This is a genomic window from Pseudomonadota bacterium (assembly GCA_039028935.1).
Lineage (GTDB): Bacteria > Pseudomonadota > Gammaproteobacteria > Steroidobacterales > SZUA-146 > SZUA-146.
This window is the reverse complement of record JBCCHD010000005.1, coordinates 1-57671: the sequence shown is the minus strand read 5'-3', so window position 1 is coordinate 57671 and position 57671 is coordinate 1. Positions and strand designations below refer to the sequence as shown.

Annotated in this window: 48 protein-coding genes, 2 tRNA genes and 1 other RNA gene; 40 read left to right on the top strand and 11 right to left on the bottom strand. The window is 55.5% G+C overall.

The window, feature by feature from the left end; translation table 11 throughout:
• Positions 1-122 precede the first annotated feature (122 nt).
• Positions 123-1343, top strand: a complete 1221-nt coding sequence (locus AAF465_03835; protein MEM7081840.1) for a M48 family metallopeptidase — start codon at positions 123-125, stop codon at positions 1341-1343.
• 74 nt (positions 1344-1417) lie between these two features.
• Here the strand turns inward: AAF465_03835 and AAF465_03830 are convergent, their stop codons facing one another.
• Positions 1418-1843, bottom strand: coding sequence for a hypothetical protein (locus tag AAF465_03830; protein MEM7081839.1), 426 nt, complete (start codon positions 1841-1843; stop codon positions 1418-1420).
• A gap of 83 nt (positions 1844-1926) precedes the next feature.
• The gene (locus tag AAF465_03825; GenBank protein MEM7081838.1) at positions 1927-4842 is read right to left on the bottom strand and encodes an ImpA family metalloprotease; all 2916 of its coding nucleotides are present in this window, start codon (positions 4840-4842) and stop codon (positions 1927-1929) included.
• 472 nt (positions 4843-5314) lie between these two features.
• Here AAF465_03825 and AAF465_03820 point away from each other — a divergent pair, with 472 nt between their 5' ends.
• A complete protein-coding gene (locus AAF465_03820; GenBank protein MEM7081837.1) occupies positions 5315-6550 on the top strand; it encodes a cryptochrome/photolyase family protein in 1236 nt (411 codons plus the stop codon).
• Between the two features lie 35 nt (positions 6551-6585).
• On the opposite strand, the gene AAF465_03815 is transcribed toward AAF465_03820, so the two are convergent.
• Positions 6586-7326: a TMEM175 family protein gene (locus AAF465_03815; protein ID MEM7081836.1), complete on the bottom strand. Its 741-nt coding sequence runs from the start codon at positions 7324-7326 to the stop codon at positions 6586-6588.
• A 104-nt stretch (positions 7327-7430) separates the two neighbouring features.
• On the opposite strand from AAF465_03815, the gene AAF465_03810 reads away from it, so the two are divergent.
• On the top strand, positions 7431-7919 hold the full coding sequence (locus AAF465_03810; protein ID MEM7081835.1) for a GNAT family N-acetyltransferase: 489 nt from the start codon (positions 7431-7433) through the stop codon (positions 7917-7919).
• A gap of 40 nt (positions 7920-7959) precedes the next feature.
• Here the strand turns inward: AAF465_03810 and AAF465_03805 are convergent, their stop codons facing one another.
• Complete coding sequence (locus AAF465_03805) at positions 7960-10047, bottom strand: hypothetical protein (GenBank protein MEM7081834.1); 2088 nt, start codon at positions 10045-10047, stop codon at positions 7960-7962.
• Positions 10048-10216: 169 nt separating this feature from the next.
• Here AAF465_03805 and AAF465_03800 point away from each other — a divergent pair, with 169 nt between their 5' ends.
• The 3 genes from AAF465_03800 to AAF465_03790 all read left to right on the top strand — a co-directional run bounded on the left by AAF465_03800 (position 10217) and on the right by AAF465_03790 (position 15566).
• The gene (locus tag AAF465_03800; GenBank protein ID MEM7081833.1) at positions 10217-13942 is read left to right on the top strand and encodes a dockerin type I domain-containing protein; all 3726 of its coding nucleotides are present in this window, start codon (positions 10217-10219) and stop codon (positions 13940-13942) included.
• Positions 13943-14260: 318 nt separating this feature from the next.
• Positions 14261-14821, top strand: coding sequence for a hypothetical protein (locus AAF465_03795; protein ID MEM7081832.1), 561 nt, complete (start codon positions 14261-14263; stop codon positions 14819-14821).
• A 286-nt stretch (positions 14822-15107) separates the two neighbouring features.
• Positions 15108-15566, top strand: coding sequence for a DUF1569 domain-containing protein (locus AAF465_03790; GenBank protein ID MEM7081831.1), 459 nt, complete (start codon positions 15108-15110; stop codon positions 15564-15566).
• Between the two features lie 15 nt (positions 15567-15581).
• Here the strand turns inward: AAF465_03790 and AAF465_03785 are convergent, their stop codons facing one another.
• The 3 genes from AAF465_03785 to smpB all read right to left on the bottom strand — a co-directional run bounded on the left by AAF465_03785 (position 15582) and on the right by smpB (position 18156).
• Entirely contained in the window at positions 15582-16661 is a 1080-nt protein-coding gene (locus AAF465_03785; protein MEM7081830.1) for a hypothetical protein, read from the bottom strand.
• Between the two features lie 454 nt (positions 16662-17115).
• Positions 17116-17478, bottom strand: a transfer-messenger RNA (tmRNA) gene (ssrA, locus tag AAF465_03780).
• 198 nt (positions 17479-17676) lie between these two features.
• The gene (gene smpB / locus AAF465_03775; GenBank protein ID MEM7081829.1) at positions 17677-18156 is read right to left on the bottom strand and encodes an SsrA-binding protein SmpB; all 480 of its coding nucleotides are present in this window, start codon (positions 18154-18156) and stop codon (positions 17677-17679) included.
• A 73-nt stretch (positions 18157-18229) separates the two neighbouring features.
• Here smpB and AAF465_03770 point away from each other — a divergent pair, with 73 nt between their 5' ends.
• The 3 genes from AAF465_03770 to AAF465_03760 are packed head-to-tail and all read left to right on the top strand — an operon-like array spanning position 18230 to position 20385.
• Complete coding sequence (locus AAF465_03770) at positions 18230-19624, top strand: sodium-dependent transporter (GenBank protein ID MEM7081828.1); 1395 nt, start codon at positions 18230-18232, stop codon at positions 19622-19624.
• Entirely contained in the window at positions 19617-20051 is a 435-nt protein-coding gene (locus AAF465_03765; protein MEM7081827.1) for a type II toxin-antitoxin system RatA family toxin, read from the top strand. The genes AAF465_03770 and AAF465_03765 overlap by 8 nt, the downstream gene beginning before the upstream one ends.
• A gap of 10 nt (positions 20052-20061) precedes the next feature.
• On the top strand, positions 20062-20385 hold the full coding sequence (locus AAF465_03760; protein MEM7081826.1) for an RnfH family protein: 324 nt from the start codon (positions 20062-20064) through the stop codon (positions 20383-20385).
• A 115-nt stretch (positions 20386-20500) separates the two neighbouring features.
• On the opposite strand, the gene bamE is transcribed toward AAF465_03760, so the two are convergent.
• Positions 20501-20860 carry an outer membrane protein assembly factor BamE gene (gene bamE, locus AAF465_03755; GenBank protein MEM7081825.1) on the bottom strand — a complete coding sequence of 120 codons (360 nt, stop codon included), beginning with the start codon at positions 20858-20860 and terminating at the stop codon, positions 20501-20503.
• A gap of 98 nt (positions 20861-20958) precedes the next feature.
• Between bamE and fur the strand changes: the two genes are divergently transcribed.
• Complete coding sequence (fur, locus tag AAF465_03750) at positions 20959-21378, top strand: ferric iron uptake transcriptional regulator (GenBank protein ID MEM7081824.1); 420 nt, start codon at positions 20959-20961, stop codon at positions 21376-21378.
• A gap of 81 nt (positions 21379-21459) precedes the next feature.
• Here fur and recN read toward each other — a convergent pair whose 3' ends face one another.
• Positions 21460-23145: a DNA repair protein RecN gene (recN, locus tag AAF465_03745; GenBank protein MEM7081823.1), complete on the bottom strand. Its 1686-nt coding sequence runs from the start codon at positions 23143-23145 to the stop codon at positions 21460-21462.
• A 21-nt stretch (positions 23146-23166) separates the two neighbouring features.
• On the bottom strand, positions 23167-24072 hold the full coding sequence (locus AAF465_03740; GenBank protein MEM7081822.1) for an NAD(+) kinase: 906 nt from the start codon (positions 24070-24072) through the stop codon (positions 23167-23169).
• A 178-nt stretch (positions 24073-24250) separates the two neighbouring features.
• Here AAF465_03740 and hrcA point away from each other — a divergent pair, with 178 nt between their 5' ends.
• The 8 genes from hrcA to greA all read left to right on the top strand — a co-directional run bounded on the left by hrcA (position 24251) and on the right by greA (position 35059).
• A complete protein-coding gene (gene hrcA / locus AAF465_03735; protein ID MEM7081821.1) occupies positions 24251-25318 on the top strand; it encodes a heat-inducible transcriptional repressor HrcA in 1068 nt (355 codons plus the stop codon).
• Between the two features lie 76 nt (positions 25319-25394).
• Complete coding sequence (gene grpE / locus AAF465_03730; protein ID MEM7081820.1) at positions 25395-25991, top strand: nucleotide exchange factor GrpE; 597 nt, start codon at positions 25395-25397, stop codon at positions 25989-25991.
• Between the two features lie 115 nt (positions 25992-26106).
• Positions 26107-28020 (top strand): molecular chaperone DnaK, encoded by a 1914-nt coding sequence (gene dnaK, locus AAF465_03725; protein MEM7081819.1) that lies wholly within the window; start codon positions 26107-26109, stop codon positions 28018-28020.
• A gap of 116 nt (positions 28021-28136) precedes the next feature.
• Entirely contained in the window at positions 28137-29261 is a 1125-nt protein-coding gene (dnaJ, locus tag AAF465_03720) for a molecular chaperone DnaJ (protein MEM7081818.1), read from the top strand.
• 31 nt (positions 29262-29292) lie between these two features.
• Complete coding sequence (gene dapB / locus AAF465_03715) at positions 29293-30030, top strand: 4-hydroxy-tetrahydrodipicolinate reductase (protein ID MEM7081817.1); 738 nt, start codon at positions 29293-29295, stop codon at positions 30028-30030.
• Between the two features lie 116 nt (positions 30031-30146).
• Positions 30147-31286 carry a glutamine-hydrolyzing carbamoyl-phosphate synthase small subunit gene (gene carA, locus AAF465_03710; protein MEM7081816.1) on the top strand — a complete coding sequence of 380 codons (1140 nt, stop codon included), beginning with the start codon at positions 30147-30149 and terminating at the stop codon, positions 31284-31286.
• Positions 31287-31361: 75 nt separating this feature from the next.
• A complete protein-coding gene (gene carB / locus AAF465_03705) occupies positions 31362-34586 on the top strand; it encodes a carbamoyl-phosphate synthase large subunit (GenBank protein MEM7081815.1) in 3225 nt (1074 codons plus the stop codon).
• Positions 34583-35059, top strand: a complete 477-nt coding sequence (gene greA / locus AAF465_03700; protein ID MEM7081814.1) for a transcription elongation factor GreA — start codon at positions 34583-34585, stop codon at positions 35057-35059. Before carB ends, greA begins: the two co-directional genes overlap by 4 nt.
• A gap of 78 nt (positions 35060-35137) precedes the next feature.
• On the opposite strand, the gene yhbY is transcribed toward greA, so the two are convergent.
• A complete protein-coding gene (yhbY, locus tag AAF465_03695) occupies positions 35138-35434 on the bottom strand; it encodes a ribosome assembly RNA-binding protein YhbY (protein ID MEM7081813.1) in 297 nt (98 codons plus the stop codon).
• A 101-nt stretch (positions 35435-35535) separates the two neighbouring features.
• Here yhbY and rlmE point away from each other — a divergent pair, with 101 nt between their 5' ends.
• The 22 genes from rlmE to AAF465_03585 all read left to right on the top strand — a co-directional run bounded on the left by rlmE (position 35536) and on the right by AAF465_03585 (position 57484).
• The gene (gene rlmE, locus AAF465_03690) at positions 35536-36153 is read left to right on the top strand and encodes a 23S rRNA (uridine(2552)-2'-O)-methyltransferase RlmE (protein MEM7081812.1); all 618 of its coding nucleotides are present in this window, start codon (positions 35536-35538) and stop codon (positions 36151-36153) included.
• 195 nt (positions 36154-36348) lie between these two features.
• Positions 36349-38265, top strand: a complete 1917-nt coding sequence (ftsH, locus tag AAF465_03685) for an ATP-dependent zinc metalloprotease FtsH (GenBank protein MEM7081811.1) — start codon at positions 36349-36351, stop codon at positions 38263-38265.
• A gap of 80 nt (positions 38266-38345) precedes the next feature.
• On the top strand, positions 38346-39176 hold the full coding sequence (gene folP / locus AAF465_03680) for a dihydropteroate synthase (protein MEM7081810.1): 831 nt from the start codon (positions 38346-38348) through the stop codon (positions 39174-39176).
• Between the two features lie 66 nt (positions 39177-39242).
• Positions 39243-40571: a phosphoglucosamine mutase gene (gene glmM / locus AAF465_03675; protein ID MEM7081809.1), complete on the top strand. Its 1329-nt coding sequence runs from the start codon at positions 39243-39245 to the stop codon at positions 40569-40571.
• 183 nt (positions 40572-40754) lie between these two features.
• Positions 40755-41504: a triose-phosphate isomerase gene (gene tpiA, locus AAF465_03670; GenBank protein MEM7081808.1), complete on the top strand. Its 750-nt coding sequence runs from the start codon at positions 40755-40757 to the stop codon at positions 41502-41504.
• Positions 41505-41526: 22 nt separating this feature from the next.
• On the top strand, positions 41527-41937 hold the full coding sequence (gene secG / locus AAF465_03665) for a preprotein translocase subunit SecG (protein ID MEM7081807.1): 411 nt from the start codon (positions 41527-41529) through the stop codon (positions 41935-41937).
• Between the two features lie 48 nt (positions 41938-41985).
• Positions 41986-42071: transfer RNA gene (locus AAF465_03660), tRNA-Leu, on the top strand.
• A gap of 355 nt (positions 42072-42426) precedes the next feature.
• The gene (locus tag AAF465_03655; GenBank protein ID MEM7081806.1) at positions 42427-42783 is read left to right on the top strand and encodes an NADH-quinone oxidoreductase subunit A; all 357 of its coding nucleotides are present in this window, start codon (positions 42427-42429) and stop codon (positions 42781-42783) included.
• Positions 42774-43298 (top strand): NADH-quinone oxidoreductase subunit B family protein, encoded by a 525-nt coding sequence (locus tag AAF465_03650; GenBank protein MEM7081805.1) that lies wholly within the window; start codon positions 42774-42776, stop codon positions 43296-43298. The genes AAF465_03655 and AAF465_03650 overlap by 10 nt, the downstream gene beginning before the upstream one ends.
• A 3-nt stretch (positions 43299-43301) precedes the next feature.
• Positions 43302-44024 (top strand): NADH-quinone oxidoreductase subunit C, encoded by a 723-nt coding sequence (locus AAF465_03645; protein ID MEM7081804.1) that lies wholly within the window; start codon positions 43302-43304, stop codon positions 44022-44024.
• Complete coding sequence (locus AAF465_03640; GenBank protein MEM7081803.1) at positions 44017-45270, top strand: NADH-quinone oxidoreductase subunit D; 1254 nt, start codon at positions 44017-44019, stop codon at positions 45268-45270. The genes AAF465_03645 and AAF465_03640 overlap by 8 nt, the downstream gene beginning before the upstream one ends.
• Before the next feature lie 4 nt (positions 45271-45274).
• Complete coding sequence (locus AAF465_03635) at positions 45275-45802, top strand: NAD(P)H-dependent oxidoreductase subunit E (protein ID MEM7081802.1); 528 nt, start codon at positions 45275-45277, stop codon at positions 45800-45802.
• A gap of 12 nt (positions 45803-45814) precedes the next feature.
• The gene (nuoF, locus tag AAF465_03630; GenBank protein MEM7081801.1) at positions 45815-47122 is read left to right on the top strand and encodes an NADH-quinone oxidoreductase subunit NuoF; all 1308 of its coding nucleotides are present in this window, start codon (positions 45815-45817) and stop codon (positions 47120-47122) included.
• Between the two features lie 25 nt (positions 47123-47147).
• A complete protein-coding gene (nuoG, locus tag AAF465_03625; protein ID MEM7081800.1) occupies positions 47148-49316 on the top strand; it encodes an NADH-quinone oxidoreductase subunit NuoG in 2169 nt (722 codons plus the stop codon).
• A gap of 1 nt (position 49317) precedes the next feature.
• Positions 49318-50370: an NADH-quinone oxidoreductase subunit NuoH gene (gene nuoH, locus AAF465_03620; GenBank protein MEM7081799.1), complete on the top strand. Its 1053-nt coding sequence runs from the start codon at positions 49318-49320 to the stop codon at positions 50368-50370.
• Between the two features lie 61 nt (positions 50371-50431).
• Positions 50432-50908: an NADH-quinone oxidoreductase subunit NuoI gene (nuoI, locus tag AAF465_03615; protein ID MEM7081798.1), complete on the top strand. Its 477-nt coding sequence runs from the start codon at positions 50432-50434 to the stop codon at positions 50906-50908.
• Between the two features lie 72 nt (positions 50909-50980).
• Positions 50981-51628 carry an NADH-quinone oxidoreductase subunit J gene (locus AAF465_03610; protein MEM7081797.1) on the top strand — a complete coding sequence of 216 codons (648 nt, stop codon included), beginning with the start codon at positions 50981-50983 and terminating at the stop codon, positions 51626-51628.
• Positions 51625-51930 (top strand): NADH-quinone oxidoreductase subunit NuoK, encoded by a 306-nt coding sequence (gene nuoK / locus AAF465_03605; GenBank protein MEM7081796.1) that lies wholly within the window; start codon positions 51625-51627, stop codon positions 51928-51930. Before AAF465_03610 ends, nuoK begins: the two co-directional genes overlap by 4 nt.
• Before the next feature lie 8 nt (positions 51931-51938).
• Positions 51939-53891 (top strand): NADH-quinone oxidoreductase subunit L, encoded by a 1953-nt coding sequence (gene nuoL / locus AAF465_03600; GenBank protein ID MEM7081795.1) that lies wholly within the window; start codon positions 51939-51941, stop codon positions 53889-53891.
• A 16-nt stretch (positions 53892-53907) separates the two neighbouring features.
• On the top strand, positions 53908-55413 hold the full coding sequence (locus AAF465_03595; protein ID MEM7081794.1) for an NADH-quinone oxidoreductase subunit M: 1506 nt from the start codon (positions 53908-53910) through the stop codon (positions 55411-55413).
• 11 nt (positions 55414-55424) lie between these two features.
• Positions 55425-56867, top strand: a complete 1443-nt coding sequence (gene nuoN / locus AAF465_03590) for an NADH-quinone oxidoreductase subunit NuoN (protein MEM7081793.1) — start codon at positions 55425-55427, stop codon at positions 56865-56867.
• Between the two features lie 540 nt (positions 56868-57407).
• Positions 57408-57484 (top strand) — tRNA-Met (locus AAF465_03585).
• The last annotated feature ends 187 nt before the right edge of the window (positions 57485-57671 follow it).

Below are 57671 nucleotides of genomic sequence, written 5' to 3'. Positions count from 1 at the left end.
TGTCGATGAAACGCGCGACTGCAACCATCTGCCTCGGCACGCTGACAGTTCCGAATGAGAAGAGGTCGATGCCTGGGGCAACCATCTCCTCCGGGACACCTATTCGAGGGCGATAGATAATTATGACCGCTGCAATTACTCCACATCAGATTCGCTGTGACAACGACCTGTCGATGTATCAATCATTGCTCGAGAACAATGATGTGAAGAAGGTTAATGAGTTCATCGCTAAGCGCGAGGAAGAGGGCCCGATTGGTACGCGGCGACGCCTTCTTGGCACGTCTGTCCGACTGAGTCGGCGCATGGCGCCTGAAGTTCATCGTATGGCAGACGAGTGTATTGAGCTGCTCGAGATGAAGATCCCGCATGAGCTGTATGTCTATTCGAGTCCTCAGTTTAACGCGGCCTGTTTCAAGCCTGAGAACGATCAGCTTTTCGTGATGTTCTCGTCTAGCCTGCTCGAGGCGTTTGAAGGAAGTGAGTTGCGCTTTGTGATTGGCCACGAGTTCGGTCATCACGTCTATCGACATCATGACATTCCCATTGGCTACCTGCTCAATGGCCAAGCACGGCCGGATCCTAAACTGGCGCTCGATTTGTTTACCTGGTCTCGCTATGCCGAAATTTCGGCAGATCGGGCTGGCGCACACTGCGCGCAGGACCTCAATGGGGTGGCCAAGGCGCTGTTCAAATTGGCCTCAGGGTTAACGTCGAAAGTGGTGGAATTTAGTTTCAATGACTTTCTGCAACAAGTGGATGAAATGCAGGTGGAAGACACCGCGCCTGGCAATAACGCGCCGCAGGAAGACTGGTTCTCCACACATCCTTTCAGTCCCTTACGCGTCAAGGCGCTCAAGTATTTCCACGAATCTGAGCTGGCAGTGCCAGGCGGTATGAATAAGCACGATCTTGAAGTAGCCGTGCAAGGCGTAATGAGTTTGATGGAGCCGAGTTACATCGAGGGTCGTACCGACACCGCCGAGGCAATGCGTCGGCTGCTGTTTGCCGGCGCGGTCGTGGTGGCGGATGCCGCGGATGGAATTTCGGAAAAAGAGATCGAGGTGTTCGAGCAGTTTTTTGGGCGCGATGCGTTTTCTGACCGGTTGAGCGTCGAGCGCATCGAGCGAGAGTTGCCCGGTCGCGTATCGGCGGTGAAGGACAATGCGAGTATGACGCAGCGTATGCAGGTGCTACGCGATCTGTGTGTCGTGGCAAAAGCCGAAGGTCCGATGGTCAATGCTGAGCGAGCGGTTCTTGATCAGATCGCTGATGGGTTAGAGGTACCGCGATCGTTTATTTGTCAATTCACCGAGAGCAACTACGACCCCATCAACAATAATTGATGGTGGCCATGTGATGACGTGGTCTCTGCACTGGGCGCCGGCGTTGTGGTGGCGTCACGCTTAATGAAAGCGGTCTATCGGTTATCGAGCCACGCTTCGACGATATCGGGTTTCTCATACGTGCCCTCAGGCATGCAGCGGAAATAGCGACGCGCATCAATGTCGAATGATGCTTCAGCCAACTGCAGTGTGCATTGTGCGTGCTGGAGTTCGAGATTGTCAGTGTCGATCTCGCCCCCCAATATTTGTCGCGCCATGGGCATGGTGCATTCGCTGATCACCGCATCGCGAAGATCGACACACTGGGCGGAGTTGATGCCCATACAGCCCAGGAGTTTTTTGTTGTCGCATTCGTTGTCGCCCTCGGCGGCCTCTTTGGCCGCTCGTTCGATAAGCGCTTCCGTTTGAGCATCGGATAAAGCGGTACCGCTGTCGGCAAACGTCGGTGATACCAGCAACACGGCAAGTATGGCGGTAAGAAACGGGGCGGGCGCGTTCATAGTGGTCTCGATCGGTCGGCTCTAAAACCTGGAGTATACCATTGCGCGCCGAGCGCGTTGGCTAGGCGCCGGTCGCCGGTCGATCAGCGACTCATCGATGGCCAGGATTGGAGGCCATCGACGGCGATGGCGGGATGATCCAGACCTAGGCATTGCCCACCTTCGGTCACGGCATGAAAGAGCGGAGGGAGTGACGGTAAGTTCATCGCTTTAACATGGCTGCGTGCGGTTTCGGAGAACGTCAGCCCCCACATTTGTAGGTAAGCGCGCAAATCCCGACCAGCCGCATGCGACAAGGCGATCAGCAGCCAATCGTTGTTATCAAACTGGCGGGCTTGGGTTCGGCTAACATTGCTAAACCCCAGTCCATCGCGTTTGGCTAGCCATGCGTCGTCGCTGTCATCGGCTCTGGAAAATTCGCGCTCGAGGATATGCAGTCGCGGCAATAGATGCCAGCCGCTGTTCAGAGCGCCATCGGCCTGGACGCGCATCATCAGCTGCAAATAGATGCTTGACCCTTCATGCCACGAAGTGGGCGACGCAGCAGTCATCGAAGCCACTGGGTCATCGGTGCGTGCCGCGGCTTGAAGGGTATCGAACAGCTCTTTAAAAGGCAGCGTCTGACAACTGGCCAATACGCTCGAGTCGCCGGTTAACAAGACGTAATTCGTCAGCGTGTAGTACGAGTATGGATCGGTGATCGCATGTCGATCCCAGTGCTTAAACAGAAAACGGGTGCGCTCGAGACCGTGGCCGAGCTCATGCAGATCACCGTGGCCAAGCGGGTCGAAGGCCCAGTAGGCGTCATACGGGTTTCCCGAACAGCCATACCCGCAGGTTGCTTGATCGGCGTTCATGTGTTTGATTTCGTCGTGCCAGTCCAGGCGGAGCCCGTGAGCCGCCGCAAAATCGGTTACTTCTTTGTCGGTCTCGATACCAGGACCATCCAAACCGGCCAGGGCATGTGGGAAATGGTGAGTAAACCGGGTCATAAGACTCGCCAGTTCGCTGCCTGTCGGCCAGCCTGGATTGCTCAACGTGATGCGCATCTTGTCGAGCGTTGAGTGGACCTCGAGATTCGGCGTGCTGACCTCGGCCCAGTCATAGTCGCCACGAGTGAGCGCCTCGGCAAATTGTTCATCGTCGTCTGGAACCTGCCAGTAGGGGTGTTCGCCGACGTTTGAAAAAGTAAACTCGACATCGTGTCCGGCGGAACCAAACTCAAGCTGTATCGGTCCGCCGTGCGGTGATGTTATCGACAGGGTTTCGCCGGGAGCAACAGCAAAGCGCGCGCTCTGCACGTACTTCGGTCGCGTATAACCGAATGCTTCAAATTCATGCGTTGCGCCTGGGCGAAGTGTATTGACGAAAAGCGACACGGTCACGTCGGTGCTATCCATCCGTGTGACCGTAAAGGGTACGCCCGGTAAGGCATACGCCCCGGTGGACCGAAACGGGGTTTTGCTCGTCATCGACACGCGTCGGTTTACAGGAGCGATCGTTGAAAAGTCACTGCGACTGAAGTTCCCCATATCGCTCTGTGCAGGATTGACATCGCGGTGGTGGTAGACCGTATGGTCGGCAAATAACGATTTCAGTATCGCGTCGCGTGGTTGCGAGTAAATATCCATCGGGAAGCGCACCCGCGCGCGAAAGTAATCGCCGAGTAACACCAACAACGTATGAAATCGATAGCCATCTTGGTCAAATATCCGCACCTTCTGTTGATCCAGGTCCCGAAGTTGGCCTTGAAGTGTTTCAACCGGGCCCAGAAATTCATCGGGATAAGGGTGATTGGCAGGGCAGGTCTTGTCTTCACAGCCACTAAACGTAAACGTAAAGGTATCGTCCACGAGTCGTTCAACCATCGTTCGGATTGCCACAATGTCGTCGGGCAGTGGTCGATCCCCCAATGCATTACCAGCGGATTCAACAGAGAGTCTTCGCCAGTAATTGTCGCCGTGATAGTCAACGTCAAGCAGCCCCAGCAACCGTTGTGCTAGGGCGTTGTATTGACCGTCGTGGTGGACGTACAGCACGGCAGTGCCGGCTTCGATCGCCGCCTGCACAGTCCGCGCTATCGCAACCGCGTCGTCGCCTGGCGCAAGATACGACGACACAATTAGGAGGTCGGCATCGACCAAACAGGTTGACAGCTGCCGGTCACAGGTCGAAGGCTCATTATAAGTAATGTCGTTGCCTAAAAAGGCCTCCAACCACGCTCCGACGGCTTTTTGGTCTGGGAAGAAGTGACTTTGATCAAGCTGCGCCACTACGACTTTGCTCGGTTGGGCGCGGGTTGACGCTGTCTCGGCATCGTGTTGAAGAAGCCAGCGAAGCGTGTTGTTGAACAATGCCGTCATGTCAGCGGACAACGCGTCATTCGAGCGCAGATAGTCTCGCATCGGATTACCACCAAAAACGGCGTAGCGCGTCTGGTTGGTCAGGCCGATTATGCCTAGATCGCGCTGTTGCACGATGTAGCTGCGATGTGTCACCGCATTCGTTGTTAGGATTGCTTCATTGCGCCCGAATCGCGCCCGCAATAAGGCAGAGTCTTGCGATGGATCCCAACTCACGTCAGTGAGCGATTGGGGTGTCGCCTCGCCATTGGTATCGAAACCGAACAACGCGTGACGAATGGCGGTGTATCGACTTTGATTGGATTCAATCGCCGACAGGATACTCGGTAGAACCTGACTGGCGCTTTTGATGTGTGTGTGCGATCCGGTCCGCAACGCTTCTTCAATATCGTCCGCCGTGATGGTGATGGTCAGTTCAGCTCGCGACTCGTCGATACCGTCACTGGCCACAACAATCAGCGGGTGGCTGCCAATGTCCGTCGTGCTGGGCATGCCGCTGAAAGTGGCGCGGTTCGAATCGAACTGTAGCCAACTCGGTTGCCTCTCGATGGACAGATGCACGTCATCACCGTCGGCGTCGCTGACCAGTGGTCGGTATTCGTAAAGCTGATTTTCTTTGCCAGGTGGGGCCACCATATTGATGATCGGTGCGCGATTTGCGGATGGCGACGTGGGCGGAGCGCTAGAGGTCGCTGCGACGCCGTCGACGCCACCGCCGCCACACGCACCCAGCGCTAGTGCTGCGGCAGCGAAGAGTCCGCATGACCGGCTGCTCTTCGCAAGGCCTTGTCGCTCGGTCCCCCACCCTGGAACGCTTCGGCGACTGTTAGCGGCTGGGTCAAATAAACCGGTGTCAGTGCTCAGGCGCACGTCACGAACGGAGTGAATTTGAGGGCGAAAATGCATGGTAAAAGGATGCCGAAATCGCCCAAAAATGTCTGTGAATAACTGCGCGATTGGCGGTGCGCGATTGTGTCGGATGTCTCAGATTTAGCGACAGTTTTTTAATTTTACATCCGGGCCAACCGTGACGGTTGTCCGACTACTGCAATGATCGTGACCGCGATCACGTTCTGACAGATTCGGACTCGGTTGATACGATACGATTATGTCAAAGGTCTCCCAATTGCGTTTGGTGCTCGGTGATCAACTCAACGCGAATCACTCGTGGTATCGTAAGACCGATCCTCGCGTTACGTATCTTATTGCCGAGTTACGCCAGGAAACGGACGCAGTCTGTCATCATATTCAGACGCTCTGCGCGATGTTCAAGGGCATGGAGCTATTTGCGCGCGCATTGTCCAAAGCGGGTCACAATGTAATTTATCTCACGCTCGATTCGACGCGCTCGACCCTATCGCTACCGCAACTTCTTGACGAGTTATGCGCTAAGCATGGCTTTAATTCGGTGGCCTATCAGCGGCCAGACGAATATCGACTGCTGTATCAACTGAGAGCGTACCAAGCCGCTGCCGATCGCGACGTGGAGGAGTACGGCACCGAGCACTTTTTATTGCCGTTTGATGCGCTCCGGATGTCTTTCGCGCCGGGGGCTTCGTTGCGTATGGCGCGGTTTTATCGCGCGATGCGCAAACGATTTGGCTACTTGATGGAGGACGGTAAACCTGCAGGAGGTCAGTGGCAGTTTGAGTCACCGAATCACGCGGCATTCGATGGCGCGGAGACAGTGGTTGCGCCGCCGAAGCCAGGTTATAGAAACGATGTCGCCGATATTCTGGCGCGTATCGAGCACTACGTACCAAGGCTTTTTGGCAGAGCAGAGTCGGTGCTTGAGATGGCGATTACGCGCCGTCAAGCACGTGCTCAGCTCCGCATTTTTTGCCGATACGGCTTGCCTCTCTATGGCCTTTTGGGCGTCGCAAAAACCGAAGAATCGGTGTTCGAGCAGCGTCTTTACCATTCCAAGCTGTCCTTCGCGCTTAACGCCAAGATGGTTTCGGCAAGTGAATTGGTCGACACGGCGATCGACGCGCATCGACGCAATCCTTCTATTATCTCGTTGGTAAGCATTGAGCGCTTTGTCCGTCAGATCGTCGGTTGGCGTGAGTATTTTCGAGGCCAATATTGGGCCGCTGCACCCGGCATCAACACGTTTGATTCAACGGATTGGGTAGAGAGAGATTCCGATCGCGCCTTATCTATGGCCGAGTACTCGCATGACATTCACGAGCGCGCGGAACACACCACCCCGCGCCCGCCTTCGGCGCTGAGCCGAACGAACACCGGCAGTTTCAGCGTAATGTCGGGTTTGGACCCCAATGACGTGGAGGATTGGTTTCTCGGTGAGCGCGATGGTTCAAGGGAGCTACGAGCCGATACGTGAATGCCACCGTATTTTAGTGAGGCAGAATATGACGGCTACAAGGCCGCAATGTTCTTTTTATGCTGACGGGCGACCATTGCCGTGTAACCAAACAGTCCAAAAAAAATGAAACCGGACATCGACACAAACTGAATGGGGATGAATAGGGCGATTAACATCGAAAGAATAGAAAAAACGATTGCCGCTAGCCAACGATGGAACTCGAACTGCGTTTCCAATCGTTCGAACGAATCGAGCAGTAAATCGTCGGCTTTTCTTTTGGCGAAAAAATACAGCGCGCACATCAACGTTGACATGGCCAGAAAGCCCGCGGCGTAGAAGGCAAAAAAACCGCGTACCTGCGCAAAGCTCGTAAAGTTCAGTGTCCACGGTAAGCGGCCGCCACTGAGGAAGGTAAACATGCCCTCGAATATGAGGCGAAGTGGGTAGATATAAACCAGTAATACAAACACCAAAGACACACTGGCCATGATGGTCGCCGCGTCCTCAATTCCGTAGCGACGACTCCACTTTCGATGCCCAAACCAAAACATCATGAGCACCGCAAAACTCACTACCAAGGCAGGCAAGTGCAATAGACCATCGATAATTTCGTCGAAACTGTTGGGCACACCATCGAATGTGATGACGAGCATGGTCAGCGTAAACGCAAACGCCGCGTCAACCAGTGTGTCCAAACGGGTGGTGTCAGTGCCGCGAAGTCGAAAATGATCTTCGACGGCGAGCGCGTCGATGGCGTCCTGGGTCCACTTAGTGTCGGGGCGTAGTGCGCGCATTGAGTTCTCGTGTTAAATAGTCGTTCTTTAGCGCATGGTATACACACTAGAAAGTCGCATCAACGAGAGAAATTGCATCGACTCAATCACGATTAGGAGCTGTCATGCTAATACGTATCGCGACATCCCGCGATTGGCCACACATTTGGCGGATCATTGAGCCCATTGTTCGGGCGGGGACCACGTACGCCATCGAGCCGACGATCACTGAAGCCGACGCGTGCACACTGTGGATGAGCGCACCTCGACAGACGTATGTCGTCGAGCAGGGGGAAGACATTCTCGGCACGTACTACATCAAGGACAATCAAGCCGGGCCAGGCAGCCATGTGTGTAACTGCGGCTACATGGTCTGCGAGCGTGCAGCTGGAAAAGGTATAGCGACGCAGCTGTGTGAGCATTCCCAGCACGAAGCGCTATCCCTAGGCTACCGAGCCATGCAGTTTAACTTCGTTGCTGCGTCTAATGAAGGCGCTGTCTATCTTTGGCGAAAACTGGGTTTTGACTTGGTGGGAACGCTCCCGGGCGCGTTTTGTCATCCGACCCTCGGCGACGTGGATGCGTATGTGTTTTTTAAGACGTTGGGCGACTGACGCCCATGCCGGTGCCGGCTACGGCGAGGAAAATTCGTACTCACGGCGCACTGGAAAGGCCCGCCAAATCGGGCATGGACGCATAGCCTGGACAGGTTTTAGTGACCCGCGCCAGCGTCGCGCGTGCCTTGGATCGCTCACCGAGGACCAGCCAGGTTTGAGCCAGCCTGCGTAACGCCGACGACTCGCTAACCTCGTTGTCGATCTCAACGAGTTCATCGATTATACGGTTGTACACGGCATCGGGGACGGTGTCTTGATCGAGTTGACGCAGCATCACGTAGTAGTAGGCGCGTGACGCGCGGTCGGCGATTGCGCTGTTACCGCGCAAATGATCACGTTCGGCAATCTTACTGGCTTGAAGATAGGCACCGATGGCGCCTGAAGCATTGCCAACCTGCCGATAGGAGTCTCCAAGGTTGCCCCACATTTCATGAATCTCTGGTTCGCCTTCGGCAATGGATTCGATTGCGTCTCGACGCAATGTCGCCGAGCGCTCAAACTCACCGAGAAAGTACATGGCCTGGCCAAGAAACTCGATACCGACATAGGAGTCTGGCGCCATCTCGATGGCACGCTCATAGGTCTGCCGAGATTGTTCAACCTGGCCCATACACAAATACATCGTGCCGAGGTTGACTAGCACGAGTTCGTTTTCGTCAAACTCAATGGACTTTTCTGCCGCGGCTATCGCACCCGGAATATTGCCGGCAAACCAGTTGAGGTTGATTAGCGTGTTGTAGGGTCGCCAGGCATTTGGGTTCGCCTTTACCGATTGTTCTGCCGCAGTAATGGCGTCGCTCAACGAGGATGGCTCGCCCAGTTTGCGAAAGTGATCGAGCAGCGCTGAGGCCAGTCCCTCGAGTGCCACCGCATTTAAGGGGTCGGCATCAACGATGTTTTTGTAGAGCTCGATTGACTGTTCACTTTGCCCGGAACGGCGTAAGAAGTAAGCATGCGCGGCGCGCACGGCGCTGTCGTCCGGCGCGAGAGCCAGCGCGCGTCCGCACGTTCGTGCCGCGTCATCCATGGCGCGCTCTTCGTCGCCCATCCAAAATTCCTCGAGTAGCGCGCTGCAAAGCCCGGCATGCGCCCGGGCAAAGTTCGGGTCTTGTCTGAGCGCCGACGAGAACCGAGTTTGTGCTCGCTTGATGTCAAGCTCGGACGGTGGGCGCTCGAGATAGCGATGTCCCTGCAGATAATCATCTTGTGCCGACGCCGCGGGAAAATAGGGCGCCGCTCGACCTGCGATCATCGAGTTGATCGCCGTGGACAGCCGTGCCGCGATAGCCGAAGTCTGCGTCTCAAGTTGGGCGCTGGGCAGCGTTTCGGCCCAAAGCGGCTGTCGCTGATCGTCTATGACACCGTACAGCCGAATACCGCTCAGGCTACCCACCGACACAATGTCGCCGTAGACGACCAGATCGGCGCGAAGTTCCTGCGCGAGTGCCTCTGGAGCGTCGGATTGGGTCGCCGCAGTCGCTGTAATGCTCGCAACATGGAAGGCGTCTGTGAGGGTGTTGCGAATCGCCTCGCTCAGCCGGTTATCCACGTCGTTTTCAATCGTCGACACCACGATCGAAAGCGGTCCACGACTCAGCGGAATGACCCGACGATCGTTGCTTAGAGGCGGTGTCTGTTCGGTATTCGATGGCGTATCCGCAATGGTGTCGGTGGCGTTTACGCCGGGTTTTGGTGCCGGCCACCAAACGATCGCAGCGAGAATCGCCAGCGCGATGAGCAGCGCCCCGATCCACCCAGTTCGGCCGACAGGGTGAGCGGTAGCGGCAATATCTGACTCGGTATCCGGTGAGGTCGGTGTGCGCGTGTCAATTGGCGGCACTAAATCGGCTTCGTCCGCGGTCTTGTACAGTGTATGCACCTCAACATTCAGTGCTGAGGCAATGCGCTCCAGCGACAGCGGGTCGACGGGCAATTCCCGAAAAGCGCGACTCACCAAATCTTTGGGCGCCGCGTCGAGGTGCTCCCGATCGGCCATGTGGTCGGCCAGCGCCGACTGGGTACGAAAGCCGGCCGCCGTCAGCGCCTGGCTCAGCCGGGTCCGAGACGCTTGGACACCCCGTTTGCGTTGCGGACCGCTGGCTTGGCGATTGTCGTCGTCGCTCACGTGAACCGTATCCCCCCAGGATTGGTGTAAGTTATTGAAATTTAGGGTGGTCGGGACCTATCCCTCGATAACTACCGCTAAGTTCGCTATCTGTCGATGACCTGACGGCCCTGCTCAGAGAGGCTAGGGTGGTACGAAAACCAAAAAACCAAACACCTGGGGGACGTCGATGAAAACACCAACACACATCACTATTCTAATCGTTTTGCTGTTCGGCAGCAGCGCCATTGTAACGCACAGTGCGCAGGCCTCGCTGACGCTCGACGTGGCCACGACCGTCGATGAAGTTCGGACGGGCGACCGCGCGCGAGTCGAATTTACGGTGGGCAACACCGATGGTGCGGCGCGCAATAACGTGGTGCTCACCATGCCGTATCCGAACGGCCTTAATCCGGTCTCCGAGAGCAATTTCGATGGCGACTGTCCTAGCTCTACGTGCACCGCCGGCGAGCTGGTCACCTGGGACCTCGGCTCGATTCCCAGCGGCGGTTCGGTGACGGTGCACATTGCGCCCAATATCACTTCGACGACCGCCGACGGCACGGTTATTGAGTTTGATGCCTCAGTGACGGACAGTTCATTAGACGATGCCAGCGTCGCGACCACGATCACTGCGCGTACGATGACCAACTTTGATATCACGCTGAGTGAAACACACGATCCGGCGACGCCCGGGTCGTTGCAAACTTACCGTGTCGATTTCGGGTTCCTGGCGGACGTGGCAAGCGTCACCAATTCCACGCTTGCGTTGTCTCTACCGGGCAATGTGACGTTCGTATCAGCAAGCGATGGCGGTACGTTGTCCGGTTCAACCGTTGAATGGCCACTCGGCTTTTTGAGCCCAGGTGACAGTGGTGTGCGCGATGTGCACGTGATGATTGACCCGAGCGCTCAATCGGGGGATGTGGTGAGTGCGAGCGCGACGATCTCGCAAGTGGGTGATGCGACGAATGCGTTGACCTCGAGTGTATCGACAAGCGTTGCAACCATGTCCGGTTTACAACTGGCGATTGAGAACAATCGCGATCAGGTCCGAGGCAGCGGTCCATTGAGTTATGTGTTGACCGTCACCAATAACGATCCATTTACTCGCTTTGGCGTCAATGTTCGAGGCGCGTACCCCAATTCACTCAACCCGCTTTCAGAGGCGTATTTCGAGGGAGACTGTGGTAGCTCCACCTGCACATCCGGTGAGCGCATGACCTTCACCGTCGGTGATATCGTAGCAGGGGGCAGCAAACGTTTCGAAATGCCGGTGGTGGCGACCAGCACCTCGACCGGAGGCGAGTTGATCAACCTGGACTTAACCGTGACCGATCTCGCTGGATTGCAAACGCGCCAGACCGAAGTCATTCGCGTCAACAGCGATACGCTTTATGAGGTTATTATTACCGACAGCGCAGAGCCTGCCTTGACCGACGCTGAACTGTCTTATCGAATCGACTTTGCGTATCGGGCCGATGCAGCCACGGTGAACAACACCGAATTGGTTGTCACATTACCCGATCAAGTAACCTTCGATGCGGCCTCAGATGGTGGCGTGCACGTAGGAAACACGGTCACCTGGAACCTTGGCTTTATGAGTCCCGGTGAGGGCGGTACCCGTACGATCGATGTGACCACCGATACGGGTCTTACGAACGCGACGGTGCTGCCAGCCAGCGCGCGCCTTCAAAGTCTGACAACTCCTGCCGAGTTTGCTCTGTCACAGATCAACACGATTGTCGGTGCATCGACAGGATTGCAGGTGGCAATGGAATCGAATGTGACCCCTGTGCGACCGAGCAGTCGCAACCACTATCAATTGGTGGTGAGCAATACCGATCCGTTCACGCGTTTTGGGGTCGAGCTCACGTTGATTTATCCCAATGAGTTCAATCCGGTTTCGGAAGCCAATTTCGAAGGTGATTGCGGCAGTTCAACGTGTACGGCGGGTGAGATTGTGGTCTGGCAGTTAGGTGATTTGGCGGCCAATAGCGCCACCACCGTAGACTTACCGTCAGTCCTAAACAGCGGCGCCCTGTCGGGTCGACTGATTCCCTTGTTGATGCTGGTTGAGGATGATCAAGGTCTGCAATCGTCAAAAGGTGAAACGCTGCGCGTTTCCAGCGATTCGCCGTTTGAGATGGTTTTGAGTGCGGACCGCGACCCTGTCACGGTGGGAGATGTACTGACCTACACGATTAAATACGCTTATCGCGAGGACGTGGCGTCGGTCGTTCAAAACACGATGGATCTTGAATTGCCAGACGGAACCACCTTTGTGTCGGCCAGCAATGGCGCGACCCATGCCAACGGTGTAGTCAGTTGGAACCTGGGGTTTATGACACCGAATGACGGCGGGCGACTTACGGCGACTGTGATGGTCGACACGCCTGCGCCGGCCAACCAGGTACTCGAAGCGGTTGCGCGCATGAGTTTGGTGGGCGATCTGGCGACGCGGTCGCGCGCCGAGCTGCACACGATTGTTGCCGACGCGAAGGGCTTGCAAATCAGCACTACCGCTAATCCGGATTCGGTGCGTAGCGGTGATTTATCCAACTATCGTATTAGCGTACTGAACAACGATCCGTTTACGCGGTTCAACGTTAACGTGAGCAGTATTTATGGCGATGGACTCAATCCGCTGTCGGAAGCTAATTTTAACGGCGATTGTGGATCGTCTACTTGCACGGCTGGCGAACGTGTTACCTGGCTCGTCGGCGACATCGGCGCTGGCGAGGCGCGCACGGTGTATCTGCCTTCGTTTGTGACCGCCGGTCAAGTCGGTGGCGAGATGACCACGATCAATACGTTGGCCGAAGACGATCTGGGCGCGCATGCGCGCAGTACCACTGCGCTGCGTATCCAAAATGATACGGTTTACGACGTCGCGATCGATGCGAGTGCGGATCCTGTCGCCCCGGGCAGTTCGCTCACATATCGTGTGACGTATGGCTATCGTGAGGATGCCGGACAGGTGCTGGCGAGTCAGCTGCGACTACCGCTTGCGCCGGGCACGAGCTTTGTCTCGGCTACAGCAGGCGGCCAGCTTATCGGGGGCGTTGTCGAGTGGGATCTGGGCAATCTCGCTCCCGGAGAAGGGGGGATTGTTGAGGTAGTGGTGACAGTGGACTCAGCGCTCGTCGACGGTCAGGCCCTACAAACCGCGGCGACATTGATAGACGCCAATTCGCAGTTTGAATCGGCCGTAGCGGAAACAATGAGTGTGGTGGCTACCGGTCATCCTCTTAGCGTGACGGCTCAAGCGCTGACTGTATCGGCGGAACCCGGCCGCGAATTAGCGATTCTCTACACCGTGACCAACAATGATGCGTTTAGTCGCTTTGGTGTAACGCTCAGCACGATGATGCCGCCGGATCTCAACGTGTTGTTCGATAACAATGCGGACTTTGCGGGTGATTGCCCAGGGACGTCATGTACGTCGGGCGAGCGTATTCAGTGGGCGCTCGGCGAATTGCCCGCGGGCGCTACTGTCTCGGTGTTGTTGCCACCAATCGTAGCGAACGGTGCGGTTGACGGCAGTGTCATGTCCTTTAACGCTTGGGTGACCGATCAACTGTCGCAGCAGGCGCGAGCGGGTGTGGCGCTCTATACAGGTTGCCTGGATGCAATCGATGGTGATTGCGACGGCATCGTTGACACCAGCGATAACTGCCGCTTGTCGCCCAACACACCACAGCGCGATACGGACGGGGACGGGTTTGGTAATGCGTGTGACCCCGATTTGAACAATGACCAGATCGTGAACTTCATTGATATCAGTCTGTTCTCAGCACGGTTTTTGACGAGCGATGCCGATGCCGATCTCAACGGCGATGGCGCAGTCAACTTCCTTGACTATGTGATCATGACCGAGTTTTTTCTCAGCCCGCCCGGTCCGGGCGCATTGTAGGTCGTTTCATTCGACCACAGGGAGGGGCGGCTTAGCCGCCCCTTCTCGTGTTTGAGGTGCGCCTAAGTGATTGATTTTAAATTGTCGGAGTGTCGACTTAGTTTACATAGTGTGTCGGAAAGGCCAATTAAAGACCCTTTGCCGTTCGCCTCGACGTGACTATCTGGGTCAGAAACCCGTCAAAAGTGTGACCGGCGTCACATTTTACGTAATAAAATGTTACGTCAAGTAAACGAACGGCCGGTCGAACATAACCTGGCCCGAATATTGCTTCATTTTGCGGGCATCACAACAACATGAATTAGACGGGAGTACGACATGACTCGAATTTTTGCTGGGTGGGCCGCGGCGATGGCTCTTCTTGTTGCGCTGCCAAGCGCGCACGCCGTACCGATCACGGCCGATATCTACAATTTTAGTGTGGTTCACCTGGGCTCCAACCCGGCGGGTACGGGCGATCAGGCAGACTGGTTTCGGTTTGACGCGGGCCAAACGCTGGATCTTGATCTCACCAACAACTTTTTGGCGCTCTTGGCACCACAGAGCTTTACGCTCACCACGGATAATGGTGCGACCGGTCTTTTAGAGTTATTGAGTTTTTCCATGGATCTGAACGACTCGGATGGTTTTTTGGGCGGTTCGATTGATTACGTACTCAATGGTGCAGCGGGTCAGTTTTTATTCAGCGACAGTAATTACGGGTCGAGCGTGTACAACTCGTCTTCCGTTGAGAACGGTATATTCAGTCTGTTTATCTGGGGCGGCGATGACGCCAATGATCTGGGTTTAGATCTGGGTATTTCGGCACAAATTCCGGAGCCAGGTATATTGGTATTGATGGTGACCGGGCTTATCGCGCTGCGACTGTTTCGCCGATAACCTGACCTCGGTCCGATCAAAAACCTCTGGGTGCGAATGTGCCCAGGGGTTTTTTATTCATTCTCAGGGCGTGATCGCATTTTTTTGCTTCGGAACGCTTTCTTGACTATCGTTTCTCCTTCGCAGCAGTGCCTGCAAGAAAACAACGCACCGGAATAACCAAGCGTTGCTGACGGCAGGTACGTTTCAATCCACTCGTCGGAAACCCAACCTTCTCGTGAATCGCCGTCGCGCTATCCAGTTAATCCTATCCGCCGGAGTAGCCACTGGCGGCGGAATATGGTTAATGCGTGATCGCGCGCATCCGCATCTTCACGTCACGCGAGCACTGGCGCATCTTCACCAGGTGAATGTTCAGACTTTGGTTAACGAGGGCGCCTGGAGCGTAGCGAGAGTTCTGCATCATCTTGCGCAGAGTATCGCGTTTTCAATCGACGGCTATCCACACCTTAAATCGGATGTCTTTCGGCACACCATTGGGCCGCTTGCCTTATCGGTGTTCGAAGCAAGAGGGAAGATGATGCACGGCTTGGACGAGCCTATTCCTGGGGAGACGATTGACCCCTCTATCGAGGTTGAGGTCGCACGGGACCGGCTCGTGGCAGAACTCACGCGATTTGACGCGCATGCTGGGCCGTTACAACCGCACTTCGCGTATGGCGAGTTGGACAAGTCGCATTACGCACGGGCACATGTGATGCACATCCAGAATCATTGGTTGGCGATGTCGGTGAAGGACGATTAGACCGTCTAGGCACGCTTATTTGGCGGCTGTCCATCGGTGGCAGCGAAGGCGATTATCTCGGTCGACATGGTGTGCAACGCGCTCATAGAATTGTTCGCGGGCGTGCAGCTCGCCGTGTTGCTCGATCGCATCTAAAAACGCGGCGCTCAATGTCTGGCTACTGTAAAGCGCGCCGTCTAAGTCGATCGTTGCGTTAGACGTAAAGCCACGCTGGGGCGTACCGAAACTCAGGGGCATCGTGTTTCTGAATCGTGTTCGTGTATCGAAGCGCTGCGCTTCAGTGCGTTCCGCCAATCGTAGATCGCCTAACGTTTCATAGGCGCTTTGGGCGATTGCCAAACTGATCATGACGCTCAATTGCGTCTTGTTTTGCTTCGCACTAGTTTGTGCATACGCCGCGCAGGCATATGCCCATTCATCCTGCAGCTGGCCTTGGTCTCGGCACATCTGGGTGATCGGCAGGTAGGACGGTACACCTGCCGCGGCAAACCCGATCGCGGCACTCATGTGATGTTGCGCGCGGATGTCGCTCGCCGACAACGCATTGAGCACGAGTCGGACGGTGTCGACAAAAAAATCGTGAGACTCCGGAGCGGCGGCAGCCTGGCGAACCGCGTGTAGCGCATCATCGGTCTGTCCGCGAGAAAATCGACCGGCTGCGATGTGCATCCAGCTTTCGCTGTTTTGACCATCGACGGCGAGCAGTCGTTCTTCGAGTGCAGCCGTTGAACAGCGAGCGTCGTTCGAGCGTAAACATCGCGTCATCGCATGCCACAGCACGATGGGTTCTTGCGTGCCCGTTTCAATCGCTTGGAGGAGAAGGTCGAGCTTTGTCTGTTCGTCGGAAGCCAATATCGCGGCGGTAAGCAACGCGTCGGCATCCGTTCGTTGCGAAAGCGCGCCGGACAATTCGGCGGCTTGCTGCAGCATGACATTGCCGAGCTGATCGAAGTCTTGCTCACTTTGTGCTGTGTCGGATGTGGCATCACACGCGACGATGAGTTCGTCGACTACGGTGTCCGACAGCCGGGCTGTCGACTCCGTTATTGTGTCTTGGGCATCGTGCGGGGCTTGTTCATCGATCTGGCCTGGCATCCTTAACGGAGTCGATTGATGTTCCGATGCGGTGTTAGGGCGGTCGTGGCGCATCGAGAAAGCCAGGAAAAGCACTATTCCGACAATCAGAATCACCGCCATGACGCGTTGAGTATTCATCACATCAGCTTAAGCGCTGGTTGATTGTTTGGCAAAGTGACCCATTTAGGCGCGGCTGAACTCGCTGGCATCACAACACTAACAGGTGGTGATCACGGTGTTCCCAGCCACTCAAGCAAAAAAAAATGGCCCCCAGCGGGGGTCGTTAGTGGCCTGTTTATGCGAGGGTGGAGGCGGCGGAAATCGAACCAGTCGCGTGGGAACGCGGTGCTTAGACCCAGCTATCTTTAGGCGCGGCTGAACTCGCTGGCATGACAACACTAACAGGTGCTGATCACGCGTGGTTCCCGGCCATTCAAGCAAAAAAAATGGCCCCCAGCGGGGGCCGATTTTTTGGTGGAGGCGGCGGGAATCGAACCCGCGTCCGAAGATCCTCCACTCCAAGCTCTACATGCTTATTCCGTCTTTATTCTTACTAACGGCAACCCGACGGGCAGGGAAAACCGCTAGCCAGTTCAGTTAGGTTTTAACGGCTTGGCCCTGAACATACCTCACTCGCGATCTTGTGAAGATGACCCCTGGAATCCAAGTGCACAAGCACAGCCTGGTCAGAGGGCACTAAGCGTGGTTTTTAAGCAGCTAGTGCGTAGTTGTCGTCGTTGGCAACTATAAGTTGTTGTAGCTGGTTTAACGAGGTGATCTACCCCTCGGCATGCACTTGAAGTTTTGCAACCCCCGTCGAAGCCAGGTCGCCCCCTTTAAGTGTCGAGGCAGTGTAATGGATTTTTACTCGCCTGTCTCAATAGACGGTTTTTTTATCGAATGGTTCCGCCATCAGCGCGTGTGAGTTTTGTCCCGGTGAGGCCGACGGCAGGGGGCATGGCGGCCGATGGTGGCCGAGCGTTACCGGGTGTGCCGCTCAGTCGTTAATTGGCTGATACGGTGTTCAGCGGCGTCAGCGATTGTGTTTCAGAATGCGCTCTTTTTGTCGTGCCCAGTCACGATCTTTGCTGGTTGCGCGTTTGTCGTGTTGTTTTTTGCCTTTGGCGATACCAATTTCGAGTTTGGCACGACCCCGCTTCCAATACAGTTTAAGCGCGACTAATGCCATGCCCTTGCGCTCGACTAGGCCAACCAGGTTATCGAGCTCACCGCGATGTAAGAGCAGTTTTCGTGACCGTGTGGGTTCAGGGCGGAAATGCGTTGAGGCGGTCTTGAGTGGCGTTATGTGGGCGCCAAGCAGCCACGCCTCGCCACTTTGTATGATGACGTACGTCTCGGTCAACTGCACTTTGCCCGCGCGCAGGCTTTTGACTTCCCAGCCCTGCAGCTGCAGGCCAGCCTCGAGCGTGCGCTCGATAAAATAGTCGAATCGGGCTTTTTTGTTGACGGCGATGGTCGCGCTGTCTTGGCCCTTCTTGCCGGGTTTACTCATGCGCGGATTATAGTGACAAACCGCCGCAGATACAGCTAAACGCTTGTTACCCGTACGTAAAAGGCGCAAAATTATGAGCAATATTCGGATTGGGGGCGAAACGTTGGAAAAACGCACTTCTTTACAGGGCTTTTGGTCGTCGCGACTGGCATTCATTCTCGCGGTGACCGGCTCGGCGGTCGGTCTTGGCAATATCTGGAAGTTTCCGTACATCGCCGGTGAATACGGTGGCGGTGCGTTTGTGCTGATGTATCTGGTTTTTGTGTTTGTGATCGGCTTGCCGACGATGATGGGAGAGATCCTGATCGGCCGTCGTGGGCGGCGCAATCCTGTGGCAACCCTCGAAATTTTGGGCGAAGAGGAAGCCAACACCCGTGTCTGGGGTTGGGTGGGTCTGATGGGCGTTGTCGCCGGCATAATGATCCTGTCGTACTACTCGGTCGTTGCCGGCTGGGCGCTTTCCTATATCGGTAAGGCCGCACAGGGGATGTTTACCGGCTCGACCGAAACCGATGTGTCGAACATTTTTAATGGGCACGTGGGCAATTGGAAGCCAATGCTGGGCTTCCACACGTTGTTCATGGTGATGACTGTGTTTGTTGTCGCTCGAGGTGTGCAGCGCGGACTGGAACAGGCCGTGCGAATATTGATGCCAGCGCTGATTGTGATGTTGTTGGTGTTGCTGGTGTACGCATTTAAGAATGGAGACTTTGCGGCCGCGGTGGACTACATGTTCCGCCCCAAAATGGATCAGCTTAATCTAGAGGGCGCGCTCGTCGCGTTGGGGCACGCCTTGTTTACGTTGAGTGTCGGTATGGGTGCCGTGATGGCCTATGGCGCGTATTTACCTGAAGACTCAAATATTGGCACAACTTCCGTCACAGTGGTCATTGCCGATACCGCAATCGCGTTGTTAGCCGGTTTGGTTATTTTTCCAATTGTGTTTGCGAACGGTCTGTCGCCGTCTGGCGGACCGGGATTGATCTTTCAATCACTCCCGCTGGCGTTTGGTGGCATGAATGGCGGCGTGTTTTTCGGCACGCTGTTTTTCATTCTTTTGAGTTTTGCGGCCTGGACATCGGCGATCGGGTTGATTGAACCGGCGGTGGCTTGGATGAATGAACGCTTTGGCATTGCGCGTAACAAGACAGCCATGATTATCGGTCTTATCATCTGGTCACTCGGTATCCTGAGCGCCTTGTCGTTTAATTTACTCGCGGACGTGCAAACCCCATTCGGCTCGCTGTTCGACATGATGGACTACATCACCAGCAACATCATGCTGCCCCTGGGCGCGTTTCTGATTGTCGTGTTTGCCGGTTGGGTTATGTGTCGCAATTCAACATTCGACGAACTGAAAATGGGATCAGGTTTGCGTTTTTCTCTTTGGCGAATCGCTGCTCGCTATGTCGCGCCGGTCGGCATTGTTCTTATCTTTCTGACTCAGCTCGGTGTGTTTGATGGCTAAATTTGAACGTACGGTGTTCGTGCCTTACACGCCGGTCCAAATGTATCGACTGGTTGACGACGTTGACCGATACCCTGAATTTCTGCCGTGGTGCGAGAGTGCTCGTGTGGATTCTCGTACCGATACCATGGTTGAAGCTACGCTGGGTTTTCGGCAGGTGGGTTTCAATGGCAACTTCACGACGCGCAACACGCTGTCACCGAGCACGCGGATCGATATGGAGCTGCTCGACGGGCCGTTTGATCAGCTCAAAGGCCATTGGGCGTTTGAGGACGACGGGGACGGCGGCTGTGGTGTGACACTCAATCTCAAGTATCGCTTTGATAATCCTCTAGCGGGTTTTATGTTTGCCACAGTGGTCGAAACCATTGCGGGCGAGTTGATTTCCGCGTTTGCGACACGTGCCGATCAGGTGTACGCCGACTGAAGCGATGAGCGTGTCTGAATCGACTATGGTGCGTTGTGAGCTGGTATTCGCCACGCCCGAACGCCAGGTTTTGTTGTCGTTGACGGTGCCCGAAGGCACGACCGCAATCGAATTAGTTCATCAGTCGCCGCTTGCTGCCGAATTTCCTGAAGTTGACTTCAGTGCGCCACCGCTTGGTGTATTTGCCCAGCGCGTAGCGACCGATTACATCGTCCAGGAGGGCGATCGCGTTGAGGTATACAGGCCACTCACTGCCGATCCCAAAGACGTTCGCCGGGCGCTCGCCGCTTCGGGTTTGACAATGGGCAAACGGGATGATGAACCGTTGCCGTGACGAAACAGCGTGACCGTTGCCGCCGCCACGGCACGCTGAGCAAACGACAGTGCGATCGGGAACTGGGGGTACGGCGCCTTGAGCGGTGGCGGCTATTTTAGGCGATGACCGGCGCTTACGATTCGCTTAGTGCCGTCTCAGTATCGGGATTCTGGCCGTATTGTTCGACGCGCTGAACCGTATCGCCCTCAAAATAAATCGTCACCTTGCGCTCGATAACTTGGCCAGTTTTGCCAATGCGAAACTGATACACGTAGTCCCAGCGATTCTCATGGAAGGAGTCGGCGATCATCGGTGTGCCAAGCAGATATTTAACCTGGTTGCGAGTCATACCTGACTCGACCTGGTTAATTTTTTCTTGATCCAGATAATTGCCTTGGAGCACGTTGATTTTATAGCCGCCGCAGGCGCTCAAGCCTGAGGCGAGAATGAAAAGTAGAACGTACTTACCTAAAACTGGGGTATACTTTGTCATCGTTTTTTAAGCCTTCCGTCACTCTATCAATCGGTTACGGTTGATCGATCGACGCGAGTATACCGGAATTAACCCCACCTAGTAGAGAGTTCTCACCCATGAGCGCCAACAATCAAAGTCAAGATCTTCGCAAAGCGGGCTTGAAAGTCACGCTTCCCAGGCTGAAAATCTTCGAAATCATGGAGACATCCGACACGCGCCATCTGAGCGCGGAAGACGTCTACAAGCTCTTGCTTGAATCCGGCGAAGACATCGGTCTTGCCACGGTGTATCGCGTGCTCACTCAGTTTGAGTCGGCTGGGCTTGTCACCCGGCACAATTTTGAGGGCGGTCACGCGGTGTTCGAGCTCGATCAAGGGCAGCATCACGACCACATGGTCTGTATTGAAACCGGTGACGTGATCGAATTCGTCAGCGATGAAATCGAACGATTACAGCACGAGATTGCCGAGAAGCACGGTTACGATCTGGAAGATCACAGTCTAGTGATGTACGTCCGGCCAAAAACCAAAAAATAGGCCCGATTCGAGCGCATTGCGTCGAGAACGGCGTCGTTGTAACTATCCGACGTCAAGCCACGTGAAAAAGTTCAGTCTCGATTACGCCTGAGCGCGTGGAGTTTTGTGGGCGTCGCCGAGTAGTTCTTTTGCGTGACGTCGGGTCGTAGCGGTCACTTCAACGCCGCCCAACATGCGCGCAAGTTCTTCGATGCGCTCTTTACTATTGAGCAACGTGACTTGGCTCTGTGTGCGGTTATCGAGCGAAGCCTTGCTGACTTTTAAATGCTGATGGCCGTGGCAAGCGACCTGTGGAAGATGAGTAACTGCGAGCACTTGGAAATGCTGACCTAATTCCTGCATGCGCTGACCAATGAGAGCAGCCACCGCGCCGCCAACGCCAGCGTCAACTTCATCGAACACACGACAGGACGCGCCGTCACTCGACGCGGACACAACCTGTACGGCTAGACTAACGCGCGACAATTCGCCGCCTGATGCGACTTTTGCTAAGGGCCGCGCCGACTCACCTTGATTGGCCTGAATCATGAACTGCACCGTGTCGATGCCATCTCGTCGCCACGTAGCGGTGTTGTCGCTAACCACATCCACCGCAAACTGGCAGTCGGGCATGCCCAATTCACGAACCAGCTCTTCGATGCGTTGGCCCAACTGTTTCGCGGCTTTTTTTCGCGCTGTGGTAAGTTTTTTTGCCGCGTTTAGAAAGTGTTTGGCGGCGGCGCTAACCGCTTGTTCCAGCGCGGCGAGCGACTCTTCAGCGTTATCCAACTCGACGAGTTCGTGGTTGAGACGGTCGAGCTGCGCGACGAGGGCCTCCGGTTCAACGCGGTGTTTTTTTGCCGCGCCCGACAGCGCGTCGAGCCGGCTTTCGACAAAGTCACGACGGGCTGGGTCCATGTCCAGTGTGTCGGCATACCGCACGAGTCCAGATAGCGATTCCTCAATCTCGATCTCAGCATGTGCTAGCAACTCGTCCAGCTCAGCTAACGTTGTATCGATGGTTAATACGCCGGCCAAATTACGACGCGCTGAGGCCAGCGCCGACTGAGCGGAGGACGAATCATTACTCAGTGCCTCAATGGCCGCCTGTGAGGCTTCGGCCAAGGTCGAAACGTGGCTGAGGCGGTACTGTTCTTCGCTGAGCGTCGTGAACTCGCCGTCGAGTGGGGCGAGCGTATTGAGTTCGTCGCACTGGAACCGCAGTAGATCCAGGCGTGCGCTACGTTCCTGAAGTCGTTGACGCAGCGCATCGAGCTCGATTTGCTTCGTTTTCCACGTGTCAAAGGCCTGAGCAGTTTTGTTGAGCAACACCGCGTCCAGCGTGGCATCCAGCAGTGCGCGCTGAACTTCCGGTTTGAGCATTGCCTGGTGGGCATGCTGGCCATGAATGTCGACCAGAAGCGCACCGAGTTCCTTAAGCTGCTGCACTGGGCAGGGCTTACCGTTGATGAAGGCCTTGGAGCGACCGTTAGCGTGAACAACGCGGCGAACAACGCACTCATGATCGCTGTCGAGCTCGCGATCGCGCAGCCAGGCTCGCGCGCTCGATTCGTCGGTGAGGTCGAAAACGGCACTGAGCTCGGCCTTGTCGGCACCGTCGCGCACGCTCTGTGTGTCAGCGCGATCGCCCAGTACGAGCCCCAAGGCGTCAATTAAAATCGATTTACCGGCGCCTGTTTCTCCGGTGAGTACCGTCAAGCCGCGCTCAAATTCAAGGTCGAGCGACTTAGCGATCACAAAGTCGCGGATGTGCAGATCGGTGAGCATGAGAGAGAGTCAGTTTAACGCTTAGGCCTTTTCAGGGAGCCCGTAATGGCCCCAATTCAGTTTGGAGCGAAGCACCTCGAAATAGTCGTAGTTCGTGGGATGCAGAAGCGTAATACGATCGGCGGCTTGCGTCACTTCCAGCGTATCGCCGACGGCCATTTCATCGGTCATGCGTCCGTCGACGGTGACAAAGGCGTCTGCTTCAAAGCGGTGTTCGACCCGAATCTCGATGTGTGAGTTGCCTGGGATCACAACCGGACGGTCACTGAGCGTGTGCGGGCAGATCGGCACCATCGCCACGGCATTGAGGCCCGGCTGCATAATCGGACCGCCGCTCGATAGGGCGTACGCGGTCGAGCCGGTAGGCGTAGAAATAATTAGCCCGTCGCCTCGGTGGGTGTTGACGTACGCGCCGTCAACCCTTACGTCGAAATCGAGCATTTGGCCCATGGCGCCGCGTTGAACCACAATGTCATTGAGGGCAACCTGCGATTGCTTAACGTCGTTTCCGTGTCGCAGTGTGGCCTGGAGTAACATGCGTGATTCGCGCACGAATTCGCCTCGCAAAATACTGCCCAAGCCGTCCTCGACTTCGTGCGGCAAGATGTCGGCGAGAAACCCCCGTCGGCCACGGTTAATCCCCAGAAGCGGTAAGCTCGCTCGTCGGATGAGATGGGCCGCCTGGAGCATGGTGCCGTCACCGCCAACGGCAATGACCAGATCGCAATGATCGCCAAGGGCGTTCTCGGGGCAGGCGCGAACACCCTCAATGTGCTCGAACGCGGTGTCTTTGGCTACCCAAACCGTGCGGTCGTTGCGCAGAAGATAGGCGATGAGTGCCGCCACCGTTTCTTGGACATTGGGATCGTGATCGCGCGCAATGAGGGCAATCGAGCGAAAGTTCGGGGTCGCTGATTGGCGGGTCATACGGCGCTGTGAATTAGGCGGTACATAGTGCGAAACGATAGCAACGCAGGCCGCGAGTTAAAAGCGATTTTGAGGTTGAATTGGCGAGGAACTTGGAGCCGGCTCATGGTAACGATAAAATAACCCCACCGCGCGGGACGTACGCCGCGCGGTGTGACACAGGAAGTAGGCGGTCGATATGACAACCCAACATGATGGCAGTGGCCTGTCCGACAGGGCGCAGGCGCTACTGAAAACTCTGGTCGAACAGTATATCGACGGCGGTCAGCCGGTCGGTTCTAACACGCTGCTCGAACGATCGGGTGTCAATGCAAGCTCGGCGACCATTCGTAACGTGATGTCCCGACTTGAAAAGCTCGGTTTCATTCGCTCGCCGCATACATCGGCGGGTCGTATTCCGACCGACCTTGGCTATCGCTGCTTTGTGGATACACTCCTGAAGGTGCCGCCGATGTCCGAGGCGCAGCTTGCCCGCTTGCAGCATGATTTTCAGACACAAGCGCGCGACGCGATGAGCTCCAAAGACGTGGTACAAAGCGCGACGTCGATGCTATCGAGTTTTACCCGCATGGCGGGTGTGGTGACGCTGCCCCGACAAAACCATCTCGCGCTCAACCGTATTGAGTTCTTACCCTTGTCGGGAGCCAAGATCCTGGTGATCATGGTGGTGAATAACCAAGAAGTCGAGAATCGCATTATCGAACTCGACCGCGAATACACCGAATCCGAGTTACGGCAGGCGTCCAATTTTCTCAATGCGCGATTTGCCGGTGCGGATATCGCATCGGTCCGCCGCACGCTCGTCGCCGAGCTCGAGCAAACCCGCGATGATATGAACCAGCTCATGCTGAATGCCATTCAACTGGCAAAATCCGCGTTTGATACCGATACCGACAAAGGCAGTGGCATCGCTGTGGCCGGCGAAACCCATCTGATGGACTATCAAGATCTATCGGATATGGAGCGCATTCGCGATCTGTTCAACGCCTTTAATGAACAGCGCGACCTGCTTCAGCTGTTGGATAAGTCGATGTCCGCTGAGGGTGTCCGCATCTTCATCGGTGAAGAGTCTGGCTACGAATTGTTGGATGCCTGTTCGGTGGTTTCTGCTCCGTATTCCAACGAAGAAGGGGTGGTCGGCGTATTGGCCGTCATTGGGCCCACCCGAATGGCCTATGAGCGGGTCATTCCGATTGTGGATGTCACCGCAAATATATTGACCTCGGCCTTGAAATCCAACGACTAGACCGCCATATTCTCCCGCATCTGCGCGCGGCGGCGCCTCCCCGTTATTAATTACTCTAAGAGTTAGCTTTAAGACTATGAACGATAAAGAAAAATCAGTTGAAACTGAAGAACAAACTGTGTCTGAAGAAGGCGTGGCCAACGCACACGAATCCGCCGAGGGCGAGTCGCTTTCCCCGAGCGTCGAAGTGGAGATCGATCGCGATAGCGTCGACGGCTTGAAAAAAGCGCTCGCCGCCATGGAAACGAAGGCTGACGACCATTGGGCGCGGTATCTGAGAACGGCTGCCGAAATGGAAAACGTGCGGAAGCGCGCGCAGCGCGACGTTGAAAAAGCCCATAAGTATGGTTTTGAGAAATTTGCCGGCGATGTGTTGGGGGTCCGCGACAGCATGGTAATGGGGCTCGAGGCGGCAAAGGAAAATGCGACCACTGAATCGTTTACCGAGGGCACGGAGATGACCCTTAAGCTTCTGGATCAGGTGCTGGCCCGCCACGGGGTCACCGAAATCGATCCGGCGGGCGAGACGTTCAACCCCGATTTGCATGAGGCAATGGCCATGATTGATAGCCCCGATGCCGAGCCGAATACGGTGGTTCAGGTGGTGCAGACCGGCTACGAAATTAACGGCCGTCTGTTGCGGGCGGCGCGCGTGCTGGTGGCCAAGGCCTAAGCGGCGAAATTGGCTGTAGATCATTGAATTTCCGGGGTGAGGGGGCTTGTATTGCCCGACCGACACCCCCATGTATTGAGCAACTTTTTAATCAAATCCTCTTGGAGTATGCGTTATGGGCAGAATCATAGGCATTGACCTTGGCACAACTAACTCATGTGTGGCGGTCATGGACGGCGATCAGCCGAAAGTCATCGAAAACAGCGAGGGCGACCGCACCACCCCGTCTGTCGTGGCATTCACGAAAGACGATGAGGTGCTCGTCGGGCAACCAGCGAAGCGTCAGGCCGTGACCAACCCCGAAAACACGCTCTTTGCCGTCAAGCGTCTCATCGGTCGTCGATTTGACGATGAGGTCGTCGCCAAAGATCGCGACATGGTGCCGTACAACATTGTCAAAGCCGACAACGGCGACGCGTGGGTGGAAGTGCATGGCAAAAAAATGGCGCCACCGGAAGTGTCCGCCCGTGTACTCATGAAAATGAAAAAAACCGCCGAGGACTACCTGGGCGAAGAAGTCACCGAAGCGGTCATCACCGTGCCTGCGTATTTTAATGACTCTCAGCGTCAGGCAACCAAGGATGCGGGTCGCATCGCGGGCCTCGAAGTGAAGCGAATTATCAACGAGCCCACTGCGGCGGCGTTGGCGTATGGCATGGACAAGCAGCGTGGTGATCGCAAGATTGCGGTCTACGACCTCGGGGGTGGTACGTTCGACGTATCGATTATCGAAATTGCCGAGGTGGATGGTGAGCATCAGTTCGAGGTGCTCTCGACCAATGGTGATACGTTCCTGGGTGGTGAAGACTTCGATCTGCGAATCATTCAATACCTTGCTAAAGAGTTCGAAAAAGAGAGCGGTGTCGACGTCAGTAAAGACGCGGTGGCCATGCAGCGTCTGAAAGAAGCGGCTGAAACGGCCAAAATCGAGCTGTCATCAAGTCAGCAAACAGAAGTCAATTTGCCGTACATCACCGCCGATGCCAGTGGGCCGAAACATCTCAACATCAAATTGACCCGTGCCAAATTGGAATCGCTGGTCGAAGACCTCGTGACCCGCACCATCACACCCTGCAAGGTTGCACTGAACGATGCTGGCCTGTCGGTCGGCGAAATTGCCAATGTCATTTTGGTGGGTGGTCAAACTCGCATGCCCAAAGTGATCGAGGCGGTAAAAGATTTCTTCGGTAAAGATCCCCGTCGGGACGTGAATCCGGATGAGGCCGTGGCGGTGGGTGCCGCCATTCAAGGTGGCGTGTTGGCGGGTGACGTCAAAGACGTGTTGCTGCTGGACGTGACGCCGTTGTCGCTTGGCATTGAAACACTCGGTGGCGTCATGACCAAGCTGATCGACAAGAACACCACCATTCCGACCAACGCGCAGGAGACGTTTTCGACGGCGGCCGACAATCAGCCAGAGGTGACCATTCAGGTGCTTCAGGGAGAGCGTGAGCGCGCACAGGACAACAAGTCCTTGGGTCGTTTCAATTTGTCCGGTATTGCGCCGGCCCCGCGGGGTGTGCCGCAGATCGAGGTCACCTTCGACATCGATGCGAACGGTATCCTTAATGTGTCGGCGAAAGACAAAGCAACGGGCAAAGAACAGAAAATCGTGATCAAAGCCTCAAGCGGTTTGTCGGACGATGAAATCGACCAAATGGTGCAAGACGCCGAGTCGCATGCAGAGGAAGACGCCAAGTTCCGTGAATTGGTGGATGCCCGCAACCAAGGCGACGCCATGATTCATGCCACGGAAAAATCGATGGAGGAACTCGGCGATAAAGTGACAGCTGAGGAGCGTGGTGCGATCGAATCCGCCACGGCAGATCTTCGCAAAGCGCTTGAAGGCGATAACAAAGAGGCCATTGAGTCCAAGACGCAGGCGTTGGCCCAAGCGTCCGCCGGCATGGCGGAGCGACTCTACGCGCAGAGCGAAGACGGTGCCCCGGCAGAAGACAGCGGTGCGTCAGACGTCGACGACGCGGTGGACGCGGAGTTTGAGGAAGTCAAAAGCGACGACAACAAGTAGAGCAACACCTACCATCCCATCCGGCTCTGACCCGCCGGATGGGGTGTTTATAGACCACGAATTCACCAGTGAGCGGCGATGACGCCGCCATGAGCACACTCAGGAAACACGATTGCATGTCTGACGATTATTATCAGGTGCTGGGCGTAGAACGATCGGCCGACGAGGCGACGATCAAGAAAGCCTATCGTCGATTGGCAATGAAGCATCATCCGGATCGCAACGCCGGCGACGTTGAGTCAGAGGCCAAGTTTAAGGCCGCCAAAGAAGCCTATGAGGTGCTCAGCGATCCCAATAAGCGGGCGCGCTACGATCAGTTTGGCAAGGAAGGGTTGTCGGGTGCCGCGGGTGGTGGCGGTATGCATAGCGACTTTGGCGACATTTTCGGCGATGTATTTGGCGATATATTCGGCGGCGGTCGTCGTCGCAGTAGTGGTCCCCAAGTGTATCGTGGCGCAGATTTGCGTTACGGCCTGTCGTTGTCCCTTGAACAGGTCGTGTTTGGCGATGAAGTCAAAATTGACATTCCCAAAGCGCATGTCTGTGAGGCGTGTGATGGCAGTGGGTGTGCCGATGGCACCAAGCCGGTCACGTGTGATACGTGCGGTGGCGTCGGTCAGGTGCGAATGCAGCAGGGTTTCTTCTCCGTCCAACAAACCTGCCCCAAGTGTCGTGGGAGCGGGGTGATCATCACCAACCCCTGTAAACAGTGCTCTGGAACCGGCCGCGTGCGCAAGACCAAAACGTTGTCCATTAAGATACCCGCCGGTGTGGATGAAGGGGATCGCATTCGCCTGAGCGGCGAAGGCGAACCCGGCCAAAATGGGGGGCCACCTGGCGATCTGTTTGTTGAAATCGAGGTTAAGCCCCACAAGATTTTTGCGCGGGAAGGCAGTCACCTGCATTGCGAGGTGCCCATCAGCTTTGTCACGGCGGCATTGGGCGGTGAGGTCGAGGTGCCGACGCTCGGCGGTCAGGTGTCTCTAAAGGTGCCGGCCGGCACTCAATCATCCAAGCGTTTCCGACTGCGCGGCAAGGGCGTCAAGCCGGTGCGCGGGGGTTCGGTAGGCGACTTGTATTGCACGGCCGTGATCGAGACACCCGTCAATTTGACCCGCGAGCAAAAAACGCTGTTGGAGCAGCTTGATGAATCGCTACAATCCGGCGCTTCGAATCACAGCCCCAAATCGCGTTCCTGGCTCGATGGAGTCAAATCCTTTTTTGACGACCTCACTCAGTGATCGTGCGCAGCTCCCGCGGTGACATCGGGCTATGACACGTGCGCGCGTTGTGCTGTTTGGGGCCACAGGCCGCATGGGACGAGCGCTGCAGTTGGTGCTGGCAGAGTCCGCCCAAGCCGCCTTTTTTGGCGCGGTTGGGCGCGTGGTCGCCGGCGGGCATGTGGCGACCGATGCCACGGGTGCCGCAACGGATCCCAAGAACTTGCTGGAGCAAGCGGACGTCTGCATCGACTTTACGCTGCCTGAGACGCTGGGGACGCACCTTGATCTTTGCACACAGCATCGGGTTGCGTACGTGTCGGGTGTGACCGGACTCGGCGACGCCGCGCAGGACGCGCTTGATCATGCGGCGGACACCATTCCGTTGCTGTGGGCGCCAAATATGAGCACCTCGGTGAATGTCTGCTTTGGTGCGGCCGCCGATATTGCTCGTCGCCTGAGCGGTGAGGTATCGGTCTCGATTCATGATATTCATCACGCGGGCAAGCAGGACGCGCCGTCGGGCACCGCGCTCGAATTTGGGCGGTTGATACAGGCAACCGGCGCCACGCTTCAACCGATTCGCTACACGAGCGTTCGGGATGGCCGTCACCCGGGCGAACACCACATTCTGTTTGAGAGCGGAACGGATCAAATCGAGCTGCGGCACCGCGCGGGCGATCGCCGGGAGTTTGCGGTGGGCGCAGTGCGCGCGGCGAGTTGGCTTATCGATCAGTCGCCCGGGCGCTATAACATGCAGAATGTATTGAACATTACAAACTCTCCATAGACACCTGCAGCGCACCTGACGTATCATGCAATCCCAGCGGGACGGGTCGTGAACCCCTCCCGTTTTGTGTATCACACACAGCGAGCCGGCATCTGCGACCGGCGGTAGGGGATTCTGTGACAGTACCAGCCATTCTTGCGCTCGAAGATGGAACACTCTTCCAGGGCCATTCCATTGGTGCGGCCGGAAGCACCGTCGGTGAGGTCGTTTTCAATACCGCGATGAGCGGCTATCAGGAAATTCTGACCGACCCATCCTATTCACGTCAGCTTGTCACATTGACCTATCCTCATATCGGCAACACTGGCGTCAACCTCGATGACCAGGAGTCCGATCAGATTCAGGCCGGCGGCCTGATCATTCGCGACTTGCCCATCCTGCCGAGCAATTGGCGTATGGAGGAGTCTTTGAGCGATTACCTAATACGCCAACAAACGGTCGCCATCGCCGATATCGACACGCGTCGATTGACGCGCCACCTGCGAACCCATGGAGCACAGAACGGCTGCATCATGACCGGCAGTTACGATGCGGATGTGGCGGTCGCCGCGGCGCAGAAGTTTCCGGGTTTGAAGGGCATGGATCTGGCGAAAGTGGTGTCAACCAAAACGGAATATCAGTGGGCAGAAAATATCTGGACATTGGAAGGCGACACACCGGATGTCAGTAAGCGCTATCGAGTTGTGGCCTACGATTTTGGCGTGAAACGCAATATTCTTCGGCTGCTGGTGCATCACGGTTGCGATGTCACGGTGGTGCCCGCTGAGACGCCCGCCGAGGCGGTCCTGGCGATGTCGCCGGACGGCGTGTTTTTATCAAACGGGCCGGGCGATCCCGAACCGTGTGACTACGCCATAGACGCGATCAAAACGATCCTGGCGCAGCGGATACCGACGTTTGGTATTTGCCTTGGGCACCAATTGTTGGCCTTGGCGAGCGGGGCGCGCACCATCAAAATGAAGTTTGGTCATCACGGCGCGAACCACCCCATTCAAGATCTGGCGTCCAAGGTCGTGATGATCAGCAGCCAGAATCACGGTTTTGCGGTGGATCAAGACAGTCTGCCTGATCACCTCACCGCTACTCACATTTCACTGTTCGATCAATCGCTACAGGGCATTGCCCGAACCGACACGCCGGCGTTCGGTTTTCAAGGTCACCCTGAAGCCAGTCCGGGACCACATGATTTGCGCCCGCTGTTCGGTCAGTTTATCGACATGATGAAGGTTCATCAGCAGTCGCTAATGGCCAGCTGATCGTCAATTGAGAAACGAACTCCCCTTAAACCCATCGGGTGCGCGGGCGCGCGCAACCGGCTAACGAGAGACGCCATGCCTAAGCGTACCGACATCCAGTCAATCCTTATTATCGGCGCCGGTCCCATCGTGATCGGTCAAGCTTGCGAATTCGATTATTCCGGGGCGCAGGCGTGTAAGGCGCTAAAAGAAGAGGGTTACCGGGTTATTTTGGTTAACTCAAATCCGGCGACCATTATGACCGATCCGGATACCGCAGACGCGGTGTATATCGAGCCGATTCGCTGGCAAAACGTCGAGTCGGTTATCGCCAAGGAAAAACCCGATGCACTGTTGCCAACGATGGGCGGTCAAACCGCACTCAACTGTGCGCTGGACCTCGTACGCAAGGGAGTGTTGGAAAAATACAATGTGGAGATGATCGCTGCGCAACGTGAGGCGATCGATATGGCCGAGGACCGCGAACAATTTCGCCAGGCCATGACCGAAATTGGTCTTGCGTCGGCACGCGCCGGTATTGCCCATTCGATGGAAGAAGCGGTTGCTATTCGTAACGACATTGGCTTTCCCATTATTATTCGTCCGTCGTTCACCATGGGTGGTTCGGGCGGCGGCATCGCCTACAACCTGGAAGAATTCGAACACATTGTCAGTCGCGGACTCGATCTGAGTCCGACAACCGAAGTGCTGCTGGAAGAATCACTGTTGGGTTGGAAAGAATTCGAGATGGAGGTGATTCGGGACAAGAACGACAATTGCATTATTGTCTGCGCCATCGAAAACCTGGACGCAATGGGTGTGCACACAGGCGACTCGATAACGGTGGCGCCTGCGCAAACACTGACCGACAAGGAATACCAGATTATGCGGGACGCGTCGCTCGCGGTATTGCGCAAAATCGGTATCGAGACGGGCGGTTCAAATGTGCAGTTTGCGGTAAACCCCGATGACGGTAGGCTGATTGTCATCGAGATGAATCCACGTGTATCCCGCTCGTCGGCGCTCGCTTCCAAAGCCACCGGGTTCCCGATCGCAAAGGTCGCGGCGAAGCTGGCCGTTGGCTACACACTCGACGAATTGAGCAACGACATCACTGGCGGCGCGACTCCCGCCTCGTTCGAACCATCGATCGACTACGTTGTAACGAAGATTCCACGTTTTACGTTCGAGAAATTTCCCGATGCCAATGATCGTCTCACCACGCAAATGAAGTCGGTCGGCGAGGTGATGGCGATCGGCCGGACGTTTCAAGAATCGATGCACAAGGCACTTCGAGGTATTGAGACAGGCATTTGCGGATTTGACCCCATCATGCCGGTGGAGGCCAGCAGCAACGCGCAAGCGATGTTGCGTCACGAGCTCAAGGCGCCCGGCGCGGATCGCATCTTATACTTGGCCGATGCGATTCGACATGGCTTTTCGATGGATGAAATCGGCACCCTGACCGGTATTGATCCATGGTTTCTCGCGCAGATCGAGGATCTTATTCGAACCGAGCAAGCGGTGGCCACGGCGGGATTCGAGGCGTTGGATGCGAATCGACTTCGCGAGCTGAAACGCAAAGGGTTTTCCGATTTACGCCTCGCCGCGTTGTGTGATGTGGGCGAGGCCGATATTCGCGCTAGTCGCATAAAACACAGTGTTATTCCGGTGTTTAAACGCGTTGATACGTGCGCGGCCGAATTTGCGACATCCACGGCCTATATGTACTCATCGTATGAAGAGGAGTGCGAATCGGACCCGTCTGATCGGGACAAAGTGATGATTCTGGGCGGCGGTCCCAATCGCATCGGCCAAGGAATCGAGTTTGACTATTGCTGCGTGCATGCGGCGTTAGCGCTGCGCGACGACGGTTACGAAACGATCATGGTCAACTGTAACCCTGAAACGGTGTCGACAGACTACGATACCTCTGACCGTTTGTATTTTGAGCCCCTCACGTTTGAGGACGTGATGACCATCATTGAACTGGAAAAACCGGTGGGTGTCATCGTGCAGTTTGGCGGTCAGACGCCACTCAATCTGGCGCGGCAACTGGAAGCGGCGGGCGCGCCGATTGTGGGCACCACACCCGATTGCATTGATTTGGCGGAGGACCGCGAGCGGTTCCAACAGCTCATCCAGGATATCGACCTCAAGCAGCCGGCAAATGCGACCGCCAAAACCGAAGAAGAGGCGCTCGAGCGCGCGGAAGATGTGGGCTATCCGCTCGTCGTGCGGCCTTCCTATGTGCTGGGTGGTCGGGCTATGGAAATCGTGTTTTCGAAAGCGGATCTCAACGCGTATATTAACAGCGCAGTGCAAGTGTCGAACGAGAGTCCGGTGCTACTCGACCGGTTCTTGAATCTGGCCACAGAAGTCGACGTTGACATTATTTGCGACGGCGACGATGTACTAGTCGGTGGCATTATGGAGCATATCGAACAGGCGGGTGTTCATTCGGGTGATTCGAGCTGTATTTTGCCGCCGGCCTCGCTCAGTGAAGCCACTGAGAATGAGTTGATTCGTCAAGTCACGTTGCTGGCGCGATCGCTCAACGTCGTGGGGTTGATGAATACCCAGTTTGCGATTCAGGGTGACAACATTTTCCTTCTGGAGGTAAACCCGCGTGCCTCGCGAACGGTGCCATTTGTCTCGAAAGCGACGGGTCTTCCGCTCGCCAAAATCGCGGCGCGTGTGATGATGGGGCGATCGCTCAAAGAACAAAACTGCTTGGTAACCCCCAAGCCGCGCTATTACTCAGTAAAAGAGTCGGTGTTTCCTTTCTTAAAGTTTCCAGGGTCTGACCCGATACTGGGTCCAGAGATGAAATCCACGGGCGAAGTTATGGCCACGGGGCCGACGTTTGCGATTGCCTACGCTAAGGCGCAACAAGCATCGGGCATCAAGCTACCGGCGAGTGGTCAGGTGTTTATCAGCGTGCGCGACAGTGATAAGCCCGCCGCGGTTGAGCTTGCGCAGGATTTGGTGGAACGCGGCTTTTCGCTGATTGCGACTCACGGCACGGCACGTGCGATCAACGGCGCAGGCGTTGAGTGTAAAGGAGTCAACAAGGTGCATGAAGGTAGACCTCACGTCGTTGATATGATCAAAAATGGTGAGATCGACTTAATCGTGAACAGCACCGAGGGCAAACAGGCAATCCACGAGTCGCATTCCATTCGTCGCGAGGCGGTGCGTGGTAAAGTAACGTATTACACCACCGTGGCGGGTGGCCGTGCGGGTTGCGCAGCGATGGATTATCTGGACGTGACGGACGTGAATCGACTGCAAGAACTCCATAAGGAAGTTGACTTATGAACAAAGTGCCACTGACCGCCGAAGGGGCCCAGCAGCTTCGGGATGAACTGACGCGACTCAAAGGGGAAGACCGTCCGACGGTTATCAAGGCCATTGCCGAAGCGCGGGAACATGGCGATCTAAAAGAAAACGCTGAGTATCATGCTGCCAAGGAGCAGCAGGGCTTCATCGAAGGTCGGATTAAGGACATCGAGGGGAAGCTGTCTAATGCCCAGATCATCGATGTCACCGACATGCCCGATACCGGGAAAGTGATTTTTGGCGTTACCGTTAAACTGCTGGAACTCGAATCCGATCAGGAAGTGACCTACCGTATCGTTGGCGAGGACGAGGCCGATATTAAACGCGGATTGATCTCGTTCACCTCGCCTATCGCTCGAGCGCTCATCGGTAAGTCCGCTGAGGACGAGATTGTGGTCAAAGCACCAGGCGGTGACATCGAGTATGAAATACTCGAAGTGCGTTACATTTAGATAAACGGTCGCAGAACCAACACACAACGTTTGCCGAGACGATCGTTTGACGCTTACTCCCTCGGTGTAATGCGTCGCTTAGCGCGGTAGCTGAATGCGAGGTTTGTCGAGATTGCGTTTGAACAACGTTGCCGTATTGCCTACGCGCTGAATGAGTTCACATTCCTGGTTATCGACAATTTGTTTTAATACCGTATCGCGTTCTACACGATCGCCTACACGCACTTTGATTTTGATCAGTTCATGAAACGAAAGCGCCGTGTTAATTTCCTTCAATACATTGTCAGTCAGGCCCTGGTTACCCAGCATCACCACGGCTTTCTTTTGGTGTGCGAGGCCGCGTAGGTATTTTTTTTGTGATTCGGTGAGTTGCATAAGTGTGCCGTCCAGTCCAAAAGAGCTCGCGCCAGGTTTCGGTTTCAATCAGGAAGGCGGACTCTAGCACCGCTAGCGTCAGGTTGGCAGGAGAATTTTAGGTGGGCAGAAAAGGCAGTAGCGGTCGGTGGCTGCACGAACACCATAAGGACGAATATGTCCTTCAGGCTCAGCGCGATGGATATCGCAGTCGCGCGGTGTACAAGCTGCTCGAATTGCTCGACAAAGAGCCGCTGATTCGGCGCGGGCAGCGGGTGCTCGATTTAGGCGCTGCGCCAGGCGGGTGGTCTCAGGTGGCGGCAAAACAGCTTGGGCCGGATGGTCAAATTGTTGCCGTTGATCTGCTGGAAATGCAACCATTAGAAGGAGTTACGTTTATCCAGGGCGATTTTCGTGAAGACGATGTGCTCGAGCAGATATTTTCGGCCATGAACGGTAAAGCGGATCTTGTAATGTCGGATATGGCCCCCAATATCAGTGGCATACGGTCAGCAGACCAGTCGCGCAGCATGTATTTAGCCGAGCTCGCGATCGATTGTGCCACGCAGGTATTGCGCCCGGGTGGTGCCTTTGTAACCAAGCTCTTTCATGGCGAAGGCTTTGATTTATATGTCAAAAATGCTCGATCCCTGTTTCGGAATGTCAAGGTTCGCAAGCCGCGGGCATCCCGGCCGCGAAGCCGTGAGACATACATGGTGGCCACGGGCTATGAGGTGTAGTAGTGTTGATGACTCAGACGCGTTCTTGCAGCGCGTCATCTGGCCCGCACCCTGGTCTCCGTGTCTTGGGTTGTCACGTCGGTCGGGGTCGCGGGACAGATTCCCTAAACGAATACACTCGTTTAGCCACACGCAGCGGACACACTCTGACTCTTTTCACGCACTTTAAATATCGGGAGTAAACCCTTGAGCGATCTGGGTAAGAACTTACTACTATGGGTCATTATCGCGCTCGTGCTGGTCACGGTGTTTGATAATTTCGGGCCTAAAATGGCGCCGGCCAATCAATTTAATTACTCCGACTTTCGTGATCAGCTCGATCGCGGCGCGATCGACACCGTCGTGTTCGAAGATCAAAACAAAATCACCGGAAAGCTCAAGAACGGCCAGACGTTTAGCACACTGAGTGTGGAGCGCGATTATCAGGCGCTGATTAAAGAGATGGACGAGGCCAACGTGACCTACTCACGTGCCGAACCCAAAGATCGCAGTCTGCTCTTTATCCTGTTTATCGAGTTTGCGCCGTTCTTGCTCCTTATCTTTGTGTGGATTTATTTCATGCGCCAGATGCAAGGCGGTGGCGGTGGCGGCATTCGCACGTTTGGCAAGAGCCGCGCCCGCATGCTCGGCGAAGATCAAGTCAACGTTAACTTCACTGATGTCGCCGGTGTCGAAGAAGCCAAAGAAGAAGTGGGTGAAATTGTCGACTTTCTGCGCGACCCCACTAAGTTCCAGCGTCTCGGGGGCAAGATTCCCCGTGGTGTGCTTATGGTAGGCCCGCCTGGCACCGGTAAAACCTTGCTCGCCCGCGCGATAGCGGGAGAGGCTAAGGTCCCGTTCTTTACCATTTCGGGTTCGGATTTTGTCGAGATGTTCGTCGGCGTAGGTGCCTCACGTGTACGCGACATGTTCGATCAGGCCAAGAAACATGCCCCATGCATTATCTTTATTGATGAGATCGATGCGGTGGGACGTCATCGTGGAGCCGGCGCCGGATTGAGTGGCGGTCACGACGAGCGGGAGCAAACGCTCAACCAGTTGCTCGTTGAAATGGATGGCTTCGAGGACAACGAAGGTGTGATCGTGATTGCCGCGACCAACCGAGCCGATGTGCTTGATAAAGCCTTGTTGCGACCAGGACGTTTTGACCGTCAAGTAACGGTGCCGCTGCCAGACGTACGCGGGCGCGAGCAAATTATCAAAGTGCACATGCGAAAAGTGCCAATCGGTGATGATGTGCGTCCCTCCGTGATCGCACGAGGCACGCCGGGTTTCTCAGGCGCCGATTTGGCGAACTTAGTGAATGAGGCGGCGCTGATGGCGGCGCGCAGCAACCGTCGCACCGTGCAAATGGAAGACTTCGAACAAGCCAAAGATAAGATCATCATGGGCGCGGAGCGCAAATCGATGGTGATGAGCGAAGAGGAAAAGCGCAATACGGCTTACCATGAGGCGGGACACGCCATTGTCGGACTGAATGTGCCTGAGCACGATCCGGTCTATAAGGTCACCATCATTCCACGTGGGCGTGCGCTCGGCGTCACCGTTTTTCTGCCCGAGGAGGACCGCTATAGTGCGAGTCGGCGACGGCTGAAGAGCCAGCTGGCCGTGTTGTTTGGTGGACGCATTGCCGAAGAGATGACGCTGGGTGAAGAGGGTGTCACCACCGGGGCGTCCAATGACATTGAAGTGGCGACGAATATCGCCACAAACATGGTCACGCGGTGGGGGCTTTCGGAAAAGCTCGGTCCGTTGAATTATACGGAGGACGAGAGTGCGATGTATTTGGGTCGCACACAGTCCGGTCGTAAAGACGTGTCGATGGATACGGCCGAACTGATTGACCAAGAGATCCGAGAGCTGATTACCACCAATTACGAGCGTGCCCGTAAGATTCTTGAGGAGAATCGACAGGCGCTCGATGACATGGCCGATGCGCTCATGAAGTACGAGACCATCGATGAAGACCAGATAAAAGATATCATGGCCGGCCGCAAGCCACGTCCCCCCGAAGATTGGGACGATCGCGGCGAGTCAGGGTTGCGTTCAAATGACACGAAAACGGACGACACAGGCGACTCGCCGATCGGAGGTCCGGCTGGTCAAAGCTAGTCGGTTAGTCTAACTACACACAGGCGATTGCGGTAACGCAGTCGCCTGTTTTTTTGCCCAATGCCCGGAGCACTCACATCATGAATTGGACGTTTCCTCCATCCTCTGACGGTTGGCCGAAGGTGATGGGGATTATTAATGTCACCCCAGACTCGTTTTCTGATGGGGGCCAGTTCGATTCAGTCGATGCGGCTGTTCGACAAGCGTCGGCAATGGTAAAGGCGGGTGTTGATATCGTCGATGTGGGTGGCGAATCGACGCGGCCAGGCGCGGATCGTGTCGCCGTTGACCAAGAACTCGAGCGTGTTGTGCCGGTCATCGAGGCGATCGTGCGAGAGTTTGATGTGCCGGTGTCTATCGATACGACGAAGCCCGAGGTGATGACCGCCGCAACGGATGCGGGCGCCCTCATGATTAACGACGTGAATGGCTTGGAGGCTGAAGGTGCGCTGAAGGCCGCCGCGTTGGCGCGGGTGCCTGTGTGTGTCATGCATCGACAAGGTTCGGCCAAGACCATGCAAGACAATCCGACCTACCAAAGCGTGGTTGCGGATATCGCTCACTACTTGGCAAACCGCGTGACCGCTTGCGAGGCCGCGGGAATTGACCGAGATCAAATCATCGTCGATCCGGGTTTTGGTTTTGGTAAGACCCTCGAGCACAATTTGGCGCTCTTCAAATCGTTGCCGGCACTCTCACCGCAGCCCTTGCTGGTCGGGGTGTCGCGCAAGTCTATGCTGGGAGCTGTTCTCAATCGTGAGGTTGACGAGCGCTTGTCCGGCTCGTTGGCCCTGGCCGCGTTGGCGGCCTGGATGGGGGCGGCGATCATTCGCGTTCATGACGTACCGGAAACGATTGATGCGGTACGGATCACATGTGCTGTGCGAGATGTTGCGTATAATACCGCGTAATTTGTACAAAAATTGATCAACTGTCGGGCTGGTAGGGGAACTGGCGGATGCGACAAGGGAGTGAACATGGGTAAATACTTTGGAACGGATGGCGTTCGTGGACCGGTCGGTGAGGCGCCGATGACCGTCAATTTTGCTGTCCGTCTGGCGAGCGCCGCGGGGCAGGTTATGGTGCCGGAAGGCGGCAGCGTCGTGGTCGGGAAGGACCCCAGAATCTCAGGTTATATGTTTGAGTCTGCGCTCGAGGCGGGATTTGTCGCAGCCGGTGTCAATGTCAAGTTGCTCCAGGTCATGCCCACACCTGGTATTGCATACCTAACACGTGTGCTCGGCGCCGACTTAGGCGTGGTCATCAGCGCGTCGCACAATTTGTATCAAGATAACGGTATTAAGTTCTTTGATCGCAATGGCTCCAAGCTCTCCGACGAGAATCAAGCACGCATTGAAGAACTGATCGATCAGCCGCCCATCACCCGGCAGTCCAAAAAACTCGGTCGGGCCGAGCGTCGGTATGACGCCGTTGATCGCTACATGACGTTTTGCAAGCAGTCGGTGAGTGAATCGCTGGATCTCAATGGTATGCGTATCGTAATTGATGGCTCTAATGGCGCTACGTTTAAGATCGCACCAAAAGTGTTTTCTGATTTGGGTGCGGACATTATTACCATTGGGTGTTCCCCCAACGGTACGAATATTAATGACGGATTCGGTTCGACCAGTCCCGAGGCGCTGCAAAGCACAGTGACGGCGCTCGGTGCCGATCTGGGTGTTGCCTTTGATGGTGACGGCGATCGTTTATCGTTGGTCGACAGCAAAGGCCGACTCATTGATGGCGATCAGATTGTGTATGCGCTGGCCATGGCGCGCAAACGTTCCGGCACATTGAAAGGACCCGTAGTCGGCACCGTCATGAGTAACTTGGGTCTTGAACAGGCGATGCAGCGTGAGGGAATCGAATTCTTGCGCGCGTCGGTGGGTGACCGGCATGTACTCAGCACACTAGCGGAAACGGGTGGCGTCATCGGCGGTGAAACGTCCGGACACATTATCTGTTTGGACAAAACCTCCACCGGGGACGGCATCATCGCGGCCCTGCAAATGCTGGCGGCGATACGCGACGCTGGGAAGCCGGTTGAGCAATTGTGTGCCGGCATGGCGAGATTGCCGCAAAAAATGATTAATGTGCGCATGGAAAAACGGGTGGACATCACCGACAACGACCAAATCAATACCGCGGTGGCTCACTCGGAGAGTCAGCTGGGTGATCGTGGTCGGGTGGTACTCAGGCCGTCTGGCACGGAGCCGGTTATTCGCGTGATGGTGGAAGGTAACGATGAAAGCGAAGTACTCCAGCACGCCGAATCGTTGGCCGAAGTGGTGGCCGCGGCCACCTGATTATCCAGTCGTGCGCCTCGACCCTCCCTTTGTCCATGCCTCGCCGTGCGAACGCGACCACGAAGCCATTGATTTTGCTTGTTTGGGTCGGTACAGTGCCGCTTCAACACGGAGTTGACTGTGCGAACATAGTTTAGATTTTATTCGTAAAGCACTGAAAAATATGGATTAGAGGACGGTCCTGTGCGCAAGCTTATCACGGCTGGAAACTGGAAAATGAACGGGTCGCGGGCCATGACGGCCACGCTCATCAACGAAATCAGACAGGGTCTGACGGATGAGTGTCGTTGCGAGGTGCTGATCTGCCCGTCATTTGGTTATTTGTCGTTGGCGTGTGGCCTGATCGCGGGCACGCCGATTCAGCTTGGCGCGCAAAATTTGAGCACCGAACACTCCGGGCCCCATACGGGCGAAGTGTCGGGCGATATGCTGGTGGATTTGGGCTGCACGCATGTGTTGGTCGGGCACTCCGAGAGGCGGGCGCTCTATGGCGAGTCGAGCGAGATGGTGGCCGTCAAATTCGAGGAGGCACAAACATCGGGTCTGACGCCAATTTTGTGCGTTGGCGAAACGCTCGAGGAGCGGGAAGCGGGTACCACCGAAAACGTCGTCAAGCGACAGCTCGACGCGGTGATTAACAGGGTGGGTGTTCGAGCGCTGGAGCGCGCCGTGTTGGCGTATGAACCCGTTTGGGCGATCGGTACCGGACAGACCGCAACGCCTGACCAGGCGCAGGATGTGCACGCGTATTTGCGTCGCATGATCGCGTCACAAAGTGATACTATAGCCGACTCGCTGCGCATCCTGTATGGCGGCAGCGTGAACGGCAAAAACGCGGCCGAGCTGTACGCCATGCCCGATGTTGACGGTGGTTTGGTGGGTGGCGCTTCACTGAAAAGCGAGCCGTTTTTGGAAATCTGTGCGGCAGCGTAGTGCTGCGATTGATAGGTATACGATGCAACAAATTATTTTGGTCATTCACCTGGTGCTGGCGTTCTTTCTCGTCGGTTTTATTTTGCTCCAGCAAGGCAAAGGGGCTGACGCCGGTGCGGCATTCGGTGCCGGTGCCTCTGGCACCGTGTTCGGTTCGCGTGGCTCGGGTAATTTTCTGTCGCGAACGACCTCGCTGCTGGCGTTCCTGTTTTTCTGCACAAGCTGCTACTTGGCCTACTTTGCTGCGCAGGGTGTGACCAGCAAGAGCATCGTTGAATCGCTGTCCGAACCGCAGTCCGAAGTGCCTTCGTTAACGCCCAATGAGGTGCCGACATTGCCCGCGGGTGACGTACCGTCACTGCCCGATCCGGTCGCGCCAGAATCAGAAGACTCAAATGGCGATGCACCGATTGATGGTGAGGGCGGTCAGTAACGCCCCGTTCGTGCGTTGTCGACGCTCCCAAACGGAATCAAAACTATTGCCGATGTGGTGGAATTGGTAGACACGCTGTCTTGAGGGGGCAGTGGCTTTTAGCTGTGCCGGTTCGAGTCCGGCCATCGGCACCATCCGTTTAATCTGTTTCTCGCCGGCATCTCCGGCGCTTCCTACCGACTGGGAAACGGCGCGGCGCTCGACGACCGTTGCGTCGAATTCAACACGCTTAGCGGTGTGAAATTGGCGTGATGATGCGCGCCCTGCGCGACGCGCTAAGTCTCTTGTGCGGGCGCGCACGCCACGAACAACGAAATACACGCTACATCAGGTCGTCCAGAACACAATTTGTCGCTTTCGTCGTGCCTTACGCGCACCAGGCTGTTACCATATTACGGACCGGGCCGGTCTGACCACGGGCCCACGGTCAGGCGTTTAACAACGTCAAACGTCGACACTCATCAACAGCCTGATTGATTGCGAAGTGACATGCTGACCGAATACGCTCCGATTCTGATTTTTCTTGCCGTGGCCACCGGCGTGGGCGTTGTGCTCCTCTCTTTGGGTTTTCTGCTTGGACCGACACGGCCCGACGACGAAAAACTGTCACCCTATGAATGCGGCTTCGAACCATTTGAAGACGCCCGCATGCGCTTCGACGTGCGTTACTACCTTGTGGCTATTCTCTTTATTATTTTTGATCTTGAGATCGCGTTCCTGTTTCCCTGGGCGGTATCGCTCGACAAAGTAGGTCTGTTTGGTCTGCTGAGCATGGCGCTCTTTCTGTTTATTTTGGTGGTCGGTTTTATTTACGAATGGAAGAAAGGGGCGCTCGAATGGGATTAGACGCAGCGCGCCCATCACTGGAAGCCGATGACTCGTACACGAACGAAGGCCAGGCGGGGCCGGGCTTTCTCACTGCCCGCGCCGATGACGTAATCAACTGGGCGCGGACCGGTTCCATGTGGCCGATGACGTTCGGATTGGCGTGTTGTGCGGTGGAAATGATGCACGCGGGCGCTGCGCGCTATGACTTGGATCAATTTGGGGTGCTGTTTCGGCCAAGTCCGCGTCAGAGTGACGTCATGATTGTGGCCGGTACCCTCTGCAACAAGATGGCGCCAGCGCTTCGCAAAGTGTATGACCAGATGGCTGAGCCACGTTGGGTGATTTCCATGGGGTCGTGTGCCAACGGTGGTGGTTACTACCATTACTCTTACTCAGTGGTGCGCGGTTGTGATCGCGTGGTGCCAGTCGATATTTATGTGCCGGGCTGTCCTCCGACCGCCGAGGCCTTGCTGTACGGCATTCTTCAGTTACAGAAAAAAATCAAACGTACTAACACCATTGCACGGGGATAATCCATGAGCCAGCTCGACGCACTCAGTGCGCCCAATTCTCTGGCGGATGCCGTGAACGCGCGATTTGGCGACACGGTGGCTGTGCTAAAAGTGGGTGAGGGTGATCACACGCTGGTAGTGGGTGCCGACGATTGGCTAGACGTGGCCACTGTGCTCCGGGACGAGGAGCCGTTTCGCTTCGATGCGTTGATCGATGTGTGTGGTGTCGACTACCTGGGATACGGTCGAGACGAATGGAAGGGCAACGCGGCCACGCGTTCGGGCTTCAGCCGTGGCGTCCATCGGCAGTCATTAACTCATCGCGATGCCGAGGGGCCGCGCTTTGCGGCGGTCATCCATTTGCTCTCTTATGTGAACAATCATCGTCTTCGTGTACGTGTGTATGCACCCGACGATGAAGCGCCACGAGTACCGTCTTCGTATCCGGTTTGGAATGCGGCGGACTGGTTCGAACGCGAGGCGTTCGATCTCTACGGCATTTTGTTTGATGGGCATCCGGATCTTCGACGCTTACTTACCGATTACGGGTTTGTCGGACACCCGTTCCGCAAAGATTTTCCGATCAGTGGTCATGCCGAAGTGCGCTACGACCCCGAACAGGGTCGGGTGGTGTATCAACCGGTCACGATCGCGCCACGTACATTAGTGCCCCGCGTGATTCGACAGGACAATCGGTACGACGCCAATCTAACTGACGATCCATCCGGCGAGAGCGAACATGCGTGAGATCGAATCCTACACAATGAACTTTGGTCCGCAGCATCCGGCTGCGCATGGCGTTCTGCGCCTGGTGTTGGAGCTCGATGGTGAGGTGATTCATCGGGCCGATCCCCATGTGGGATTGCTACATCGCGGCACCGAGAAGCTCGCTGAAACGAAACCTTTTAATCAGAGTATTGGCTACATGGACCGGCTCGACTACGTGTCCATGATGTGCAATGAGCATGGCTACGTTATGGCCATCGAAAAATTACTCGGCGTCGAGGTACCTGAGCGTGCGCAATACATCCGCGTGATGTTTGATGAGATTACCCGCATTCTCAATCACCTGATGTGGATCGGCGCGCATGGTCTTGATATCGGTGCCATGACGCTTTTCCTATACGCCTTTCGTGAGCGCGAAGATCTTATGGACTGCTACGAAGCGGTGTCCGGTGCGCGTCTGCATGCGACCTACTATCGACCCGGCGGTGTTTATCGCGATTTGCCTGACTCCATGCCCAAACAGCAGCCCTCAAAATTTCGTTCGCAAAAAGACGTGGACAAAACCAATGCGCGTCGTGAGGGCTCGCTCCTGGATTTCATCGACGATTTTACTGATCGTTTTCCGGCGTGTGTCGACACCTATGAAACGCTGCTCACGGACAACCGAATTTGGAAACAGCGCACAGTCAATATCGGTGTCGTGTCGCCGGAGCGCGCCATCGCACTGGGCTTTACCGGGCCGATGTTACGCGGTTCGGGTGTCGAATGGGATCTTCGTAAGAAACAACCCTACGAAGTGTATGACCGACTCGATTTTGATATTCCAGTGGGTGTGAGTGGTGACTGCTACGACCGCTATTTGGTTCGGGTCGAGGAAATGCGCCAGTCCAATCGCATCGTCAAGCAGTGTGTTGAGTGGCTAAGGCAAAACGAGGGTCCGGTAATGGTCGGCGACAACAAAATTGCGCCACCCAAACGACCCAGTATGAAAGGGGATATGGAAGCCCTAATTCATCATTTTAAATTATTTACCGAAGGGTACTGCGTGCCGGCCGGTGAGGTGTATGTGGCAGTCGAACACCCGAAAGGGGAGTTCGGTTGCTACCTTGTGTCCGACGGTGCGAACAAGCCGTTTCGCGTCAAAATCCGCGCGCCCGGTTTTGCCCATTTAGCGTCAATGAGCGAGATGGTCCAAGGGCACATGCTCGCGGATGTCGTAGCGGTTATTGGCACGCAGGATATTGTTTTTGGGGAAATCGATCGGTGATCAGATGACAGAAGTATCCCAATCTAATTCAAACCACGCTCTGCCGGCCGACGTGCGCGCGGAGATCGATCATTGGGTGAAGAAGTTTCCCGAAGGTCGGCAACGCTCGGCCGTCATTGCGGCATTGCGCGAAGCACAACACCACAATCAAGGGTTTTTGACGGACGAGCTCATGAACGGCATCGCGGAGTACCTCGATTTGCCGGCTATCCAAGTGTATGAAGTGGCGGCGTTCTATTCGATGTTTGAAACCAAGCCGGTGGGCCGTTGCAGTGTGTCGGTGTGTACCAATATCAGCTGTATGCTCTGTGGCGCGGATGAGATAGTGGCGCACGTTGAGAAAAAACTCGGTATTAAAACGGGCGAGAGCACACCCGATGGCAAGTTCTTTCTTAAGCGTGAGGAGGAGTGCCTGGCGGCATGTGTCGGTGCGCCCATGATGATGGTCGATCATGTGTATCACGAGAACCTGACGCCTGAAAAAGTCGATGAGATTCTGGATGCGGTGCCGGACGAACCGCACGGACACTAATAGAGCGTAACCATGAATAAATGGCTCGAACAAAAAAACCTCGTTGCGTTTGCCACGCATGGCCACGATCAACCGTGGACGATCGATGTCTATGAGAAACTCGGCGGCTATGAGGCATTGAAAAAGATTGCGGCGGGCATGACGCCTGAAGCGGTAATCGAGGAAATGAAAGCATCCGGTCTTCGCGGTCGTGGTGGTGCGGGCTTTCCTACCGGCCTTAAGTGGAGTTTTATGCCGCGCAATGCTCCAGGACAGAAGTACATTGTGTGCAATTCGGATGAGTCGGAGCCCGGCACCTGTCATGATCGCGATATATTGCGATACAACCCCCATGCGTTAGTGGAAGGCATGATCATCGCCGGTTACGCGATTGGCGCGACGGTCGGCTATAACTACATTCGCGGGGAATTTATCGCCGAGCCGGTTCCTCGATTTGAGGCGGCCATTAAAGAAGCGTATGCCGCCGGCTACCTTGGGAAGAACATTCTTGGGTCGGGCATCGATTTTGATCTGCACGCGTTTGTGGGCGCTGGTGCTTACATTTGCGGTGAGGAAACCGGATTGCTCGAGTCGTTAGAGGGTAAGCCCGGGCGGCCTCGGTTTAAGCCGCCGTTTCCTGCCAACTTTGGCGCGTTCGGCAAGCCAACGACCGTCAACAACACCTACAGCCTCGCGTCGGCGCCGAGCATCATTCGAAATGGTGCCGAGTGGTTTAAACAGTTGGGTGTCGAGAATGCGGGCGGCACGGCCATATTTTCTGTGTCTGGCCATGTGAACAAACCCGGAAACTACGAATTGCCCATGGGCGTACCGTTTAAAGAGCTATTGGAGATTTGTGGTGGTGTGCGACATGGGCGTCAACTCAAAGCGGTGATCCCAGGTGGCTCATCGGTGCCGGTTGTGCCGGGTGAAAAAATGCTTGAGGCAACGATGGACTATGACTCAGTGCAGGCCGCCGGCTCGGCGCTCGGAACGGGCGCGGTCATCGTGATGGACGACCAAACTTGCATGGTGCGAGTGTTGGAGCGTATATCGCGCTTCTATTACGCCGAAAGCTGTGGGCAATGCACGCCGTGTCGTGAAGGTACCGGCTGGATGCACCGCATGGTGAGTCGTATTCGTCAAGGTCGAGGCACACGTGACGACCTTGGCAAACTGATGGATGTGGCCAACAAAATCGAAGGGCACACGATCTGCGCGCTTGGTGATGCGGCAGCCTGGCCGGTGCAGAGCTTTCTGCGACAGTTTGGACACGAGTTCGAGTATCTAGTGGAGCATGGACACAGTATTGTCGATGCGCCCGATTCGCGCGTGGCATAACGCGTCGGAACGTTTGGGGTAGAACATGAGCGACAACAAAATCACGATCGAAGTGGATGGCCAGACGCTGGAAGCCCAAGGTGGCCAGATGCTCATCGAGGTGACTGACGAGAACGGTATTTACATTCCCCGTTTTTGTTATCACGAAAAACTGTCCATCGCAGCGAACTGCCGAATGTGCCTCGTCGAAATGGAGAAGGGACGCAAACCGATGCCGGCGTGCGCCACTCCCGTCGGTGACGGCATGAAGTTCTTTACACGCAGCAAGGCCGCGATCGAGGCCCAGCGCGCGACGATGGAATTTCTACTCATTAACCATCCGTTGGATTGCCCGATTTGCGATCAAGGTGGGGAATGCGAACTTCAAGACTTGGCCATGGGGTACGGGCGTGGTGTCTCACGTTATGCCGAAACCAAGCGCGCGGTCGAGGACAAAGAGCTCGGCCCATTAGTGTCTACCGATATGACCCGCTGCATACACTGCACGCGTTGTGTGCGTTTTGGCGAAGAGGTGGCAGGCATCCAAGAGCTGGGCACGATCGGCCGTGGTGAGCACGTTGAAATCGCCCCTTATATCGCCAAAACAGTTGATCATGAACTGTCGGGCAACATTATCGATTTGTGTCCGGTGGGGGCATTGAACAGTAAACCGTTTCGATTCCGAGCGCGTTCGTGGGAGATGGAGCAGGCGGATGCGATTTCGCCTCATGATTGTTTCGGCACCAACCTGCATGTGCATTTGTTGCGCGGCAAAATCATGCGCGCGGTACCGCGGGTGAATGAGGCGATAAATGAAACCTGGATCGCTGACCGGGACCGTTTTGCCTATACCGGTCTGTATACCGACGATCGCGTCACCACTCCGATGATCAAACGCGATGGCGAATGGCGCGAAACCGATTGGACCACCGCGCTGCAAGCCGCGGCCGATGGCATCAAGAAGGCGACCGCGCAGGCGCGATCTCAGCTGGGTGTGCTTGCGGCCCCATGGGCGACGGTCGAAGAGCTGCATCTGCTGGAACGACTGACGCGGGGCACTGGCAGTGACAATATCGATCATCGTCTCCAGCAAATCGATTTTAGCGACCAAGCAGGTGACGACGCTTACCCCGGTTTAGGTATGAATATCGCTGAGCTCAATGCACAAAACGCGATCGCGCTGTTGGGTTGTCGCGTTCGACACGAGGTGCCGATGCTCGCGCATCGTATTCGTGCGGCGAACTCGGCGGGTGCACAGGTCTCGATGGTCAATGAGACCGACGACGAGTATCTGTTCTTGCCTCATGTCGCTATCCACTCGACCAATCTTCTGTACGATGTCGCGGCCTTGGTGGCCGCTGCTGAGGCCGCCGTGCCGGACACGCTGAGATCGATCGTGAGTGACGCCTTGGTCACCGATGCGCATCGCCAACTAGTCGAGTCGCTCAAACAATCGGATCAGGCAACCGTACTCATTGGTCATGCGGCTACGCGCCACGCAAACTTCAGCGGTGTGCGGGCCTTGGCTTCAGCGCTTGCTGAGGCGTGCGATGCGAAGCTCGCCGTGGTGGGGATGGCAGCGAACTCGGCCGGTGCCGCCATGGTTGGCGCGCTACCGCATCGTACGGCCGGCGCCCGCAAAGCGGTTCGTATTGGCTTGGACACACAGGCCATGTTGAACGCGGGACTGGGCGCTTACATCACGTTTGGTCTCGAGCTCGACGCGGATGTAGCGGACGGTGCCCGACACGCCGAGACGCTGCAACAAAGCCATGTCGTCGCCATGACCAGTTACCTGAGCAACAGCCTGCGTCAGTACGCCGATGTGGTGCTGCCAATTGCAGCGTATGGCGAATCCGCCGGTTCCTATGTCAACGCGGAAGGCCGTCTGCAGTCGATGCGCGGTGTGGCGATGCCGCGTGGCGACGCTCGGCCTGGCTGGAAGGTGATTCGTGTGTTGGCCAATACATTGGAGATAGACGGGTTCGACATGACGAGCGCGGACGAGGTGTTGGATGAGGCTCGGCAAGCGTGCGGTGATGTGCGGCTAACTAATCGATTTGATGGTCGCCATGTACGCGTAACGGAGGTGGCGGCGTTGAGCAAGCCACACGGCTTGTATCAAAGTGACCCCATTGTACGGCGCGCGGCACCGCTGCAACAGATTCGTGCGCGATCGATGGATGTAACCGACGCACTGCAGGAAGCCGGTTGAGATGGTGGTAGATCTCCTAACGGGTTGGTTGCCCGAGAGCTTGCAGTTTACGGCGCGATCGCTGCTGTACATAGTGGCCATTTTGTTACCCTTGATTATCAGCGTGGCGATGCTCACGCTCGCGGAACGCAAAGTTATCGGCCATATGCAGGCGCGTGTCGGGCCTAACCGCGTTGGGCCTTTGGGGCTTCTTCAGCCGTTTGCCGACGTGATTAAGCTGTTGCTCAAGGAAGTATTGCTGCCCAGCAGTGCCAATCGTTTCTTGTTTCTGATCGCACCGATGATCACTTTGGTGCCGGCACTCGCGGTGTGGGCGGTGATGCCATTTTCGCCCACGGCGGTTCTGTCGGATATCAACGCCGGATTACTGTTTGTACTTGCCCTGACATCACTCGGGGTCTACGGCGTGATTTTAGGTGGCTGGGCGTCGAACTCAAAATATGCACTGCTGGGAGCCATGCGTTCGGCGGCGCAAATTGTCGCGTATGAGATTGCCATGGGCTTTGCGCTGGTCGGTGTGCTGATGGCCAGTGGCACCCTCAATTTAGGGCAAATTGTTGAAGGGCAGAGCGGCAGTGTACTCCACTGGTACTGGGTGCCTTTGTTTCCGTTATTCGTGGTCTATTTTATTTCGGGTGTGGCCGAGACCAACCGGGCGCCGTTCGATGTGGCCGAGGGCGAATCAGAAATTGTTGCCGGATTTCATGTTGAATATTCCGGAGCAGCGTTCGCCATGTTTTTCCTCGCGGAATACGCCAACATGATCTTAATTGCCATGCTCACAGCACTCATGTTTCTTGGCGGCTGGCTTTCGCCATTCCAGGGGATTCCCGGGATTGGTGACACGTTCTTAGGGGCGCCGAGTTTTGTGTGGCTGCTTATTAAGACGTTCTTTTTCTTATTTTGTTTTCTATGGTTTCGCGCAACGTTTCCGCGCTATCGCTATGACCAAATTATGCGTCTGGGCTGGAAAGTGTTCATTCCCGTGACCATCGTCTGGATCTTTGTTGAGGGCGTGATGGTATGGGGTAAGTTGGGCCCTTGGTTTTCATAATGAATGATGGATTTCAGGCGCCAATTTTGGCGCGAAAGCAGCTTCCACTGGGTTGGGGAAAATGAGTTTAGTTAAAACACTGTTACTCAGCGAGTTACGCTCTGGGTTGTGGGTCACTCTCAAGCAGTTTTTTAGGAAGCCGGTGACTTTGCGTTATCCGATGGAGAAGACGCCTCAATCGCACCGGTTTCGGGGTCTACATGCGTTGCGACGCTATGCGAACGGCGAAGAGCGATGTATCGCGTGCAAGCTTTGTGAAGCGGTGTGTCCAGCGCTCGCGATCACCATCGAGTCCGATCAGCGCGACGATGGCACGCGACGAACGACGCGGTATGACATTGACCTGTTTAAGTGCATCTACTGCGGTTTTTGTGAGGAGGCGTGCCCAGTCGACGCCATCGTCGAAACGCGTTTGCATGAGTATCATATGGAGAATCGCGGCGAGAACATTATGACCAAGGACAAGCTACTCGCTGTAGGAACGAAATACGAAGAAATGATAGCCGCTGACAAAGGTGCGGATTCAGCGTACCGATAAACACGCGTCTATCGGTAAATCGGCACGCGTCAATTCGCAGCTATCGCGCTGCATGGGGATTAGGGTAATAGAGTGATAACTACCGCCATATTTTGGTTGTTTGCATCCGTATTGGTCGCGGCAGCCATCGGTGTCGTGACGGCGCGCAATCCGGTGTACTCGGTGCTGTTTCTCGTGCTTGCGTTTTTCAATAGCGCCGTGTTGTGGGTGCTGTTGGAAGTAGAGTTCCTAGGCATTGTGTTGGTCCTGGTTTATGTCGGCGCTGTGATGGTGCTGTTTTTGTTTGTCGTGATGATGCTCGACGTCAACGTCGAGAAAATGAAAGAAGGTTTTACACGCTACATGCCGATCGGCGTACTAGTCGCGCTCATTGTCGTAGGGCAAATCGGCTACGTGGTGTGGCACAAGAAGATGGGTCTTGACTTCATTGCCACACCCGCACCAACGTCGAAGGAATACAGCAATACAGAGGCACTGGGTGAGGTCCTCTACACTCAGTATGTTTATCCGTTTGAATTGGCGGCGGTCATCTTGCTGGTGGCGATTGTGGCGGCGATTACGCTCACTATGCGTCGACGACCTGGGCTAAAAGCGCAGAACATTGCTCGTCAGGTGGCGGTCGACCGCAAGGATCGAGTGCGCATGGTCTCCATGGCACCGGAGCGCGAACTGCCCGACCCGCCCACGGCGGAAACGCCTTCGGATGAGGAGCCATCATGATAGGACTGTCGCATTTCTTGATGCTCGCGGCGATTTTGTTTGCGATATCCGTTGCGGGCATTTTTATTAATCGTAAAAATCTGATCGTCCTGTTGATGTGCATCGAGCTCATGCTGCTGGCGGTCAATTTTAACTTTGTCGCTTTGTCCCGCTATCTTGGCAACATTGACGGACAAGTCTTTGTCTTCTTTATTCTGACGGTGGCGGCGGCCGAAGCGGCCATCGGGCTAGCCATTCTAGTCGTGCTGTTTCGCAGTCGTCGAACCATTGATGTCGAACATCTCGACTCGATGAAGGGGTAAAGCGTGTGATGAACACATTATTAGCGATTGTGTTTGCGCCCCTGGTCGGTGCCATACTCGCAGGATTTTTTGGCAAGCAGATTGGCCGGGCAGGCGCTCATTGGGCGTGCATTTTGGGCGTCGGTATCTCGTTCGTGCTCTCCGCGCTGGTGTTATATGGCCAAGTTTATGCAGGCGATCCTGTGTTCAACGAGCGCTTGTACACCTGGATGGTCAGTGATGGACTGCATTTTGAGATCGGTTTTCTAATCGATAATTTATCGGCGTTGATGATGTGCGTGGTGACGTTCGTGTCGCTGATGGTGCACATCTACACCGTTGGCTACATGCATGAAGACCCAGGCTATCAACGTTTTTTCAGCTACATATCGCTGTTCACGTTTGCGATGCTCATGCTCGTCATGTCCAATAACTTTCTACAGCTGTTTTTTGGTTGGGAAGCGGTGGGTCTGGTGTCGTACCTGCTGATCGGTTTCTGGTTCAAAAAGCCCACAGCGATCCATGCCAACCTCAAAGCCTTTCTGGTCAATCGTGTGGGTGATTTTGGTTTTCTTTTGGGAATCGCTGGCATCGCCTACCTTGGCGGCACATTGGACTACGCCGAAGCGTTTGCGCAGGCGCCTGCGATCGCCGATCAGCAGATGACCATCGTTGGTGATATGTCATGGAACGCCATGACTGTGATATGCATTTTGTTGTTCATCGGCGCGATGGGCAAGTCCGCGCAGATCCCATTGCATGCATGGTTACCCGACAGCATGGAGGGTCCGACACCTATTTCGGCGCTCATTCACGCCGCTACCATGGTCACCGCCGGTATCTTTATGGTGGCGCGCATGTCGCCTATGTTTGAACTGTCGTCCACAGCACTTGGCTTCATTTTGTTTACCGGTGCCGCCACGGCCTTACTCATGGGGCTGTTGGGGATCATTCAAAACGACATCAAACGGGTCGTGGCGTATTCGACGCTGTCACAACTGGGGTACATGACTGTCGCATTGGGCGCCTCAGCATATGCCGCCGGCATTTTTCATCTCATGACGCATGCGTTTTTTAAGGCATTGCTGTTTCTGGCGGCCGGCTCGGTGATTATCGCGATGCATCACGAGCAGGACATTCGCAAAATGGGCGGACTCAAAAAGTACATGCCGGTTACCTATTGGACGTCGCTGATCGGTTCGCTCGCCCTTATTGGTTTTCCGGGATTGGCGGGATTCTATTCCAAAGACATCATCATCGAGGCGGTGCACGCCTCTCAAAACCCGATGGCGAGTATTGCGTACTGGTCAGTGCTCATCGGCGTCTTCATCACGGCGTTTTATTCTTTCCGCATGTTCTTTTTGGTGTTTCACGGCAAAGAGCGTATGGACGATCACACCAAAGAACACCTACACGAGAGCCCGTGGGTTGTGACAGTGCCGTTGGTGCTGCTCGCCATTCCCTCGGTGGTGATCGGTGCGCTGACCGTAAAGAGCGTTATTTTTGGCGATTACTTTGATGGCGTCATTAAGGTGCATCCGTCTCAGGATGTAATTGGCATTATCAGTAGCCATTTTCATTCTGTGCTTGGGTTTACCTTAAATAGCTTTAAGCATCCTCCGGTTTATTTGGCGTTCGCCGGTGTGTTTGCCGCTTGGTTTGTGTATTTGAAAAAGCCCTCGGTTGCCGACAGTGCGGCCAAGTCACTCGCGCCTGTGTATACGTTGTTCGAGAACAAATACTACGTGGATCATTTTTATGAAAAAGTGCTGGCCGCCGGTTCGCGCGTGCTCGGAAAGAGCTTCTGGCGATTTGGTGACGAGGCGGTGATCGATGGCGCAATGGTCAATGGGTCGGCGCGAACAATTGGTCGCCTCGCGGGCTGGGTGCGCAAACTGCAAAGTGGTTACCTCTATCGCTACGCTTTTGCGATGGTGATCGGCTTGTCGGGCCTGATGGGCTGGCTGTTGTTCAGGTCTTGATGGTGAGAGTGACGGAATGAGTTCTTTGCCTTTGCTGAGTCTTCTTGTGTGGCTGCCCATTGTCGGGGCATTACTGGTGCTGGCAGTGGGCCAACATGCCAGACTTGCGCGCATCTCGGCTTTAGTCGTGTCGCTCGTTGTTTTCATTGTGAGTCTTGGGCTCTATGTGGGGTTTGATTCCTCCACAGCCGCCATGCAGTTTGAAGAGCTGACTCCATGGATTAGTGCATTCAACGTCAATTACCACCTCGGCGTAGACGGTTTCGCTGTTCCGCTCATTCTGCTCACTACCTTCACAACCGTGATCGTGGTGGTGGCGGGCTGGGAAGTAATCAAAGATAACGTGTCGCACTACATGGCTGCCTTTTTGATCATGGAAGGCCTCATGAACGGCGTGTTTAGTGCCCTGGATGGCATGCTGTTTTATGTGTTTTGGGAAGCCATGTTGATTCCGATGTTCATCATCATCGGCGTATGGGGTGGCCCTCGGCGCGTGTACGCCACGATCAAATTTTTCCTTTATACCTTCTTAGGCTCGGTGTTCATGTTGGTGGCACTGATCTACATGTACACCCAGTCCGGCAGTTACGCGATTCTCGATTTTCACGCGTTGAGTCTCAATTCCACCGAGCAGTTTTGGATCTTTATCGCGTTTTTGCTCGCCTTCGCCGTGAAAGTGCCGATGTGGCCCGTGCACACCTGGTTGCCGGATGCGCACGTTGAAGCACCCACCGGTGGTTCGGTGGTCCTGGCCGCCATCATGCTCAAGATGGGGGGGTATGGCTTCATTCGATTTAGTCTACCGATCACGCCCGACGCCAGTGCGGAACTGACGTGGCTATTGATCGCGTTATCCCTGATTGCAGTGGTCTACATTGGCTTTGTTGCGCTAGTGCAGACAGACATGAAAAAACTGGTCGCGTATTCCTCTATTGCGCATATGGGGTTTGTCACGCTGGGCTTGTTCTTTCCGTTTGTTATCTTCGCCAAAGGGGCCACCACCGGATCCGTACTTGGGATCGAAGGTGGCATGGTTCAGATGATCTCGCATGGTTTGATTTCGGGCGCCATGTTCCTGTGTATTGGTGTGCTTTATGACCGCGTGCACAGCCGCAATATCGCCGATTACGGTGGCGTGGCCAACACAATGCCGGTGTTCGCTGCCTTTATGGTCTTCTTTGCGATGGCGAACGCGGGTTTACCGGGCACGTCGGGTTTTGTCGGTGAGTTCATGGTTATTCTGGGCGCTTTTCAGGCGAACGTGTGGTTTGCCTTCTTGGCGGCCACGACGCTCATCTTAGGCGCCGCCTATACGCTGTGGATGGTAAAGCGTGTGGCGTATGGCGAGATTGCTAACGACAATGTCGCGGGTTTGACGGATATTAATCGCCGTGAATTTGCCATGTTGGCCGTGCTCGCAGTGGGTGTACTGGCGCTCGGTGTGTATCCGGCACCACTAACCGAGCTGATGCACGTGAGCGTTGATAACCTTGTCAATCACATTAGCTCCTCCAAGTTGTAAGGGCCTGACACATGTTTGAGATGCCTAATTTTCAACTGGCCGCTGCCGAGATTTTTGTATTGGCGATGATCTGTGTGGTGCTGGTGTTCGATGTGTTTTCGGAAGATCCCAAGCGTCGTTGGACCTACTACTTGTCGGTGCTTACGGTGATCGGCGCCGCCCTTGTGACCTGGATGACAGCAGAAGAGGGACGGGCACTCACGTTCTCTGGAACGTACGTAGCCGATCACGCCGGTCTTGTTCTGAAGATGGCGACCTATGTGTCGATGGTGTTTGTGTTCGTCTATTCCATGGAGTACCTGAAAGACCGATTGTTGGTGAAAGGGGAGTACTTTATTTTGGCCCTGTTTGCCATGCTCGGGATTTTGGTCATGATCTCGGCAGGGCACTTTCTGACTATTTACTTAGGTCTAGAGCTTCTGTCGTTGTCGCTATACGCCATGGTGGCCTATGACCGAGACTCACCGATCGCGGCCGAGTCGGCAATGAAGTATTTTGTTCTGGGTGCGATTGCGTCGGGAACGTTGCTCTACGGTATGTCAATGCTCTATGGCGTTGCCGGATCGCTCGATCTCACGGAGATTGCCGCTGTTATGAGCGGCTCTGGCGTCACTGAATCCGGTCGCCTTGTCATGTTACTGGGCTTGAGTTTCGTGTTGGTGGGTATGGCCTTTAAACTCGGTGCAGTGCCGTTTCACATGTGGATACCGGATGTCTATCACGGTGCACCAACCGCGAGTACGTTGTTCATCGGTAGCACAGCCAAGCTTGCCTCGTTTGCATTGATTCTGCGTTTGCTCATCGATGGGCTGGGGGCCATGTACGCAGACTGGCGCGATATGCTCATGGTCATGTCGGTGCTCTCGATCGCGCTCGGCAACATCGTGGCCATCGCACAAACCAATCTCAAGCGCATGTTGGCCTATTCCACGATTTCGCACGTTGGGTTCATTCTGATGGGATTTTTGGCGCCAACCAATGCCGGCGTTGAGGCGGCGCTCTTTTATACGGTGGTGTACGTGATCATGTCGGCAGGCGCCTTTGGCATGATCATTTTGCTTGGTCGCGAAGGCTTTGAAGCCGATGAGATCGATGATTTCAAGGGCCTGTTTCGACGGAGCCCTTGGTTTGCGACCGTGATGATGCTACTCATGTTTTCGATGGCGGGTGTGCCGCCGCTCGTTGGGTTTTACCCCAAACTTAACGTGATAATGTCCGCGCTCAATGCCGGCCTCGTGTGGGTCGCGCTGGTGGGTGTGTTCTTCTCGGTCGTCGGGGCCTTTTATTATCTGCGGGTGATCAAAGTTATGCTCTTTGATCAACCTGACGCGGACGCACCACCGATTGAGGCGAGCCGGAGCATGCGCGCCGCGCTGAGCATTAATGGCGGGGCGGTGCTCATCTTGGGCTTGCTACCGGGCGCACTAATCGCCTGGATTGGTGCTGCGTTTTAGCGTCTATTCCCTAATCAGCGTGACCTGCGACGCTGACCATTGAACCGCCAATTACCGTGACTGGCGCAACGCCGGTGGCGGCGGTGCGGACGCATTGTTCGCGCGATCTCAGTCATCGGACTCGGTGTGGACGAAACGGTGACGCCAACAGATAAAACGACCAACAGGCGTCGAGCATCGTATACGGATTCGATTTGAGGCAGTACCGCAGTGAGTCGAAAACAAAAAAGGCGTGCCGGGTTTCCGGCACGCCTTTTTGGGGGTTGGCAATCGCGCCAGCAACGGCGAGTCCCGGCACACGAAATGGGGTGCAAGGCAGACTGTGGAGCGACGGCGCTTCGGCGCAGCGCTGGCAACAATCGGAACCCTTGCACTCACGTTAACCAGAACAACGTCTGGAAAACAGACCGAAAATTGCTTGAAATTACAGCGCGTTCAACGATGCCCAATTCTGGTCATCGAAGAAACGAATAATTTGTAGAAAGATCAGATATTTTCTTGCAAATCGGAGTATGGGTTTGTAATATTCGCGACTGCGGATGCGGGGTGGAGCAGTCTGGCAGCTCGTCGGGCTCATAACCCGAAGGTCGCAGGTTCAAATCCTGCCCCCGCTACCAATCGCTTTTTAATCGAAAAGCCCCGCGAGGGGCTTTTTGGTTTCTGAGCGACAACCACCCATCTTCGGATGGGACGCGTCAACCCCGCGAGCGGGGCAAGACTGCAAATGGGGCCGCATGGCCCTTTTTTTGTCTCTGGAGGCAGAACGAATGAGCCGAAGGGCGCGACAACTGATTGATTTGCTTG

Bases quoted from the DNA above. Each gene is read 5' to 3' on its own strand.
- AAF465_03835 (MEM7081840.1), top strand. From the start codon at position 123: ATGACCGCTGCAATTACTCCACATCAGATTCGCTGTGACAACGACCTG.
- AAF465_03830 (MEM7081839.1), bottom strand. From the start codon at position 1,843: ATGAACGCGCCCGCCCCGTTTCTTACCGCCATACTTGCCGTGTTGCTG.
- AAF465_03825 (MEM7081838.1), bottom strand. From the start codon at position 4,842: ATGGTGGCCCCACCTGGCAAAGAAAATCAGCTTTACGAATACCGACCA.
- AAF465_03820 (MEM7081837.1), top strand. From the start codon at position 5,315: ATGTCAAAGGTCTCCCAATTGCGTTTGGTGCTCGGTGATCAACTCAAC.
- AAF465_03815 (MEM7081836.1), bottom strand. From the start codon at position 7,326: ATGCGCGCACTACGCCCCGACACTAAGTGGACCCAGGACGCCATCGAC.
- AAF465_03810 (MEM7081835.1), top strand. From the start codon at position 7,431: ATGCTAATACGTATCGCGACATCCCGCGATTGGCCACACATTTGGCGG.
- AAF465_03800 (MEM7081833.1), top strand. From the start codon at position 10,217: ATGAAAACACCAACACACATCACTATTCTAATCGTTTTGCTGTTCGGC.
- AAF465_03795 (MEM7081832.1), top strand. From the start codon at position 14,261: ATGACTCGAATTTTTGCTGGGTGGGCCGCGGCGATGGCTCTTCTTGTT.
- AAF465_03790 (MEM7081831.1), top strand. From the start codon at position 15,108: ATGCGTGATCGCGCGCATCCGCATCTTCACGTCACGCGAGCACTGGCG.
- AAF465_03785 (MEM7081830.1), bottom strand. From the start codon at position 16,661: ATGCCAGGCCAGATCGATGAACAAGCCCCGCACGATGCCCAAGACACA.
- smpB (MEM7081829.1), bottom strand. From the start codon at position 18,156: ATGAGTAAACCCGGCAAGAAGGGCCAAGACAGCGCGACCATCGCCGTC.
- AAF465_03770 (MEM7081828.1), top strand. From the start codon at position 18,230: ATGAGCAATATTCGGATTGGGGGCGAAACGTTGGAAAAACGCACTTCT.
- AAF465_03765 (MEM7081827.1), top strand. From the start codon at position 19,617: ATGGCTAAATTTGAACGTACGGTGTTCGTGCCTTACACGCCGGTCCAA.
- bamE (MEM7081825.1), bottom strand. From the start codon at position 20,860: ATGACAAAGTATACCCCAGTTTTAGGTAAGTACGTTCTACTTTTCATT.
- fur (MEM7081824.1), top strand. From the start codon at position 20,959: ATGAGCGCCAACAATCAAAGTCAAGATCTTCGCAAAGCGGGCTTGAAA.
- recN (MEM7081823.1), bottom strand. From the start codon at position 23,145: ATGCTCACCGATCTGCACATCCGCGACTTTGTGATCGCTAAGTCGCTC.
- AAF465_03740 (MEM7081822.1), bottom strand. From the start codon at position 24,072: ATGACCCGCCAATCAGCGACCCCGAACTTTCGCTCGATTGCCCTCATT.
- hrcA (MEM7081821.1), top strand. From the start codon at position 24,251: ATGACAACCCAACATGATGGCAGTGGCCTGTCCGACAGGGCGCAGGCG.
- grpE (MEM7081820.1), top strand. From the start codon at position 25,395: ATGAACGATAAAGAAAAATCAGTTGAAACTGAAGAACAAACTGTGTCT.
- dnaK (MEM7081819.1), top strand. From the start codon at position 26,107: ATGGGCAGAATCATAGGCATTGACCTTGGCACAACTAACTCATGTGTG.
- dnaJ (MEM7081818.1), top strand. From the start codon at position 28,137: ATGTCTGACGATTATTATCAGGTGCTGGGCGTAGAACGATCGGCCGAC.
- dapB (MEM7081817.1), top strand. From the start codon at position 29,293: ATGACACGTGCGCGCGTTGTGCTGTTTGGGGCCACAGGCCGCATGGGA.
- carB (MEM7081815.1), top strand. From the start codon at position 31,362: ATGCCTAAGCGTACCGACATCCAGTCAATCCTTATTATCGGCGCCGGT.
- greA (MEM7081814.1), top strand. From the start codon at position 34,583: ATGAACAAAGTGCCACTGACCGCCGAAGGGGCCCAGCAGCTTCGGGAT.
- yhbY (MEM7081813.1), bottom strand. From the start codon at position 35,434: ATGCAACTCACCGAATCACAAAAAAAATACCTACGCGGCCTCGCACAC.
- folP (MEM7081810.1), top strand. From the start codon at position 38,346: ATGAATTGGACGTTTCCTCCATCCTCTGACGGTTGGCCGAAGGTGATG.
- glmM (MEM7081809.1), top strand. From the start codon at position 39,243: ATGGGTAAATACTTTGGAACGGATGGCGTTCGTGGACCGGTCGGTGAG.
- secG (MEM7081807.1), top strand. From the start codon at position 41,527: ATGCAACAAATTATTTTGGTCATTCACCTGGTGCTGGCGTTCTTTCTC.
- AAF465_03655 (MEM7081806.1), top strand. From the start codon at position 42,427: ATGCTGACCGAATACGCTCCGATTCTGATTTTTCTTGCCGTGGCCACC.
- AAF465_03650 (MEM7081805.1), top strand. From the start codon at position 42,774: ATGGGATTAGACGCAGCGCGCCCATCACTGGAAGCCGATGACTCGTAC.
- AAF465_03645 (MEM7081804.1), top strand. From the start codon at position 43,302: ATGAGCCAGCTCGACGCACTCAGTGCGCCCAATTCTCTGGCGGATGCC.
- AAF465_03640 (MEM7081803.1), top strand. From the start codon at position 44,017: ATGCGTGAGATCGAATCCTACACAATGAACTTTGGTCCGCAGCATCCG.
- AAF465_03635 (MEM7081802.1), top strand. From the start codon at position 45,275: ATGACAGAAGTATCCCAATCTAATTCAAACCACGCTCTGCCGGCCGAC.
- nuoF (MEM7081801.1), top strand. From the start codon at position 45,815: ATGAATAAATGGCTCGAACAAAAAAACCTCGTTGCGTTTGCCACGCAT.
- nuoG (MEM7081800.1), top strand. From the start codon at position 47,148: ATGAGCGACAACAAAATCACGATCGAAGTGGATGGCCAGACGCTGGAA.
- nuoH (MEM7081799.1), top strand. From the start codon at position 49,318: ATGGTGGTAGATCTCCTAACGGGTTGGTTGCCCGAGAGCTTGCAGTTT.
- nuoI (MEM7081798.1), top strand. From the start codon at position 50,432: ATGAGTTTAGTTAAAACACTGTTACTCAGCGAGTTACGCTCTGGGTTG.
- nuoK (MEM7081796.1), top strand. From the start codon at position 51,625: ATGATAGGACTGTCGCATTTCTTGATGCTCGCGGCGATTTTGTTTGCG.
- nuoL (MEM7081795.1), top strand. From the start codon at position 51,939: ATGAACACATTATTAGCGATTGTGTTTGCGCCCCTGGTCGGTGCCATA.
- AAF465_03595 (MEM7081794.1), top strand. From the start codon at position 53,908: ATGAGTTCTTTGCCTTTGCTGAGTCTTCTTGTGTGGCTGCCCATTGTC.
- nuoN (MEM7081793.1), top strand. From the start codon at position 55,425: ATGTTTGAGATGCCTAATTTTCAACTGGCCGCTGCCGAGATTTTTGTA.